Below are 46134 nucleotides of genomic sequence, written 5' to 3'. Positions count from 1 at the left end.
TCCCACCCCCCACCCAGCGCCGCAATCAACTGCACACTGGCCACCAACCGCCCCTGCAACAACGTCAACACACTGCGCTCATTGCTCAGCGCCGTGGTCTGCACGTTCACCACATCCAGGTAGCCGATCAACCCGGCCTTGTACTGGTTCTCGGTCAAACGCAGCGATTCACGCGCCGCATCCAGCGCCTCCTGGCGCACCACGGCCTCATCGCCGTACACCTTCAGTTGCACCAGGTAGTTCTCCACTTCCTTGAACCCGTCCAACACGGTCTGGCGGTACTGCGCCACGGTCTGGTCGTACACCGCGACGGTGCGGTCGACCTCGGCGCTGCGCTTGCCGGCGTCGAACAGGGTCAGGGCCAGTTGCGGCCCTACCGACCAGTAGCGGTTGGGCAATTCGATCCAGTTGCTGAAGCTGCTGCTGGAGTAACCGCCGCTCATGCTCAACGACAAGTCGGGGAAATATGCCGCCCGCGACACGCCGATGTTCGAGTTCGCTGCCATGACCTTGCGCTCAGCCGAGGCGATGTCGGGTCGGCGCTCAAGTAGTTGCGACGGCAGCGTGAGTGGAATCTGCGGCAGCGCAGGAATGTCGTTGCTCGCCGCCAGGGCGAAGTCGGCCGGGGCCTTGCCCATCAGCACGGCGATGGCGTTTTCGTACTGCGCGCGCTGCCAGGCCAGGTCGATCAGGTCGGCTTGGGTGCTCTTGAGCTGGGTGCGGGCCTGGGCCACGGCATCCGGGCCGGAGACACCAGCGCGGTACTGGTTCTCGGTCATCTTCAACGAGCGCTCGTACGCCGCCACCGTGGCTTCGAGCAGGCGCTTCTGCGCGTCGATCACCCGCAGTTGCAGGTAGTTCTGCACCAGCTCCGACTGCTGGCTCAGGCGGATCGCCGCCATGTCGGCCAGGCTGGCCTGGGCGCTGGACTCGTTGGCGTTGAGGGTTTCGCGCAGCTTGCCCCACAGGTCGATCTCCCAGCTCACACCGAGCTGGGCATTGTACGTATTACGAATGCCGCTGCTGTTGTTCGACAGGCTGGAGCTGGAACTGCCGGTGCCCTGGGCGGAGCGGTTCTTGCTGGTGGTCAGGTCCAGCGAGGGGAACAGCGAAGCGCGGCTGCTGCGCACCAAGGCCTGGGCCTGGCGATACTGCGCCTCGTACTGGGCGACCGTCTGGTTGCTGCGGTTCAACTCCTCGACCAGGCCATTGAGCTGCGGGTCGCCATAGACTTCCCACCAGGCGCCGCGGGCGATGGCGTCGGATGGGTTGGCCTGGGTCCAGCCTTCGGCCTGCTTGAACTGCGCCGGCGTACTCACCTCGGGCCGGTGGTAATCCGGGCTCAGGGTACAGGCGCTGAGCATCGCCACGCACAGGCCGGCGCTGGCCAGGCGCGAGCCGCGCCCCCGGGTCAGCAGCTTGAGGGCACGGTGGAGTCGGGTGTGGGCAAAGGTCATAGCGGGGTATCCAGGGCAGCGTCGGTGCGCACGCCGCGCCAACGGTTGAAACGGTGGCGCAGGCGGTCGAGGTACAGGTAGACCACCGGCGTTGTGTACAGGGTAAGCAGCTGGCTGAACACCAGGCCGCCGATGATGGTCAGGCCCAGCGGTTGGCGCATCTCCGCCCCTTCGGCGCTGCTCAGCAGCAGCGGCAGCGCACCGAGAATGGCGGCCAGGGTGGTCATCAGGATCGGCCGCAGGCGCAGCAGGCAGGCGCGGCGGATCGACTCTTCGGGCGTCAGACCGTCGTTGCGCTCCAGCTGCAGGGCCAGGTCGATCATCAGGATGGCGTTCTTCTTCACCACGCCAATCAGCAGGAACAGCCCCAGCAGCGAGATCAGGCTGAACTCGCCGCCGGTGAGGTACAGCGCGAGCAAGGCACCGACCCCCGCCGAGGGTAGCGTGGACAGAATGGTCAGCGGGTGGATGTAGCTTTCGTAGAGGATGCCCAGCACCAGGTACACCAGCACCAGGGCACCGAGGATCATCAATGGCTGGCCTTCGGTGGTCTTGGTGAAGGCGTCCGCCGTGCCGCCGAGCTTGGCGATCACCGATTCCGGCAAGCCGAGCTTGGCGACGGCGCGCTCCAGCGCGGCCAGGGCCTGGTCGGGGCTGTAGCCTTCGGCGACGTCGAACGAGATGTCCTCGGAGGCGAACTGGCCTTCGTGACTGACCCGGTCGTTGGCCAGGCTGTTCTCGTAGCGGGCGAAGCTGGACAGCGGCACGCGGGCGCCGTCGGCGGTGATCACCTGCACTTGTTCCAGGGTGCTTGGGTCCCAGGCGTACTTGGGGTTGATCTCCAGCACCACCTGGTACTGGTTGAGGCTGTCGTAGATGGTCGAGATCTGCCGCTGGCTGTAGGCGTTGTTGAGCACCGAGGTGACCATGCTCATGTCGATCCCCAGGCGCTTGGCCTGGTCGCGGTCGACCACCAGGGTCACCTGCTGGGTGCCGGCGCCGTCGCGGGCGTCGATGGCGGTCAGTTCAGGCAGCTTGCGCAGCTCGGCGGCCACCTTGGGGAACCATTCGCGCAGCGCGGCCAGGTCGCCGCTCTGCAGGGTGTAGAGGTATTGCGAGGTGCTCTGGTCACGCCCGCCCCCGCCCAGTTGCAGGTCCTGGTCGGCCATCAGGTACAGGCGCCCGCCGGGCACCTTGGGCATTTCCTTGCGCAGGCGTTCGATGACCTTCTGCGCATTCTCCTTGCGCACGGCGATGGGCTTGAGGCGCACCAGCATGAAGGCGTTGTTGGTGCCGCTGTTGCCACCGATGAACCCGGCCACGCTCTCCACGGCCGGGTCCTTGAGCAGTGCCCGGCGGTAGATCTCCATCTTCGGCTGCATCACGGTGAACGACAGGCCGTCGTCGCCGCGGATGAAGCCCTGCAACTGGCCGGTGTCCTGCTGCGGCATGAGGGTCTTGGGCACCACCACGTACAAGGCGATATTGAGCCCGATGGTGGCCAGCAGGCTGAACAGGGTCAGGCGTTTATGCCGCAGCGCCCAGCCCAGGCTCTTGTCGTAGCCGTCGACCATGCGCTGGTGGATGCGGTCGCTGAAGCGTTGCAGACGGGTCTGCTGCTGCGGGCCGTGGACCTTGAGCCAGCGCGAGCAGAGCATCGGCGTAAGGGTCAGCGACACCACCAGCGAGACGATGATCGCCGCCGCCAGGGTGATCGAGAACTCCTTGAACAAGCCGCGCACGATGCCGCCCATGAACAGGATCGAAACGAACACCGCCACCAGCGACACGTTCATCGACAGCAAGGTGAAGCCCACTTCCTGGGCGCCCTTGTAGGCGGCGCGCATGGGGTTCTCGCCGTTCTCGATATGCCGGGAGATGTTCTCCAGCACCACGATGGCGTCGTCCACCACCAGGCCGGTGGCGAGGATCAGCGCCATCAGCGACAGGTTGTTCAGCGAAAAGCCGCACAGGTACATGACCGCGAAGGTGCCCACCAGCGACACCGGCACGGCGAGGCTTGGGATCAGCGAAGCACGGAAGTTGCCGAGGAACAGGTACACCACCAGGATCACCAGCACCACGGCGATCAGCAGGGTGTGCTCGGCCTCCTTGAGGGTGGCCTTGATCACCGGCGAGCGGTCCATCGCCACGTTGAGCTTGACGCTGGCCGGCAGCAGCGACTGCAATGCCGGCAGCTCGGCCTTGATCTGCTCGACGGTCTGAATGATGTTGGCGCCGGACTGGCGGTTGACCACCAGCAACACCGCGCTTTCGTCGTTGAAGAAGCCGCTGTTGTAGCGGTTCTCCACGCCGTCGCTGACCTTGGCCACATCGGACAGGCGCAGGATCGCACCGTTCTGTTGGCGGATGACGATGGGTTTGTAGTCCTCGGCCTTCTCCAACTGGTCGTTGGCACGCACTTGCCAGTTGCGTTCGCTGTCCTCGACGAAGCCCATCGGCCGGCGCTGGTTGGCGTTGGCCACTGCGGTGCGCACGTCGTCCAGGGCCAGGCCGTACTGGTTGAGCAGCTGTGGCTCCAGCTCGATACGCACGGCCGGCAGCGAACTGCCGCCGATCTGCACTTCCCCTACCCCGCTGACCTGGGACAGGCTCTGCGACAGGATGGTGTCGGCCAGGTCGTAGAGCTGGCCCTTGGAGAGCACCTCGGAGGTCAGCGAGATCACCATGATCGGTGCTTGCGACGGGTTGATCTTCTTGTACGTGGGCATGCTGCGCATGCCGCTGGGCAGCAGGTTGCGGGTGGCGTTGATGGCCGCCTGCACCTCGCGGGCGGCGCCGTCGATGTCGCGGCCCAGGTCGAAGCCGATGATTACCCGGGTCGAGCCCTGGTTGGAGCTGCTGGTCAGGGTGGTGACGCCGGCGATGGCACCCAGCTTGCGTTCCAGCGGTGTGGCCACGGTGGAGGCCATCACCTCGGGGCTGGCGCCCGGCAGGTTTGCCGATACCACGATCACCGGGAAGTCCATCTGCGGCAGCGGCGACACCGGCAGCAGGCCGAAGCTCACCCCGCCCAGCAGCATGATCGCCAGGCTCAGCAGCATGGTCGCCACCGGCCGGCGTATGAACGGTCCGGACAGGTTCATGCGTCGGCCTGCTGGGCGTCAGCCGCTGGCCGCCAGCGACGGGCCAGGCGGTCGAAGTACAGGTAGATCACCGGGGTGGTGAACAAGGTCAGCACCTGGCTCACCAGCAGCCCGCCGACCATCACCAGGCCCAGCGGTTGGCGCAGTTCGGCGCCGGAGCCGGTGGCGAGCATCAGCGGCACGGCACCGAACAGCGCCGCCAGCGTGGTCATCAGGATCGGCCGGAAGCGCAGCAGCGCGGCCTGGTAGATCGCGTCGTGCGGGGTCATGCCCTGGTGGCGCTCGGCCTCTAAGGCGAAGTCGATCATCATGATCGCGTTCTTCTTGACGATACCGATCAACAGGATGATGCCGATGATGGCGATCATCCCCAGGTCGTTGCCACTGAGCAGCAGCGCGAGCAAGGCGCCCACCGCCGCCGAAGGCAGCGTGGAGAGGATGGTCACCGGGTGGATATAGCTCTCGTACAGCACGCCCAGCACGATGTACATGGTCACCACCGCCGCCAGGATCAGCAGCAAGGTGCTCGACAGCGAAGCCTGGAACGCCGCGGCGGCGCCCTGGAAGCGGGTCTGCACGCCAAGCGGCATGCCGATCTCCTGCTGCACCTGCTCGATCACCTGTACCGCCTCGCCCAGCGAGGCGCCGTGGCCAAGGTTGAACGACATCATCACCGCCGGGAACTGGCCGATGTGCGAGATGGCCAGCTGCGCCTGGCGCTGTTCGATGCGCGCCAGCGCCGACAGGCGTACCTGGCCGCCGTCGGTGGCCTTGACGTGGATCGACTCCAGCGCCTGCGGCCCGAGGCTGGCGGCGGTCTGCGACTGCAACACCACACGGTACTGGCTGGCCTGGGTGTAGATGGTCGAGATCTGCCGCTGGCCGAAGGCGTCGTACAAGGCGTTGGTGATCTGCGCCACGGTGATGCCTAAGCGACTTGCCATGTCGCGGTCGATCACCAGGTACACCTGCAGGCCCTTGTCCTGCAGGTCGCTGGCCACATCGCGCAGTTCGCTGCGCTGTTGCAGCGCCTGCACCAGCTTGCCGCTCCATTGCGCGAGCAGGTCGGCGTCGGGCGAGCTGAGGCTGAACTGGTACTGGGTGCGGCTGACCCGGTCCTCGATGCTCAAATCTTGCACCGGCTGCATGAACAGGCGGATGCCCACCAGCTTGTCCAGTTGCGGTTGCAGGCGGGTGATTACCTCGCTGGCGGTGACGTCGCGCTCGCCATGGGGCTTGAGGTTGATCAGCAGGCGGCCACTGTTGAGGGTCGCGTTGTCGCCATCCACGCCGATGTACGACGACAGGCTCTGTACCGCCGGGTCCTTGAGGATCACATTGGCCAGGGATTGCTGGCGCTCGCTCATGGCAGCGAACGAGGTGGATTGCGGTGCTTCGGAAATGCCCTGGATCACGCCGGTGTCCTGGGCCGGGAAGAAGCCCTTGGGCACGATCAGGTACAGCACCACCGTCAGCGCCAGGGTGGCCACCGCCACCAGCAACGTCAGTGGCTGGCGCTTGAGCACCCAGGTCAGGGCGCTGGCGTAGTGCTTGATCAGCCAGTCGATCCAGGCGCCGCTGGCACGGTAAAAGCGGCCCTGCTCCTCTTCCTTGGGCTCACGCTTGAGCAATCGTGCGCACATCATTGGCGTCAGGGTCAGCGACACCACCAGCGAAATCAGGATGGCCACGGCCAGGGTGATGGCGAATTCGCGGAACAACCGCCCCACCACGTCAGCCATGAACAACAGCGGGATCAGCACCGCGATCAGCGAGAAGGTCAGCGAGATCAGGGTGAAGCCGATCTGTTTCGCGCCCTTGAGCGCAGCCTGGAAGGGTGTCTCGCCCTCCTCGATATGCCGGGAGATGTTCTCCAGCATGACGATGGCATCGTCCACCACGAAACCGGTGGCGATGGTCAGGGCCATCAGGGTCAGGTTGTTGACCGAGAACCCCGCAAGATACATCACCCCGAAGGTGCCGATCAGCGACAGCGGCACGGCGATGGAGGGGATGATCGTGGCGGAGACCCTGCGCAGGAACAGGAAGGTCACCATCACCACCAGGGCGATGGCGAACAGCAACTCGTGCTGCACGTCGCGCACGGCCGCACGGATGGTCTGGGTGCGGTCGGTGAGCACCATCACATCGAGGCCGGCCGGCAGGTTGTCGGTGATCGACGGCAGCAACTCCTTGATGCGATCGACCACCTCGATCACGTTGGCCCCGGGCTGGCGCTGGATGTTCAGCAGCACCGCTTCGTTCTGGTTGGCCCAGGCGGCCAGGCGCTCGTTCTCGGCGCCGTCGACGATCTCGGCAACATCCTTCAGGCGCAGTGGCGCGCCGTTGGTGTACTTGAGGATCAGGTTGGCGTATTCGGCAGGCGAACGCAGCTGGTCGTTGGCGTCGAGCATCGACACCCGTGTGGGGCCGTCGAAGTTGCCCTTGGGCTGGTTGACATTGGAGGCGCCAATCAGGGTGCGCACATCATCGAGATTGAGGCCGTTGGCGGCGAGCGCATCGACGTTGACCTTGATCCGCACCGCCTGGCGCTGGCCGCCGGCGATGCTGACCATGCCCACGCCGCTGATCTGGGCGATCTTCTGCGCCACGCGGGTGTCGACCAAGTCGTTGAGCTTGGGCAACGGCAGGGTCTTGGACGAGATGGCCAGGGTCAGCACCGGGGTGTCGGCCGGGTTGACCTTGTTGTACACCGGCGGTGCCGGCAGGTCGCTGGGCAGCAGGTTGCTGGCGGCGTTGATCGCGGCCTGCACCTGCTGCTCGGCGACATCCATGTTCATGTCGAGGTTGAAGCGCAGGGTCAGCACCGAGGCGCCGCCGGAGCTGGTCGAGGCCATCTGCTCGAGGCCCGGCATCTGTCCGAACTGGCGCTCCAGCGGGGCAGTGACGGCGCTGGTCATCACCTGCGGGCTGGCGCCCGGATACAGGGTCATGACCCGGATGGTCGGGTAGTCGACCTGGGGCAAGGCCGCCACTGGCAGCATCTTGTAGGCGATCAGGCCGGCCAGGACGATGGCCAGCATGCTCAGCGTGGTGGCGACCGGCCGCAGGATGAACAGGCGGGAGAGGTTCATGCGCCCGCCTTGGAGCTCGATTCACCGGTCTGGGCCGCGCCCTTGGCATCCTGGCCCTGCAGGTGCTGGCCGGGGGTGGTCGGCACTTGCGAGCTGTCTTCGACCACTTCCACCTTGCTGCCTTCGCGCAGGCGGTCGGTGCCTTCCAGCACCAGGCGCTCGCCCGCGGCCAGGCCTTGCTCGATCACGGTGTGCTCACCGTCGCTGGCGCCGACCTTGAGCTTGCGGATATTCACTGTGCTTTCTTTGTTGACCACATAGGCGAAGGTGCCATCGTTGCCGAACTGGATGGCGGCGGCCGGGGCCAGCACCACCTGCTTGAGGGTGTCGGCCAGCAGGCGCACATTCACGAACTGGTTGGGGAACAGGGCGTGGTCCTTGTTCTGGAAGGTGCCCTTGAACTTCAGGGTGCCGGTGGTGGTGTCGATCTGGTTGTCGAGGCTGCCCAGCACGCCGGTGGCCTGCAGCTTCTGGTCGCCACGGTCCCAGGCCTCCACTGCCAGGGTGGCGCCACTGCGGTAGCGGACGAGCACGGTGTCGAGCTGGGTTTCCGGGAGGGTGAAGGCGACGCTGATCGGCTCGGTCTGGGTAATCACCACCAGGGCGGTGGTGTCGTTGGCCGCCACCAGGTTGCCCAGGTCGAGCTGGCGCAGGCCCACGCGGCCACCGATCGGCGCGCGGATCTGGGTGAAATCGAGGTTCAGGCGGGCATCGTTGACCTGCGCCTGGTTGGTCTTGACCAGGCCCTGGAACTGGCCGACTTGTGCTTCGGCAGTGTCGAGGGTCTGCTTGGCGATGCTGTCCTCGGCATACAGGCCTTTATAGCGGGCCAGGTCGACCTGGGCGTTCTTCAACTGCGCCTGGTTCTGCGCCAGGGTACCTTCGGCCTGTTGCAGGGCGATGCGGAACGGTCGCGGGTCGATCTCGGCGAGCAAGTCGCCGGCCTTGACCTGCTGGCCCTCCTTGAAGTGGATCTTGACCAGTTCACCCGCCACCCGGCTGCGCACATTGACCGTGTTGGTCGCGGTCACGGTGCCAAGGGCCTTGTAGTACAGCGGGAAATCGCCAACGCGCACCGGCTCAACGCGCACCGGCACGGCTTCGGTCGAACCACCGAACCCCGGGCGCCCGCCCATGCCCATGCCGCGGCCCGGTCGGCCGGTGGCGCCCTCCGTGTGCGTCGGTGCTGCCGGCCACAGCCACCAGGCCAGCATGGCCACCAGCAGCAGGATCAGCAGGCCGAACAGCCAGCGACGGGGGGAACGGGAATTGGAGGCTTGCATGGGTCGAACGAACCTTGTTCAAAGAAGAGGACGGCGTGGAGAGCCTGAACGATAAGCACTGCCAGGGGATTAGCAAAGCGGCTTTACCAGTGCTTTACCTTGAGCTGACGTTGGCAAAGCGGTGAATTTTAAATGAAAACGGCCTGGAGCGTTGTCCAGGCCGTTTACCGGCTGTAACCGAATGTTCGCCGGCAACGCCGGCTCCTACAGGGCCAGTTGAGCGCCTGTAGGAGCCGGCTTGCCGGCGATGGGCTGCGCAGCAGCCCCAGCAACACTTACTTCAAGACAGCCAGTGCTGCCTCATAGTTCGGCTCGTCGGCGATTTCGCCCACCAGCTCGGCGTGCAGCACCTTGTCGTTTTCATCCACTACCACCACGGCACGGGCAGCCAGGCCGGTCAGCGGGCCGCTGGCGATGGCCACGCCGTAGTCCTTCAGGAACTCGACGCCACGCAGGGTCGACAGGTTCTGCACGTTTTCCAGGCCTTCAGCGCCGCAGAAGCGTGCCTGGGCGAACGGCAGGTCGGCGGAGATGCACAGCACCACGGTGTTGGCCACATCATTGGCCTGGGCGTTGAACTTGCGCACCGAAGTAGCGCAGGTCGGGGTATCGACGCTCGGGAAGATGTTCAGCACCTTGCGCTTGCCGGCGAAGTCCTTGAGCGACTTGTCGGACAGGTCGGCTGCGACCAGGGAGAAGGCAGGCGCGGTGGCGCCAGCCTTGGGCAGTTCGCCGTTGACCTGAACCGGGCCGCCTTTGAGAGTCACTTGAGCCATGGGAAATCATCCTTAGTACGGGGTTGGTAAAAGACCCTGAGTTAAGCATGAAGCCGCGCAAGTGCCTATAAGCAAACATGAAATTGTTCTATTGCCAGACAATTCCTGTGGACAAAAAAATGTCCGGGTGGCGACAACCGACCCGGACATTTCCTATCACAAGCAGCGAATCAGCCGATCAGGCCGTACACCACCGAGGTCAGGGCCACCAGGCCGATGACCACTACGAACAGGTTCGACAGCGCGCCACTGTACTTGCGCATCGACGGCACGCGACGGATGGCGTACATCGGCATCAGGAACAGCAGCACAGCGATGATCGGGCCGCCGAGGGACTCGATCATGCCGAGGATGCTCGGGTTGAGGGTGGCGACGATCCAGCACACCACCAGCATCAGCGCGGCGACCATGCGGTCCAGGGCCTTGGCGCCAGGGCGCAGGCCGGTCTTGACGATCATGCCCTTGAGGCCTTCGCTGGCACCGATGTAATGGCCCAGGAACGACTTGGCGATGGCGATGAAGGCGATCAAGGGCGCGGCGAAGGCGATGGTCGGCTGGTCGAAGTGGTTGGCCAGGTACGACAGGATCGACAGGTTCTGCGCCTTGGCTTCGGCCAGCTGGGCGCTGCTCAGGGTCAGCACGCAGCTGAACACGAAGAACAGCACCATCAGTACCATCAGCAGGTGCGCACGGCGCAGGATCTGGCCGCTGCGCTCGTCGGCATGGTCACCGTAGCGGCGCTTCTGGTCGACGGCGAAGGCCGAGATGATCGGCGAGTGGTTGAACGAGAACACCATCACCGGGATGGCCAGCCACACGGTGTGCAGGAAGGCAGAGCCCGACGGCACTTGCGTGGCGGTATCGAGGATGCCGCCGGTCCAGTGCGGCACCAGGTACAGGGCCAGCAGCGCCAGGGCGACGATGAACGGGTAGACCAGCAGGCTCATGACCTTGACCGTGGCCTGCTCGCCGCAACGCACGATCGCCAGCAGGCCGAGGATCAGCACGAACGACAGGATCGCCCGCGGCGGCGGCGCGATGTGCAGCTGGTGCTCCATGAAGCTGCTGACGGTGTTGGTCAAGGCCACGCTGTAGATCAGCAGGATCGGGAAGATGGCGAAGAAGTACAGCACGGTGATCAATGCACCGGCCTTGATGCCGAAGTGCTCTTCCACCACCTGGGTGATGTCGCCGCCGCTGCGCCCGGACAGCACGAAGCGGGTCAGGCCACGGTGGGCGAAGTAGGTCATGGGGAACGCCAGCGCCGCGAGGATCAGCAGCGGCCAGAAGCCGCCGAGGCCGGCGTTGATCGGCAGGAACAGGGTTCCGGCGCCGATGGCTGTGCCGAACAGGCCCAGCATCCAGGTGGTGTCGTGACGCGACCAGCTGCCGAGGGTGGCGGGGGTCGATTCTGCAAAGCGTTGTTCAACGCTTGGGGCCTGCTCATTCATTCCGGGTGACGCTCCACTCGCAAGACTGCAACAGGCTGAGAATGGCGAAATAGACGTTTCGCCCAACTCAACCGGGGAAGAGGGGCGCGATTGTGCATGCAAAGGTTGCACTTGGGGAAGCCCCGTCCGAGGGACGGTTGCACTTGTCTTTACAAGAGGGTTGTGCTGGATGGGGCTGCTTCGCAACCCATTCGCGGCACAAGGCCGCTCCTACAGGGCTACGCGAACCTTTGTAGGAGCGGCCTTGTGCCGCGAACGGGCCGCAAAGCGGCCCCAGTCAGGTTACTTCTGCACGGCGGCAAACGCCTCAGCCACCTGGAGCAGGTTGGCCGGGCGCAGCCCGGACATGCACACCCGGCCGCTGTCGATCAGGTACACACCGAACTCGTCACGCAGGCGACGCACCTGTTCGACGCTGAAGCCGGTGTAGCTGAACATGCCGCGTTGGCGCAGGAAGAACTGGAAGTCCTGGCCCGGCAGCAGCTCGCCGAGCAGATCGACCAAGCCTTGGCGCATGTCGAGGATACGCTTGCGCATCACTTCCACTTCCGCCGCCCACTGGGCATTCAGCGCGGCATCTCCCAGCACGCCGGCCACCAGCTGGGCGCCGAACGCGGGCGGGCTGGAGTAGTTACGGCGCACGGTGGCCTTGAGCTGGCCGAGCACGCTGACGGTGGTATCGGCGTCGTCGCAAACCACCGACAGGCCCCCTACCCGCTCGCCATACAGCGAAAAGATCTTCGAGAACGAGTTGCTGACCAGGCACGGCACACCGGCACGGGCCATTTCGCGGATGGCGTAGGCATCCTCGACAAGGCCTTCGCCGAAGCCCTGGTAGGCGATGTCGAGGAACGGGATCAGTTGGCGCGCCTTGACCACTTCAACCACTTGCTGCCACTGGTTCTGGTCCAGGTCGACACCGGTGGGGTTGTGGCAGCACGGGTGCAGCAGCACGACGCTGTTCTGCGGCAGGGTCTGCAAGGTGGCCAGCATGCCGGCGAAATCGACGCCACGGGTTTTCTCATCGAAGTACGGGTAGGTGTGCACCTTGAAGCCCGCACCCTCGAAGATCGCCCGATGGTTGTCCCAGGTCGGGTTGCTGACCCAGACTTCCGAGCCCGGGAAGTAGCGCTTGAGGAAGTCGGCGCCGACTTTCAGCGCGCCGGAGCCGCCGACGGTCTGCACGGTGGCCACGCGGCCATCGGTCACGGCTGGGTGATCGCTGCCGAACAGCAGTGCCTGGATCGCCTGGCGGTAGGCAGCCAGGCCTTCCATCGGCAGGTACAGCGAGGCTTCATGAGGCTGACCGGCCAGGCGCTTCTCGACCTCACCCACTGCCGCCAGTTGCGGCACCACGCCGGCTTCGTCGTAGTACAGGCCAATGCTCAGGTTGACCTTGTCGGCGCGCGGGTCGGCCTTGAAGGTTTCCATCAACGAGAGAATCGGGTCGCCGGCATAGGCATCGACATGTTTGAACACAGCGTGCAGCTCCTTGGAAATCAGGACAGTTCAGGGAAGGCTGCAGCGAGGATACCCGCAGACAGGTGCCAGGAACATCACTGATGTGCAAAGGGTCGATGCAAGGGTGCAACCCTGCGCTGTGGGATCAACTGTCTTGCACAACTTTTTGTAGGAGCGGCCTTGTGTCGCGAAAGGGCCGCAAAGCGGCCCCAGCGATTGATTGTGCGACTCGGACGAATGGGGCTGCTCTGCAGCCCTTTCGCGACACAAGGCCGCTCCTACAGGGAGTGCGCTGACCGGCAGCTACCGGCTCAGCCTGCCAGTTCCCTCAACCCAGCCAACTCCTGCTCGGTCAGTGCCACCCCTTCACGGCCGGCGCCTTCACGCTCGCGATAGCGCCGCTCGCCCGGCATGCGCGATAGCCCCACCGACTGCATCTGCTCCACCAATTCGCGGCTGCGCTGGGCAAAGCGCTCGCCCTCGGCCTTGCTCGGGTCGATCACGATGATCAGCTGCCCGGTCCACGGCGTCTTCGCCCCCGGGTGCCCGGACCAGTCGAACTCCCAGGAGAAGTGGCCACCGGTCAGCGCCGCCGCCAGCAGCTCGACCATCAGCGACAGCGCCGAGCCCTTGTGGCCGCCGAATGGCAGCAACGCACCGCCTTCGAGAATGGCCTTGGGATCGGTGGTGGGCTGCCCATCAGCATCCACGCCCATGCCTTCGGGTAACTGTTGGCCGGCACGCGCGGCGATCTGCACGTCACCATGGGCCATGGCGCTGGTGGCCATGTCGAAGACGATCGGGTCATGCCCGGCGCATGGCGCGGCAAAGGCGATGGGGTTGGTGCCGAACAACGGCTTGCGCGCCCCGTGGGGCACCACGCAGGTCATGCTGTTGACCACGCTCAGGGCCACCAGGCCTTCGTCGGCGAACGGCTCGACATCCGGCCACAAGGCGGCGAAATGGTGCGAGTTGTGGATCGCCAACACGGCGATGCCAGCGCTGCGGGCCTTCTCCACCAGCAGCGCACGCGCCGCCGCCAGGGCCGGCTGGGCGAAGCCACCCCCTGCATCCACTCGCACATACCCCGACGCCACATCACTCACCCGCGGCACGGCCTGGCCGTCGACCCAGCCACTGGCCAGGGTCGAGACATAACCGGGGATTCGGAACACGCCATGGCTGTGCGCCCCATCGCGCTGGGCACTGGCGCAGTTATGGGCAAGCACGCCGGCCACGGCCTCGCTGCAACCATGACGCTGGAAGATCGTTTGCAGCAGCGCCCGCAGGTCGGCAAAGGGCATGCGCACGACGGGGCTGGTGGACGGTGCGGACATCTGAAGCTCCTTTATAGATATTGGAATGGCTACAGCGCAACGGCCTGACTTTCCCGTGAATGACAGCTATCTGTCAATTGTTGACTTGATGACAGAAAACAGCCATTTTCTTCCTCACGCCAGAAATCAGCCGGAGCGCACCATGGGCCAATCGATCAAGCAACGCCTGGAAAGCAGCCTCGACAGCGCTGCCGCCTCCGGCCGCAAGATCGCCAGCTACATGCTCGCCAACCTGCACGAGCTGCCGTTCCAGACCTCGGCGAGCATCGCCGCCAAGCTGGATGTCAGTGAATCCAGTGTCGGCCGCTTCTGCCGCTCGCTGGGCTACGCCCACCTCAAGGCGCTCAAGCAAGACCTGCAGAACGACCTCGGCGATGGGCCCTGGCTGGTCGGTGACCGCCTGCAGGAATTCCGCCAGACGCCCGACGACAGCGAACATGCCGGCAGCCTGGAGCTGGAAATGGCCGCCCTGGTGCGCGTGCACGAACACAGCCGCAGCGAGGCCTGGCGCCAGGTGGCGCGTCGTCTGGCCAACACCCCGCAGGTGTACATCGCCGGTTTCCAGACCGAACGCGGCATTGCCCTGTGCATGAGTCACCTGCTGCAGTACCTACGCGATGGCGTGCACTGCGTGGACGGCAGTGCCGGGCACTTCGGCGAGGTGCTGCTGGGCAACCCCGCAACGCGCTGCCTGGTGGTGTTCGAAGCTCGCCGCTACTCACGCCATGCCCTGCAACTGTGCCAAAAGGCCCGCGCCCTGGGCATCCCGGTGACGCTGGTCACCGACACCTTCTGTGACTGGGCCGATGCCAATGCTGACGAGGTGTTCCGCATCCCCACCGAATTCAATCTGTTTTGGGATTCCACGGCGGCGATGCTGTCGTGGGTGCACCTGATGGTCAACGAGGTCTGCAAGAAGCTCGGGCCGGATGTTGAAAAACGCTTGGAAGCAACTGCCGCTCTGCATAACGAGTTCGTCGGCTACACCTCGTGGCCGGCGGGCAAACAACAATAGAAAGCGTGTAGGTACAGAGGTGCGAGATGAAAAGATCCATGGCTGTGGTGGGTGCGTGCGCCCTGCTGCTGGCAGGCGCTGCCAGCGCCGAGACCCTGCGTTTTGCCACCGAGGGCGCCTACCCGCCCTTCAACTACGTCGACGCCGATAACAAATTGCATGGCTTCGACATCGACATCACCCACGCCCTGTGCGAGCAGATGAAGGTCGAGTGCACCCTGGTGGCGCAGGACTGGGAAGGCATCATCCCGGCCCTGATGGCGCGCAAGTACGACGCGGTGGTGGCCTCGATGATCGACACCCAGGAGCGGCGCAAGAAGATCGCCTTCACCGACCACTACTACCGCACCCCGCTGACCGTCGCCGTGGCCAAGGACAGCAAGATCAGCGACGCGCAGACCGACTTCAACGGCTACACGGTCGGCGCCCAGTCCTCCTCGACCCAGGCGATCTACGCCGAAGATGTGTACGGCAAGGCCGGTGCCGACGTGAAGCTGTACCCGACCATGGACGAAGCCAATGCCGACCTCGCCGCCGGGCGCCTGGACGGGGTGATCGCCGACAAGTTCCCGCTGCACGAGTGGCTCAACAAGAACGGCCAGGACTGCTGCAAGATCCTTGGCGACGTGAAGGACACCAAGGCCGATGCGGCGATTGCCGTTCGCAAGGATGACGAGGCGTTGCGCACGCGGTTGAACGAGGCGTTGGCGGCGATCGTGGCCAATGGCACGTACCAGAAGATCGCCAGCAAGTACTTTGCCTTCGATATCTATAACTGAGGCGGTGGCCTGATAGATCCCTGGGGCTGCTGCGCAGCCCTTTCGCGACACAAGGCCGCTCCTACAAGGGCCAGCCGATTCCTGTAGGAGCGGCCTTGTGTCGCGAAAGGGGCGCAAAGCGCCCCCAGATTCGCCGACCCCGAGGGCTCACCGATGCTCGATCAACTGTCTCTACTGTCCTTCGCCAGCGGCGGCTGGGGCCAGGCGCTGCTGGCCGGCGCCCTGGTGACCGTGTCGCTGGCCCTGGCCTGCCTGCCCATTGGCCTGCCGCTGGGCCTGGTCGTGGCGCTCGCCGCGCGTTCGCGCAATCGCCTGCCACGGGCCTGGGCAACCACCTTCTCCACGGTGTTCCGTGGCCTGCCCGAGCTACTCACTCTGCTGATCATCTACTACGGCTGCCAGATCGCCGCGCAGAAGATCCTCGCCGCCCTGGGCTACCCGGGCGAGGTGCTGATCAACACCTTCCTCGCCGCGATGGTGGCCTTCAGCCTGGTGTTCGCCGCGTTCTCCAGCGAGATCTGGCTGATGGCCTTCAAGACCCTGCCCAAAGGCCAGCTGGAGGCCTGCTCGGCCCTGGGCCTGAGCAAGCGCACCGGGTTCTTCAAGGTGGTGCTGCCGCAGCTCACGCGCATCGCCCTGCCGGGGCTGTCGAACAACTGGCTGAGCCTGCTCAAGGACACCTCGCTGGTGTCGACCATCTCGCTGATCGACCTGATGCGCCAGACCAACCTGGCGGTCAGCGTGACCAAGGAGCCTATGTTCTTCTACGGCGTGGCCTGCCTGGTCTACCTGCTGTTCTCGGCACTCTCGGGCAGGGTCTTCGCCTGGCTTGAAAAACGCAGCAATCGCCACCTGCAAGGAGCCCGCACATGAGCCTCGAACAACTGCTGGCCTACGTGCTCGACCCGGACCTGCTGGAGCGCTACGGCCACCGTTTCGTCGACGGCCTGCTGGTGACCGCCAAGCTGGTGGCGATCTCATTCACCCTGGGCGCGCTGCTGGGCATGTTGCTGGCCCTGGCGCGGATGTCACACAGCGTCGCCCTGCAACGCCTGGCCGCCGGCTACGTGTACTTCTTCCGCGGCTCGCCACTGCTGGCCCAGCTGTTCCTGCTGTATTACGGGCTGGGTTCGTTCAAGGGCTTCTGGCAGGACCTCGGGCTATGGTGGTTCTTCCGCGAAGCGTGGTACTGCGCCCTGCTCGCCTTCACCCTCAACACCGCCGCCTACCAGGCCGAGATCTTCCGCGCCAGCCTGATGGCCGTCGCCCCGGGGCAGTACGAAGCGGCGAAGGCGTTGAACCTGAAACGCTCGACCACCTTCTTCAAGGTGGTGCTGCCGCAGTCGCTGCTGGTGGCCATCGGCCCGCTGGGCAACGAGCTGATCATGATGATCAAGGCCAGCGCCATTGCCTCGCTGGTGACCATTTATGACTTGATGGGGGTGACCAAGCTGGCCTTCTCGCGCAGCTTCGACTTCCAGATCTACCTGTGGGCGGCGGTGCTGTACCTACTGATCGTGGAAATCGTCCGGCGCACCCTGAAACACCTGGAGGCCCGCTTGGGCCGCCACCTGAACTGATTCGAAGGAAAGCCTTATGCATTGCCAGACCATCGTCCTGGGCGCCGGTATCGTCGGCGTCAGCACTGCCCTGCACCTGCAGGCGCGCGGCCGCCAGGTGCTGCTGATCGACCGCGACGAGCCGGGCAGCGGCACCAGCCATGGCAACGCGGGGCTGATCGAGCGCTCCAGCGTGATCCCCTACGCGTTCCCGCGCCAGTTCGGCGCGCTGCTGCGCTACGGCCTCAACCGCCAGCCCGACGTGCGCTACAGCCTGGCCCACCTGCCCAAGGCCGCACCGTGGCTGCTCAGTTACTGGCGCCAATCAGCCCCGGGCCGGGTGGCCAAGGCCGCTGCGGACATGCTGCCGCTGGTGCAGCGCTGCGTCGAAGAGCACGACGCGCTGATCGAGGCGGCCGGGTTGCAAGCCTTGGTGCAGGCCAAGGGCTGGATCGAGATCTACCGTGACAACGGCCTGTTCGAGCAGGCGAAAAAGGAGGTGCTGGGCCTGGCCCGCTACGGCTTGCAGTACGAAATCCTCGACCGTGGCGCACTTCAGGCTCGCGAGCAGCAACTGGCCGGGGATGTGGTGGGTGGCATCCACTGGCTCGACCCCAAGACCGTGAGCAACCCCGGCGGCCTCACCCGTGGCTATGCCGGGCTGTTCGTCCAGCGCGGCGGGCAGTTCCTGCATGGCGATGCGCGCAGCCTGCGTCGTGTCGAAGGCGGCTGGCAGGTCGACACCCAACGCGGCACGGTCGGTGCCGACGAAGTCGTGGCCTGCCTCGGCCCGCAATCGGGCGAGCTGTTTGAGCGCCTGGGCTACCACTTCCCGCTGGGCATCAAGCGTGGCTACCACATGCACTACGGCACCCGCGGCAATGCGGCGCTGGCGCATGCCGTGTGCGACACCCAGGGCGGCTACGTGCTGGCCCCCATGGCCCGCGGGGTACGCCTGACCACTGGCATCGAGTTCGCGGCCAGCGACGACGCCGGCAACGAGATCCAGCTACGCCGTTGCGAAGCGCTGGCGCGCAAACTGTTCCCGGCCCTGGGCGAGCGCCTGGACGACCGCCCCTGGCTGGGCCGCCGCCCCTGCCTGCCGGACATGCGCCCGGTGATCGGCCCTGCGCCCCGCCACCCAGGCCTGTGGTTCAACTTCGGCCATGCCCACCACGGCCTCACGCTGGGCCCGGTCAGCGGCCGCCTGCTGGCCGAGCTGATGACCGGCGAGCGCCCCTTCACCGACCCTGCGCCCTACAGCGCAACACGCTTCGACTGATAACCAGAGCGGGAGAACAACAACATGACCGCGCTTTCCAGCCTTGCCAGCCTGCACCCTGCCCCCGACCCGCGCCCGGAACTGATCCGCATCGAGGGCCTGAACAAGCATTACGGCGCTTTCCATGTGCTGCGCGACATCGACCTGTCGGTGCGTGAAGGCGAACGGATCGTGCTCTGCGGCCCTTCGGGGTCGGGCAAGTCCACGCTGATCCGCTGTATCAATCGCCTGGAGATTGCCCAGCAAGGCAGCATCCAGGTGGCCGGAGTGGACCTTGCCGCCATCTCGCGCCAGGCCGCCCAGGTGCGCAGCGAGATCGGCATGGTGTTCCAGCACTTCAACCTGTTCCCGCACATGAGCGTGCTCGACAACTGCCTGCTGGCCCCCACCAGCGTGCGCGGGCTGTCGCGCAAGGACGCCGAGGAACGGGCGCGGATGTACCTGGCCAAGGTTGGTATCGAAAGCCAGGCGCACAAGTACCCCAGCCAGCTGTCCGGCGGCCAGCAACAGCGCGTGGCGATTGCCCGGGCGCTGTGCATGAAGCCGCGCATCATGCTGTTCGACGAGCCCACCTCGGCACTCGACCCGGAGATGGTCGCCGAGGTGCTGGACGTGCTGGTGCAACTGGCCGGTACCGGCATGACCATGCTTTGCGTCACCCACGAGATGGGCTTTGCCCGCCAGGTGGCCGAGCGGGTGCTGTTCCTCGAAGGCGGGCAGATCATCGAGGACAGCCCACCCGAGGTGTTCTTCGGCCAGCCGCGCACGGCCCGGGCACAGGCCTTCCTCAAGCAGATCCTGCATTGATGATGAACGCGCGCGGGTTCACCCCGCGCGCCGTTATACCTGCATGGGCGCGACTTGCAGCAGACGCTCGCTGGCCGGCGCCGGGCGCCCGTACAGGTAGCCCTGGAAGTGCGAGCAGCCCTCGGCCATCAGCCGCTGCATCTGCTCTTCCGACTCCACCCCCTCGGCCGTGGTCTTGATCATCAGGCTGTTGGACAGCTCGGTGATGGCGCGGATGATCGACATGGCCTCGCGGCTGTCGCACATGTCGTGGACGAACGACTTGTCGATCTTGATCCGGTCGAAGGGGAACGAGCGCAGGTAACCCAGCGACGAGTACCCGGTGCCGAAGTCGTCGAGGGAGATCGACACCCCCAGGTCTTTCAGGGCGCGCAGGGTACGCACATTCTCTTCGCTGTTGCCCAGCAGCACCGATTCCGTGATTTCCAGCTCCAGGCGAGTGGCCGGCAACCCGGAATCCGCCAGGGCCAGGGCCACGGTATGGACCAGGTTGGCATGCTTGAACTGCACCGGCGACAGGTTGACCGACACCGTCTGCCCAGTGCCCCAGCTGGCCGCTTCCTGGCAGGCCAGGTTGAGCGCGCGGGCACCGATCTCGTGGATCAGGCCGGTCTCTTCGGCGATGGGGATGAAGTCCATGGGCATGATCATGCCGCGCAGCGGGTGCTCCCAGCGCAGCAGTGCCTCATAGCCGGTAACGCTGCTGCTCTGCTGGTCGACCACCGGCTGGTAGTGCAGTTGCAGCTGCCCCAGGTGCAGGGCGGTGCGCAGGTCGGTCTCCACCAGGCGGCGCTGGCGCGCGGCAACATCCAGCTCGACGTGGAAGCTTTCGTAGCGGTTGCGGCCATTGCGCTTGGCCTCATACAGGGCCATGTCGGCGTAGCCGAGCAGTTGCTCGGCATTGTCGTGGTCATCGGGGGCGATGGCGACACCGATACTCACCCCCACGCTGAACTGGTGATCTTCGATCAGGAACGGTGGGCTGACCGCCTCGATCAGGCGCTGTGCGGTGTTGCCTGCGGCTTCGCGGCTGTCCAGGCCGACCAGCACCACGGCGAACTCGTCGCCACCCAGGCGGGCCAGGGTGTCGTGCTCGCGCAGTTCGCAGCGCAGGCGCTTGCCCAGGGCGCGCAGCAGCTTGTCGCCAAAGGCATGGCCGAGGGTGTCGTTGATGTTCTTGAAATTATCCAGGTCCAGGCACAGCGCGGCAGTCAGCTTGCCGTTGTCTTCACCGCGCAGCAGTGCCTGCTTGAGACGTTCGTGGAACAGGTTGCGGTTGGGCAGCCCGGTGAGCGCGTCGTGGTGGGCCATGTGGTGGATCTGCGCGTGGGCGGCCAGCTCTTCGGTGGCGTCTTCGGCGACGAACAGCACGTAGTCGCCTTGCCCTACCCGGCCCTCGCAGCGCAGCGTGCGGCTGCGCAGGGTGCGTGGGCCGCAGGCGGTGTCGACGCGGGTTTCGGCGACATAACCTTTGCCGCTGCGTGCGCCGCGAGCCAGTTGCTGCTCCAGGTAGTCGGCCGCCGCCGGGGCCTGGCATTGAGCGGGCAGTTGGCCGACGAGGCTTGCGCCCTGGCCACCGAACAGGCGCTCGGCCTGTTGGTTGGCCAGCAGGATCTGCTGGCTGTGCAGGTCCTGGACGATGACGCTTGCCGGGATGTTGGAGATTACCGAATCAAGGAATTGCGAGAGGTTGGCCATTTCCTGGCTGTACTGCTCGGCGAGCACCTTGGCTTCGAGCAGTTCCAACTCCTGCTGGCGGCGCTCCGAGATGTCACGGGTGATCTTGGCGAAGCCGATCAGTTGGCGGCTGTGCTCGTCGAGGATTGGCTCGATCACCACGCTGGTCCAGAAGTGAGAACCGTCCTTGCGCTGGCGCAGGCCGTCGGCCTGAAAGCGCCCTTGCTCGCGGGCCGTGGCCAGGCTCAAGGCTGGCAGGCCGGCGTGGCGGTCTTCATCGGTGTAGAACACCGAGAAGTGCTGGCCGACGATTTCCTCGGCGTGATAGCCCTTGGCCCGTTGCGCTCCGGGGTTCCAGCTGGCGACGATGCCGTCGGGGGTGAGCAGGTAGATGGCGTAGTCGACCACGCTTTGGATCAACAGGCGCGAGAGGGTGTCGGGGCTTGCGGCTAGCGGCATGGGGTTTACCTGGGCAAGGAAGCTTCCGGAGCTTGGGGCGGGCCATTGCGGGAATGCGAACTGCTGGCATTATGCCGCCCGACGAACGGTTTTTGTGAGGCTCGTCACAAAAAAATCGAGGTCGAGGTCGAGGTCGAGGTCGAGGTCGAGGTCGAGCATTTAGCGTGTGGGTATTGATATTGAGTGAATATCCATTGGCGATGGAGACGCTGGTTCACCTTTCCGCCCTTACGGCGGCTTACTTTGCTCTTGGGCAAAGTAAGCAAAACCGCCTGCTCCCATCATCCGGCCCCTACGCTTCGCTCCGGGGTTCCCTCACTCCGGCCTTGCTCCCGCGTGGACGCACCGAAGGGCCATCCATGGCCCATCGGTGCTCGATGGGCATCCATGCCCATCGCCCCGCTCCGCAAGTCCTACGTTCGGCCTCCTGAAGTCGCGTTTGGCGGTGACTGGGCTATCGCGCGCTTAGAAGCAAGAGCAAGAGCAAGAGCGGCGAGTGTTTAATTGTTCTTGATCTGTTGTTTGAAATGGCCTCATCGCCGGCAAGCCGGCTCCCACAGTGACCGCGTAAGTTTCGAGTTCAGCGCAGTACCTGTGGGCGCTGCGGTTCGCCGCTGCGACTTTCCAGCGTTTGCAATTTGAAGTCCAACAAAACAATCAACTAGCGACAGCTGCGCCAATATAGGCGCCGCCCCTAACTTCGCGACTTCAGGAGGCCGATCGGAGGGCTTGCGGAGGGAGGCGACGGGCATGGATGCCCGTCGAGCACTGATGGGCCATGGATGGCCCGTCGGTGCGTACTCCCGGGAGCAAGACCGGAGTGAGGGAACCCCGGAGCGAAGCGCAGGGGCCGTATGAATGGAGCGAGGATTTTTTGGTGACTTTTTGATCCTTCAAAAAGTTACCCGCCGTAAGGGCGGAAAAGTGAATTAGCGTCACCCAATTAAACAGATAAGCTCACATCTCTCAGAACCAACCAATTAACCAACTAACCAACTAACCAACTAACCAACTAACCAACTAACCAAAAATTAACCGCGAAATTTCTGAATAGACCAATGTTTCGCACAAGTATGAAAAACACCAAAAACGTCCCCCACAGCTCAGTGCCTAACCCCCGTCACCAGAAAGTTGCGCAACTGTGGCTCATCCTCCAGTCCAACTTCCTGCACCGACCGCGGCAGCTCCTCCAGCACAGCCTGGCAAAACGCCACCCCCGATGCATCACCGGCATAACAGCGCACCAACCAGTCGTTCTGCCCTTCGCTGAGCAACTGCCGAGCCACCGCGCGCCTCACACCCAAGCGCCGATAGCGCTTGAGAATGAACAGATCGGCCAGCTCCAGAGCATTCATGCCAGGCAATTCGCTGCGCTCGACCAGCACAAACCCCGCGATGAATCCGTCGACCAGCACCAGGTACGCGGCCCATTCAGTCGCCTGCCAATAGCGCTCGAAATGCGGTTCATGAATGTAGAAACGTCCGTCCACTTCCACATCCTCCTCTTCCCAGTCAGAGGATTCGTAGGCATAGAACTGATAGAGGTTGCGCACCAGTTCGGCCTGCTCGGGGCCGGTCAGGAGTAGTTCGATAGCGGCATGCATCAAGGGTGCTCGGGCAGATGAAGGCCGCGAGTCTAGCGCCAACCTGGCGATTTGTATCGGCTGCACCGGCGAATGGGCCGGTACAGCCCAGGACACGCTAACTCAAGCCAGCCACCGCCTCGATCTCCACCAACATCCCATCCAGTGCCAGGCGTGGTACGGGAATCAGGGTGCAGGTCGGCGTCATCTCCTCGCCCCAGGCGCGCCTGGCTTCGGCGACCCACTGCTGCAAGCGGGTCTGGTCGTGGTCGACCACCAGCAGGGTGAGCTTGAACACATCAGCCAAACTCGCGCCTTTCGACGCCAGGGCGATCTTCAGGTTGGCCAACGCCCGGCGCACCTGGGCATCGAACTGCGGCGACAGCGTGCCATCCAGGTCTTCGCCGCCCTGCCCGGCGACATACAACAGACGGCTGCGGGCGCGAACCTCGGCGACGTGAGAATAGGCATTGGCACTAGGGTCATATAGACCTTCGGGATTGGACAAGCTGAAGGCAGCTGGATACATGACGACGCTCCGTCAAAGGCGAGAGCGAGCGAGTATCAAACCTCAGGCTAAGTCGAGGTCAAGGGTCAGAACGGACCTTGTTCATATCCAGGGCCGCTGGCACAGTGGGCGACCGCTCGGCCCTGCCCTTTGGAGATATCCATGCCATTCGACCCGCTGCTGCTCGCCCATGCCCGCCATGTCGTGGTGTTCACCGGTGCTGGGGTGTCGGCGGAAAGTGGCATCGCTACATTCCGCGACAAGCTCACGGGGTTATGGGAGCGCTTCGACCCGGCTCAACTGGCCAGCGCCGAGGGTTTCGCCGCCGACCAGGCGCTGGTGTGGGGCTGGTACGAAATGCGCCGTGCCGGCATCGCCCAGGCCAATCCCAACCCCGCGCACCACGCTATCGCCTCGCTGGCCGCGCGCGTGCCAAAGCTGACGTTGGTGACACAGAACGTCGACGACCTGCACGAGCGTGCCGGCAGCCAGGATGTGCTGCACCTGCATGGCCGGCTGGATGCGTTTCGCTGCTACCGCTGCGCGCGGCCGGTAGAAGCGCTGCCGCCGCTGGCCGATGGCGCGCTCGAAGGCCGACGTATCGAGCCGCCGCGCTGCGCACACTGCGCCGGGCCGCTGCGGCCGGGGGTGGTGTGGTTTGGCGAGCAGTTGCCGGAACCTGTATTGAGCCAGGCATGCGAAGCTGCCGAGCACTGCGACCTGCTGCTGTCGGTGGGCACCTCCGGCCTGGTGCAGCCAGCGGCCTCCATTCCGAGGCTAGCGCTGGCTGCCGGGGCGACCGTGCTGCACATCAATCCGCAGCCGCAGGTCAGCGGGCATCGGCGTGAATTCGCGATTGCCGGCAAGGCGGGTGAGGTGTTACCGGGGTTGATGACTCGGGGGTTTGAGTAAAGGCTGGCGGGTGCATGACGATGGATGTGCAGTGCCCGCAAGTTGACCATGCGCCCGCGCTCCAGCCCCCGGTTGTCTTTACCCGTCACACCCCGCACACTCACTGACGCCAGCCAGGAAGCGGAGTCCGCAGTGCCCACGCCACGCCAGTTCAGCAAGAAGACCAGCACCAGCAACATGTTGCGGCTCAAGACCAGCGATGGCAGTGCGCAACGCCCCTACCACGTCGACTTCGTCCTGCTTGAACACTTCTCGATGGCCAGCTTCACCGTGGCCATGGACGTGCTGGTCACCGCCAACCTGTTGCGCGTCGACAGCTTCACCTACACCCCGCTGTCGCTGGGCGGCGACCGAGTGCTCAGCGACCTGGGCCTGGAACTGGTGGCTAGCCCGATGGCCCCGCGGGACCTGCACGACCTCGACCTTCTGGTGATCTGCGGCGGCCTGCGCACCCCCCTCAAGTATCCGGAGCTCGACCGCCTGCTGAGCGATTGTGCGGCCCACGGCATGACCCTGGGCGGGCTGTGGAACGGTGCCTGGTTCCTCGGCCGCGCCGGGGTACTCGACGATTACGGCTGCAGCGTGCACCCCGAGCAACGTGCAAGTCTTTCCGAATGCAGCCCGCAGACCCGCATCACCCCAGCCAGCTTCACCCTCGACCGCGACCGCCTCACCGCCGCCAGCCCCAACGGCGCCATGGAACTGATGCTCGGGCTGGTGCGGCGGCTGTATGGTGATGCCCTGGCCGAGGGCGTGGAAGAGATCCTGTCGTTCTCAGGGGCACGCTATCGCCAGGTCGGCCCCGGGGCGAAGAAGTCCATGAGCCTGCACCTGCGCACCATCGTCGAACTGATGGAGAACAACCTCGAGGAAACCCTCAGCCTCGACCAGCTGGCCGCCTACTCCGGGCGCTCGCGGCGGCAGATCGACCGCCTGTTCCAGGCCCAGCTCGGTACCTCGCCGCGGCGTTACTACATGGAGTTGCGGATTACCAAGAGCCGTCGGCTGTTGCAGTATTCCGACCTGTCGGTGATGGAGGTGGCGGTGGCCTGTGGGTTCGTTTCGGTGTCGCATTTCAGCAAGTGCTATGCGGCGTATTTCGGGTACCCGCCGTCGCGCGAGCAGCGACTGGGTGAGTGATCGAGGTTTCGCGCGGGGACGTTCGCCAGCAAGGCTGGCTCCATAGGCCGAGCCATTGCTGACGTAGGAGCCAGCCTTGCTGGCGAACAAGCACTAACCCTGCTCATCGAGCAATTCTCGTATCACTCGTTCCTGCCCGTCGTAGTCGCCTTCGCCAAAATGCACATGGCGTACCTGGCCCTTGCGATCGACGAAGTAGTGCGCCGGCCAGAACTGGTTGCCCCAGGCGTTCCATATCCGATAGTCGTTATCCACCGCCACCGGGTAGCCGATCCCCAACTGCGTGACCTGGCCACGCACATTGCCGATATCGTGCTCGTAGTCGTACTCCGGGGTATGCACGCCGACCACCACCAGCCCCTGGTCGGCATAACGCCGCGCCCAGTCGTTGACATGCGGCAGGCTGCGTCGGCAGTTGATGCAGTCGTAGGTCCAGAAATCCACCAGCACCACCTTGCCCTTGAGCTGCGGCCCGTCCAGCGGCGGTGAGTTGAGCCATTGCGTGGCACCGGCCAGCGAGGGCGCCGGGCCATAGTCGTCGCGGGCCAGCAAGTGGCCGGCCAGCCCCAGCCCGAGCAGGGCCAGGGCCAGACCGCCAACCTTGAGCAGGCGGCGCTTGCACCGTGCGGCGCGCACCTCAGTTGTCATGGCAACCACTGGTGGCATAGGAGCGGTACTGCACGCTCTGTGGCTTGCCGTGCGAGTCGATGTAGTCCATGCGAGTATTCACCGGGCCGCAGGTCGTACGCGGGTCGTCCTTTACTGACAACACTTTCTGAATATCCAGGTGGTCACCGTAACGGTACTGCATCACGCTGGCGTCGTTCATCGAGGAGGTGCTGGCCTGCGCGGCCAGGGAGCCAAGGCCAAACAGGGCAAACAGGGCGGCACTGGCAAAAGATTTGAAGTTCATGGCGTCTCTCCTGGTTCAGGGTACTGGGTGGGAAGCATTGCTCCCCGGTCGAGAGCCATTTCAGCGCTGCCAGGTATCGCGCTTGTGTCCAACCAGGGCGTGACGTGCTTCATGCTGTATCCCGGCCGCCAGCGGATACACTGCAATACAATGCGCCGCAGGCAAGGCCGCAAGCGCTCTGTACACTGCGCCCACCCCTCACCAATCAAGGACCTTCCCGATGGAACACGTCGATCACATCCTGGTCGTCGACGACGACCGCGAGATCCGCGAACTGGTCGGCAACTACCTGAAGAAGAACGGCCTGCGCACCAGCATCGTCGCCGATGGCCGGCAGATGCGCGCCTTTCTGGAAAACAATGCGGTCGACCTGATCGTGCTCGACATCATGATGCCCGGCGACGACGGCCTGTTGCTGTGCCGCGAGCTGCGCGCCGGCAAGCACCGCAACACCCCGGTGCTGATGCTGACCGCGCGCAACGACGAGACCGACCGGATCATCGGCCTGGAGATGGGCGCCGACGACTACCTCACCAAGCCCTTCTCCGCCCGTGAGCTACTGGCGCGGATCAACGCCGTGCTGCGCCGCACGCGCATGCTGCCACCGAACCTCACCATCAGCGAAAGCAGCCGGCTGATCGCCTTCGGCCCCTGGCGTCTGGACACCACCGCACGCCACCTGCTCGACAACGAAGGCACCCTGGTGGCGCTGTCCGGTGGCGAGTATCGGCTGCTGCGGGTGTTCCTCGACCACCCGCAACGAGTGCTCAGCCGCGAACAGCTGCTCAACCTCACCCAAGGCCGCGAGGCGGACATCTTCGACCGCTCCATCGACCTGCTGGTCAGCCGCCTGCGCCAACGCCTGGGCGACGATGCCCGCGAACCCACCTGCATCAAGACCGTGCGCAGCGAAGGCTACGTCTTCTCGCTGCCGGTGCAACTGCTGGAATCGCCAGCATGAAATGGCCACGCACCCTCGCCTCGCGCCTGGCGCTGATCTTCTTCACCGGGTTGGTGCTCGCCTATGGCCTGTCGTTCAGCCTGCAGGCCTATGAGCGCTACGTCAGCAGCCGCTCGATGATGCTCAGCAACCTGGAGCTGGATGTGTCCACCTCGGTGGCCATTCTCGACCGCTTGCCTGCCGCCGAGCGTGAAGCCTGGCTACCTCGCCTGGAGCGGCGCACCTACCGCTACCGCCTGGACGCTGGCCTGCCCGGCGAGGCCATGCCCAGCGCGGAGGTGCCCATGGCAGCGGAGTCGATCGTCAAGGCCATTGGCGACCGCTATGCCCTGACCTTTCTGGAAATCCCCGGCCCCAACGCGCACTTCCAGGCCCACCTGCGCCTGGCCGATGGCGCACCACTGACCATCGACGTCACGCCGGCGTCTGTACCGGTGGCTACCTGGCTGCCGGTCGTACTGTTGATCCAGTTGCTGGTACTGCTGCTATGCACCTGGCTTGCCGTACGCCTGGCCATCGGCCCGCTGACTCGCTTGGTGCAGGCCGTGGACAACCTCGACCCAAACCGCCCCGGCCCGCAGTTGGATGAAAGCGGCCCGCGTGAGGTGCGCTATGCCGCGGTCGCCTTCAATGCCCTGCAGGCGCGTATCGCCGCCTACCTCAAAGAACGCATGCAGCTGCTCGCCGCCATCTCCCACGACCTGCAAACGCCGATCACACGGATGAAGCTGCGTGTCGAACAGATGGACGACGGGCTGGAGAAAGACAAGCTGACCCACGACCTCGACGCCATGGAGCACCTGGTCCGCGAGGGTGTAGCGTATGCCCGCAGCATGGACAGCGGCACCGAGGCACCGTGCCGGGTCAATCTCGATGCCTTCCTCGACAGCCTGGTGTTCGACTACCAGGACAGTGGCGCGCAGGTCGAGCGCCGTGGTGCCTTGCAGGCCACCCTGCAAACCCGCCCGCATGCCCTGCGCCGGGTACTGGTGAACCTGGTGGACAACGCGCTGAAGTTCGCGGGCGCGGCGCAACTGGAAGTGCGCAGGGAGGACGGTGTGACGCTGATCAGCGTGCTCGACAGTGGCCCAGGCATTCCCGAGGACGAACTCGACGAAGTGCTCAAGCCGTTCTATCGGGTGGAGGGCTCACGCAACCGCAGCACCGGTGGTACGGGCCTGGGGTTGGCGATCGCGCAGCAACTGACCCAGGCCATGGGCGGCAATCTGACCCTGCGCAACCGTGCCGAGGGCGGCCTTTGCGCCCAGATCGAATTGCGCTGAGGTTGGCGGCTCAGGCCCGCCGCCTGAAGGTTTCCGACGGCAGCTCACCAAAGCGTTGCCGGTAACTCTCGGCAAAACGACCCAAGTGCAGGAAACCGTAGTCCAGTGCCAGTTCGGTCACGCTGCGGACCGTGCAACGGGGGTCGCTCAGGCAATCACGCACCCGCTCCAGCTTGCGCTGGCGGATGTACTGGCGGGGGGTGGTGCCCAGATGCCGGTCGAACAACCCGTACAGCGAACGCGGGCTGATACAGGCCTGCTCTGCCAACGACTCGGCGGACAGGTCCAGCTTGAGGTTGGCGTCGATATGCTCGAGGATGCGCTCCATGCTCGCACCCGCGCCCCCCGGCGCCACTTTGCAGACATTGGTGCTCATCAGCGTCAGCAGCTTGCTGGCGACGATCTGGCTGTAATGCCCCTGAACCCGCGGCAGCGAGTCGATGACTTCGGCTTCGTTGCAGATCATCCCCAACAGGTTGAGGAAACCCTCCAGTTCTTCCAGTCGGTAATGGTTGCGCACAAAGCGCACGCCACCACTGGGGCGCTGCCAGCGCTGCTCGTCGCAGATCGAGTCGAGCAGGTGCACCGGCACCTTGAGGATGAACTTCTCGCAGTCTTCGGAATAGGTGAGGTCGACCGGGTCGTCCGGGTTGATCAGCAGCAACTCGCCCGGCACCAGGTGATGCTCACGCTGGTGGCCGCGCCACAGGCAGTTGCCGTTGAGCAGCACCTGTAGGTGGTAGATGGTTTCCAGCGCGGGTGAGGTGACCCGGACGCTACCGCCATAGCTGATACGGCACAGATCCAGCTCGGCGAACTTGCGATGACTCAAGCTGGCTTGCGGGTGGGTGGTGCGGGCCAGGCCAATGTGGTGCTGGCCCACATGCTGGTTGACGTAGTCGGACACCGCGTAGGGGTCGGCGCGGTGGAACACGCAGCTTTGCTCGCTCAACAGGCGGCTTTCCATGGGCAAGGCACTCGCCATCGTTATTGTTATGGGCGCCGCGCCCTACCACCTTGTGGGTGTGTGGACGCGGTCGTTCACGGTCATTCTATCCAGCCGAAGGCGGTGTGTCGGGGCAGTCGACGGTCGGCTGGCAAGCATCACACTATGCAAAAAGCCAGGTCCAGGGCAATGCGACCAAGGCAAACGCTGGGCGGACAGCGGACAGTGTCGATACTGCGCTGTGCGATTACCGAACAGGCTACTGCACCGGCAGGAAATTCATCAGCAACAGGCTTTGTGCATAGTTCAGCCCGATGCGCCGGTAACGCTCGTCGAGCATCTGTGCCAGCAGGTCCAGGCGCGCGACGATCTTGCCGAACTCCACGGCAAAACTCAGGTTGCTGCCCTGCTCGGAGATTTCGTTGGAGAACAGCAGCAGCACACCCTTCTCATCCTGGCGCTGGCCGAGCATCCAGGTGGCCTTCTCGATGTTGCGCGCGGCATTGTTGATGAACAGCGGGTCGAGGGTGTCGCTCATGTAGAAGGTGGTGCGCCCGCCGTGTGCGGTTACCAGCATGCTGCCGATGGCGTAGATGAAGGCGCCGACTCGGTCGCCCCTGAATTCTGGACTCAGGGCGTAGCTCAGCGCCGCCAGGTCGCGCCGCTCACCGAGCTGGGGTAGCGGTTGACGCTGCTCGATGGCGATACGGATCTGCCGCGCCGCCGTGGTGGCATCCAGGTAACCGGACTGCTTCCACTGGTTGGGGTTACGCAGGTACAGCTTGTTCATCAACAGGTAGAGGCTTTGCAGGTTATCGCGCATGGACAGTGTGGCCATGCGGTCGACGCTGGTCTGGAACAGCTCGTCGGGCTTGCCGTTACCGAACTGCGTGAGCATGTCGCGGCCTTGCTGCTGGGTGCAGGCACACAGGCACAGTAAGGTACCTGCCAGCAGCGGGTGGCGGAGTGATGCAGCGAGTCGTTTTGCAGCCATCGGCACCGGTGCGGGTCAGCGGCCATGCCGGGGATCGGCGTGGCCTGGCCAAGCATAGAGCGCGCAATCGCGAAAAAGTGCGATGTTCAGGCCTGCTCACGATTTAAAGACCTGGCGCGATCCCTGTAGGAGCGGCCTTGTTTCGCGAAAGGGGTGCGCAGCGCCCCCAGGATCTCGAGTACGCTCCAGATCGCCGGGGCCGCTCCTACAGAATGGGCTCGCATAAATCCTGGAGCGGCCTTGCCTGCGCGACAAACCGCAGGCCCAGGGCTTACATGGCGTGACGCAGCATCTGCACCACCTGCGCATGCAGCGCTGGGTCGCCGCAGGCCACCACGCAACCACCATGCTGCGCCGAGCTACCATCCCACGCCGTGATCACCCCGCCAGCCCCTTCGATGATCGGCATCAGCGCCTGCACGTCGTAAGGCTGCAGGCTGGCCTCGACGATCACGTCGACGAAGCCCGAGGCGAGCATGCAGTAGGCGTAGCAGTCGCCACCGTAGCGCATCAAGCGAGCCTGGCCCGCCACCTGCTGGAACGCCGCCTTGCGCTCGGGGGTGTCGAACATATCCGGCGTGGTGCACATCAGGGTGGCCGAGGCCAGGTCAGCACAGGCCCGGGTCTTCAACGGCGTGCCGCTGCGCCAGGCGCCTTCGGGCGTGCCGACGAAGCGTTCACCGGTGAACGGCTGGTTCATCACGCCGATGACCGGGCGAGTGCCATCGTTGAGGGCGATCAACGTGCCCCATAGCGGCAAACCCGTGATGAAGGCGCGGGTGCCGTCGATCGGGTCGAGCACCCAGGTCAGCGGGCTGCTGCCTGCGGCCGCGCCATGTTCCTCGCCGAGAATGCCATGCTCGGGATAACGCGCCTGAATCAGTACACGCATGGCGTCTTCGGCGGCCTTGTCGGCGACGGTCACAGGGTCATACAGGCGCCCACCCTTGTCCTCGACGGCGAGGTTCGCGCGAAAGTGCGGCTGGATCGCCTCGGCGGCAGCATCTGCCAGCTGTTCGGCGAAGGCGCGAAATTCGCCAGTCTGTGCAACGCTCAGGGACATGGGGCAGGCCTCATTGCTTGGGAAGGGGCCGCATCATAACCCACTGCGCGCCATACCGATGCCAAGCGCCCAAGGCCGTTGCAATTGCCACGCGGCTGTCCCAAGCTCTGCCCTTCTCCCGTCCCGGACCCGCCGATGCCAAGACGCCAGTTGCTGCTGATCGCCCTGTTGCTGTTGATCCTGGTGCCAGGCGTGCTCGGCTACCTGTGGCGCGATCCGCAACCCGCCCCGCCTAGCCTGCCACCACACAGCTATGCCAAGGCCCTGCGCCAGGCACACGAAGGCCAGCCGGGCGCCGCTCGGGTGCTCTATCAGCAATTGCAGCGTGACGATTTGGCGCCGGTCCGCCGTGCTGCCTTGTATGCCGAACTACCCAACTACCCCTCTCCCCAGGCACTGAAACTGGCCAGGCTTGATCTCGAAAAGGGCGACCCGCTGGTGCGCCGTGCGGCTATCGCCAGCATCCGTCGTCTATTGCCCGCCAGTCAGCGCAGCCTGGTGCTCGGGCCCTTGCTCGATGATGACGAGCAAAGCGTGCGATTCGCCGCGGTGGATGCCCTGCTCGGCTTGAATCCAGATGCCATCGGTCTGTACTTCGGTCCGCTGCAGGTGGCCCTCGAACAGTATCAGCAAGCCCTGGAGCAAAAACCGGACGATGCAAGCGCGCAAGTTCACCTGGCCCGCCTGTACATGCATGAAGAAGCCTACGCGGCCGCCGGTACCGCACTCCAGCGCAGCCTGAAGCTGGAACCCGAGAGCCTGGAAGCCCTTGCCACCCAGGTAAGGCTGCTGGAACGCCAAGGCCAGCACGATGCCTCCCGTCAGGTCTTGGCCAAGGCCCTGGCGCTGCGCCCTGACTCGGCGTTCCTGCAATATGAACTGGGCTTGTGGTTGAACCGTCACGAACAGACCGAATACGCCCTGCTGGCGTTGTCGCGCGCCGTAGAGCTTGCGCCTGACAACAGCGACTACCGCTACACCCTGGCCATCACCCTGCACCAGCTGGAGCAGGTGCAGGCGGCGGCGCAGCAATTGCAGACACTGCTCAGCCGCCAGCCTGCCAATCGACGGGCGCGGGTAATGCTGATCGAGTACTGGAAGGAAACCGGGCAACTGCAAAACGTCCAGGTGCTGCTGGCCGAGCTGGAGCGCCAGAACCCGGACGATCCCCTGCTGCAGCAAGGGTTGTGACCCATCCCCTCAGCCGTTGAGCATCTGCCCGACCTGAACGACCAGGGCCTCCAGCGAGAACGGCTTGAGCAGCAGTGCGGTACCCGGCTCGTCGAGCAGTTGCTGCTCCACCGGGGCATCGGTAAAGCCGGTGATGAACAACACTTTCTGCCCGGGTTCGATCATGCGCATGGCCTTGGCCACCTGACGCCCACTGAAACCACCCGGCAGGCCGATGTCAGTAATCACCAGGTCAAAGGGACCTGCATGGCGGAACTGCCCCAAGGCGGCATTGGCATCAGTGACATCGCACACCTCGTAGCCGCGCTCGGTAAGGATCTCTTTGATCAAGCCGCGCAGATTGAGCTCGTCATCGATCAGCAACAGCCGCTCACCACGGCCCTGCAATGTCGCCGCAGAAGGTTCCAGAGGCTGCGGCAGGCTACCGGCGAAACGAGGGAACATCAGCACGACCTGCGTCCCCTTCCCCTGCGTCGATTCTATCCATGCCTGCCCGCCAGACTGGCGCACGAACCCATGTACCATCGGCAGGCCCAATCCTGCGCCCTGCCCCAGGGGTTTGGTGGTGAAGAAAGGGTCGAAAGCATGTGCAACATCGTCCGGCGCCATGCCATGGCCATCATCGGCGAGCTGCAGCATCACATAGTCACCGGCCGGCAGCACATCGGTGGAGACGGCAATACGCTCGTTGCTGGTGCGAACCGACAGGTTGCCACGCCCCAGACAAGCATCGCGGGCGTTGGCGCACAGGTGCAGCAATGCATTGCGCACCTGGTCCGGGTCAAGCTGGACGGGCCAGGGGGCCATGTCCAATTGCCAGTCCACGCGCATTTCACCGCCCAGGGTCTGTTCCAGCAAAGGTTGCGTATCGCGAATCAGCCGGTTGATGTCGAGCGGGTTCGGCAATAATGGCTGGTTTCGGGCAAATGCCATCAGGTTGAGGGTCAGGCCGATGGCGCGCTGGGCACACTCACGGGCCATGCTCACATAACTGTCCAGCCGCTCCAGGCGACCTTGGGCGATGCGCCGTTCCAGCAGTTCCAGGCTGCTGCCCACGCCGGACAGCACGTTGTTCATCTCGTGAGCCAGGCTGCCCGCCACTTTGGCCACCGCCTCCATGCGCTGGCTGTCGCGCACTGCAGCTTCGGCGAGACGCTGCACGGTGTGACGTTCTTCAGTGATGTCACGGCCGATCATCATCGGCAGCGCCTGGCCCCGCACGCCTTGCCAGCGCAACCAGCGGTAATGGCCGTCGCAGTGACGCATGCGTGCCTCGAAAGGTGCGGGATCGCCCCCCTGCTGCAGCGCCATGAGCGCCAGCTGGGCTTCAGTACGGTCGGCGGGGTGCAGCAGTTCGGGTAAGGACGGCACTTGCAGGTCGGGCCACCCCAGCAACCGGTACCAGGCCGGATTGGCCATGCGCACGCGCAGGTCGGCGTCGAGCATCAGCATGACGTCCGGGGACAACTGCCAGGTATGTTCGCTGTCTGCAAGATAGGCGCCCAGCTGGGCCTCGAACGACAGCGCCAGTTCGCGCCACTCGCGCGTTCGCTCCACACTCGCAGTGGTCTCGATCAAGGTATGCAGGAAGCCCGCCACCTTGCCTTGATCGTCGCGGATCGGCGAATAACAACAGGTGAACCACGCGCTGCCACCCTCGCGACCGATCGGTAAGCGGGCCTCCTCGCTCAGGAAGCCTTGCCCCTCCAGGGTCTGGAACACAGCACTGCCCATGCTTTCCCAAGCCTGCTCCCAGAGCAGGTCGAAGCGCTGCCCCTGGGCATCCAGGTGCCCTCCCAGTTGCAGGCGATAGGCTTCGTTATGGATCACGGTCAACTCCGCGCCCCAGACAAGCGCGCTGGGAAACGGTGACAACAGCAACATATCGGCGGCGATGCGCAACGACGCAGGCCAATGCGACAACGGCCCGAGCGGCGTGGCACCCCAGTCGTGGCCCATGATCTCCTTGCCTGACCTTGCGGGCGCACGCGGCGCCAGGTGGACCACCTGGATGTCCGCAGGCGAAGTGCCCTGCTCCATGGTTTAACCCTTACGGCACATTGGTCCCGGCAGACTAGCACAACGTCGGCCGGGCATGGCACAAGCGCCACTGACGGCTATGCTGAGGTGGTTTTTCCCTTCTGGATTGGACGGGCATGCACACATGAACAAGAAGATCCTGGTCGTGCTGACCAATACTGCCAAGTACCCAAGCATGAAGCGGGCCACAGGCTTGTGGCTAGGTGAAGCCGTGCACTTCGTCGACAAGGTGCAGCAGGCCGGTTTCAGCGTCGACTATGTCAGCCCGGCGGGTGGCTATGTACCGATCGACCCGCATAGCCTGCAGATGGCGCCAGAGCTGGACTGGAGCTGGTACAACGACAAGGCGTTCATGAACCGCCTCGGTACCACCCTCAGCCCGGGACAGGTCAAGGCCGAACAGTATGACGCGATCTACTACACCGGCGGCCATGGCGTAATGTGGGACTTCCCCGACAACCAGCCCCTGCAAGACCTGGCCCGGCGCATCCATGAGCGTGGCGGCGCGGTGGCGGCGGTCTGCCATGGCGTTGTGGGGCTACTCAATATCAAGCTCAGCGACAACAGCCTGCTGCTCAAGGGGCGCAAGGTGACCGGTTTTTCCAATACCGAAGAGAAGCTGGCGGAGCTGGACAACGTGGTGCCGTTTCTCACCGAGAACGAACTGGTGGCTCGCGGTGGCGAATACAGCAAGGCAAATGATCCGTGGGAAACCTTCGTGGTCGAGAACCAGGGGCTGATCACCGGGCAAAACCCGGCGTCCACCACCGCGGTGGCCGAAGCGGTGCTCCGTTATCTGAACAGCAGCAAATAATCTCGTCGCACAAAGCATCGCGGGGCAAGCCCGCTCCCACGTGGGAGCGGGCTTGCCCCGCGATTGACCTCAAGCGCCGAATTATTCGGCGTTCAACACGCCACGACGCACCTGGTCACGCTCGATCGACTCGAACAGGGCCTTGAAATTGCCTTCGCCAAAGCCATCGTCACCCTTGCGCTGGATGAACTCGAAGAACACCGGGCCCAGCAGGGTTTCGGAGAAGATCTGCAGCAGCAGGCGCTTGTCATTCGACTCCGAGGCGCCGTCGAGCAGGATGCCACGGGCCTGCAACTGGTCGACTGGCTCACCGTGACCCGGCAGGCGCTCCTCGAGCATTTCGTAGTAGGTTTGCGGCGGCGGGGTCATGAAGCGCATGCCCAAGCCCTTGAGCGCGTCCCAGGTCTTGAGCAGGTCGTCGGTGAGGAAGGCCACGTGCTGGATGCCTTCACCGTTGAACTGCATCAGGAACTCTTCGATCTGCCCCGCGCCCTTGGACGACTCCTCGTTCAGCGGGATGCGGATCATGCCGTCAGGCGCGGTCATGGCCTTGGAGGTCAGGCCGGTGTACTCACCCTTGATGTCGAAGTAACGGATCTCGCGGAAGTTGAACAGCTTCTCGTAGAAGCCGGCCCAGTAGGCCATGCGCCCGCGATACACGTTGTGGGTAAGGTGGTCGATGATCTTGAGGCCGGCACCCACCGGATTGCGGTCCACGCCCTCGATGAACTTGAAGTCGATGTCGTAGATCGAGCTGCCTTCTTCATAACGGTCGATCAGGTACAGCGGCGCGCCACCGATACCCTTGATCGCCGGCAGGCGCAGCTCCATCGGCCCGGTCTCGATTTCCACCGGCTGGGCACCCAGTTCCAGGGCGCGCGCATAGGCTTCATGGGCGTTACGAACGCGGAAAGCCATGCCGCACACCGAAGGGCCATGCTCGGCGGCGAAGTACGAGGCGATGCTCTTGGGTTCGTTGTTGAGGATCAGGTTGATGCCGCCCTGGCGATACAGGTGCACGTCCTTCGAGCGGTGCGTGGCCACCTTGGTGAAACCGAGTATCTGGAATACCGGCTCCAGCACGCCTGGAGCAGGCGATGCGAGCTCGATGAATTCAAAGCCTTCCAGGCCCATCGGGTTTTCAAAGATGTCTGTCATGTTCATGTCCTCATCTGCAGCAAAAAACGGTTGGTTACTGGCTTGCGATGGCGGACGAAAGAGGGGGCGAACACGGGATCCCGCGCACGCTGCGGGCCAGATAGTCACCAATGATCAGCTTGAACCCAGGGTTTGTCATATGGACCCATTCTCGGCGGGCTTGATCCTCCGGTTGGCGGAGAACCTTATTGTTGTATTCGTAACGCGATTCTACAGTGCGTAAATTGCTTTGTCGCGCTTTAGTTCGCGACCGGCGCCGACAAGCGGCTATCCTTGCCCTCGACACGCCTCGTCCGCCACCAGGTCCAACCGCGCATGCCGCTGACCACCAAACGCCCTGCCCGCTGGAGTTGGCGCACCTTGCTGCCCTGGTTCGTCGGCGTGCTGCCATTGGTCTGCGGGCTGGCGGTGATGCGCTGGCAGACCGAGCGCGAACTGCAAGCCAGCAGCCAGGCCACGGCACGTGAAGTGGTTGGGCATATCGACATGATCCTCGACAACCTCTCCAGTGCAGCGCGCACCTTGCTGCCCAAGGCCGGAGAGCCCTGCGACCAGGTTCAGCTGGCCTTGCGGGTCGAGACCACACGCAATGCGTTCGTACGCTCCACCAGCCTGTTCGATCGCGACACCCTGTATTGCACCTCGCTGTTCGGCGACTTCAACGAGCCGGTGGACCCGCACGACTACACCGATGGCCAACTATGGCTGATGAACGGCAACTCGGTCACTCCTGGCCATCCATTGCTGATCTATCGCATCAGCCAGGGCACGCGTGGGGCGATCAGCACGGTGGACGGCAGCCACCTGCTGACCGCCTTGCGCCTGATCGGCGCGGACAGCGCGCTGCAGGTGCAGGTGGGCAGGCACTGGATGGGCAGCGACGGCGTGGTGCGTGAAGGGCCACCGCCCATTGCCGCCAGTGCTGCGGTGACGTTCTCCTCGACCCGCTATCCGTTCAGCGTGCATGGGGGCTATGGCCCGAACAAACAGGCGCAGCTGATGCGCTCACGCTACCCTGCCCTGTTCAGCCTGCTGCTGGTGCTTGGCGTGGTGGCGGGCGGCGCCTGCCGCTGGCAGATCCGCCGTGCCACCTCGCCACGCGCCGAGTTGCAGCGCGCGCTGGAGGCCGGCGAGTTCCTGCCCTACTTCCAACCGGTGGTGCGCAAGGGCGACTACCATTGGGCCGGTGTGGAAGTGCTGATGCGCTGGCGACACCCCCGTGAAGGGCTGGTGCGTCCGGACCTGTTCATCCCCTACGCCGAGCACAGCGGGCAGATCGTCGCCATGACCCGCGCCTTGATGCTCGACACCGCCCAGGCCCTCGCGCCCCATGCGGCGTTGCTGGAGGACGGCTTTCATATCGGCATCAACATCACCGCCGATCATTGCCACGACCTGGGCCTGCTCGACGACTGCCGGACCTTCCTCCAGCACTTCGCTCCCGGGCGCGTGGTACTGACCCTCGAGTTGACTGAGCGCAAGCTGATCGAACCCACGCCCGTCACCCTGGAACTGTTCGAGAAACTGCATGAAATGGGGGTGATGATCGCCCTCGATGACTTCGGCACCGGCCAGTCCTCCCTTAATTACCTGCATCAGTTCAAGGTCGACTACCTCAAGATCGACCAGAGCTTCGTCGCCATGATCGGTGGCGATGCCCTGTCGCAGCACATCCTGGACACCATCATCGAGCTGTCGGCCAAGCTCGAGCTGGGGCTCGTGGCCGAGGGCGTGGAGACACCCGTGCAACGCGATTACCTGGAGCGCCATGGCGTGGACTTCCAGCAGGGTTACCTATTCGCCCGGCCGATGCCGGCGGACGAACTGCTACTGGCCCTGGCCGCGCGCCCCGGCAGCCCGCAGTTGCCGCAAGACGCGGCCCCTGAGATCATGCGCGGCTGATTCGCCCACCCTTCCCGTTTTTCGAGGCATTCGTGTCAAAAGGCATTTTTTCGTCGGTCATGGCGTCCTGTCTGTTCGCCGTGATGTATTTCTATACCTCTTTCCTCACGCCGCTGGATGGCGAAGAGATCTTCGGCTGGCGCACCTTGCTGACCCTGCCCTGCCTGACCCTGTTCATGTTGATCTCCAGGGACTGGCAGCGGGTCGGCGAGTTGCTGGGGCGAGTGAAGCGCACGCCCTTGGTGCTGCTGGGCATGGTCGGTACTTCATGGCTGATGGGCGTGCAGCTGTGGTTGTTCCTCTGGGCGCCGCTGCACGGGCGCAGCCTGGAGGTGTCGATGGGCTACTTCCTGTTGCCGCTGGCGATGGTGCTGACCGGGCGCCTGGTCTACGGCGAGCGCCTGTCACGCCTGCAAAAGGTGGCGGTCAGCTGCGCGGCCCTGGGCGTGGGCCACGAGCTGTACCAGAACGGCAGCTTCGCCTGGGAAACCCTGCTGGTGACGATCGGCTACCCGATCTATTTCGTCCTGCGTCGGCGTTGCCGCACCGACCACCTGGGCGGCCTGTGGTGCGACATGTGCCTGCTGCTGCCGTGGGCCCTGTACTTCGTGATCCAGGGCCCGTTGTCAGCGGCGGACCTCGCCCAGCACCAAAGCCTTTACTGGCTGATCCCGCTGCTTGGGGCGATCAGTGCCAGCGCCCTGATCGCCTACGTGCTGGCCAGCCGGATGTTGCCGTTCAGCCTGTTCGGCCTGCTCAGCTACGTCGAGCCGGTGCTGCTAGTGGGCGTGGCCCTGGCCCTGGGCGAGACCATCGGCCCGAACCAGTGGCTAACCTACCTGCCGATCTGGGCCGCGGTGCTGGTGCTGGTGCTCGAAGGTTTCAAGCACCTGCTGCGTCAGCGGCGGCGCTCGGTGTAAGGCGCACCTGGCGCACGCGCCGCTCCTCCACCGCCACCACGGTCATGCTCCAGCCATTCCACTGCAAGCGATCGCCCACCACCGGCAGGCGGTCCAGCAGGCTCATCACCAGGCCCGCGAGGGTCTGGTAGTCCTCGGTGGCACGGGCGACGAAGCCGGTGCGCGCCTGCACCTGCGCCAGGTTCAGCGCACCACTGACGACAAATCCACCCGCCTCTTCGACCACGCCTGGCCCTTCGACCTCGCTGGCGTCCGGCAGCTCACCGGCGATCGATTCGAGGATATCGGTCATGGTCAGCACGCCCGTGAAGTCACCGAACTCGTTGACCACGAAGGCGATGTGCGTCGATTGCCCGCGCATCTGTTCCAGGGCGTTGAGGATGCTGAAGCTCTCCAGCAGGTTCAACGGTGCCCGCGCCAGGGTTTCCAGATCAGGTTCGTTGCCAGCCAACAGCTCCTTGAGCAGTTCCTTCTTGTGCACGAAGCCCAGTGGTTCCTCGATGCGGCCACCGCGGATCAGCGGCAGGCGCGAATACGAAGAGTTGATCAGCGCCTGGGTGATCACCTCGGCCGGCTGTGCCAGGTCGATGGCATCCACTTCGGCACGCACCGTCATCACCGTGCGGATCGGCCGCTCGGCCAGGTTCAGTACACCGCTGATCATCACCCGTTCGCGGCGGTCAAAGACCACCTGCTCACTGCCGTCCTCGACCAGGTCGGCGATCTCCTCGCCCACCTCGTCGGCTTCCACCCGGCGCCCGCCCATCAGGCGCAGCACGGCATGGGCAGTGCGCTCACGCAGCGGCCGGTGTTGCTGCACACTGCGTTTGCGGCGGGCACGGGCCAGCTGGTTGAACAGCTCGATCAGCAGCGAGAAACCAATGGCGGCATACAGGTAGCCTTTGGGGATATGGAAGCCCAGGCCCTCGGCGGTCAGGCTGAAGCCGATCATCATCAAAAAGCCCAGGCACAGCATGATCACCGTCGGATGGGCGTTGACGAAGCGGGTCAGCGGCTTGCTGGCGACGATCATGATACCGATCGAGAAGATCACCGCGATCATCATCACCGACAAGTGCTCGACCATACCCACAGCCGTGATCACCGCATCCAGCGAGAACACCGCATCGAGCACCACGATCTGCGCAACGATCGGCCAGAACGCGGCATGTCGGGTAACCCCGCCGCTCTGCGCAACGTGGCCCTCGAGGCGTTCGTGCAGCTCCATGGTGGCCTTGAACAACAGGAATACACCACCGAACAGCATGATCAGGTCACGGCCGGAGAAGGTCTTGCCGAACACCTCGATCAGCGGCGCGGTCAGGGTGACCATCCACGAGATACTGGCCAACAGGCCCAGGCGCATGATCAGCGCCAACGACAAACCGATCACCCGTGCGCGGTCGCGCTGATGGGGCGGCAATTTGTCGGCGAGGATGGCGATGAACACCAGATTGTCGATACCCAGCACCAGCTCGAGGACGATAAGCGTCAACAGGCCCAGCCAGGCCGTGGGGTCGGCTAGCCATTCCATTAGCGGGTACTCACAAGGGCGGCGTCACGGGGACGGAATATGGATGACCGGGACGGCCAGGAATTGAAGGGCCGGGATGGCCGGGGACTGGGGGGCTCCGCGAAGGTGCTCATATAGACCTTGATCAGAAAAAGGGATAACGATCCTACAATCGAAGCAGCTTTTTCCGACAGTGCGAAACTATTACAAAACCTGTAACAGATCGCCTTGGGCATTTTTGTTCAATACCCCTGCGTGGTGGTCGCCTGATGATGGCGACGTCTCAATCGTTGCAAGGAATCTCTGCATGAGCCTGTCCCTGTCCATGGCCGCCTTTGCCCTGGCGGCGTCCATTTCCCCTGGCCCTGTCAATATCGTCGCGTTGGGCAGTGGCGCCCGCCATGGCCTGCGCGCCAGCCTCGGGCACGCCGCCGGTGCCACCCTGGGTTTCTGCCTGCTGCTGGTGCTCACCGGCCTGGGCCTGCACGAACTGCTGCTGCGCTGGCCGTGGCTGCAGCGCCTGCTGCTGTGGGGTGGCGTGCTGTTTTTGCTGTATATGGCCTGGAAGCTGGCCAGTGACGATGGTCGCTTAAAGGCGGACGGTGAACAGCGGGCGCCCAGCGTCTGGCACGGTGCGGCCATGCAGTGGCTCAGCCCCAAGGCGTGGCTGGCGGCAGTGGCGGGCGTAGGCGCCTATACCGCTGGCGAGCAGCAATTGTTATGGCTGTTCACCTGGATCTACGGGCCAATCTGTTTCGTTTCCGTGGCCAGCTGGGCGTGGGCCGGCAGCGTGATTCGCCACTATCTGGGCGAGCCGAAGCGGTTGCGGCTGTTCAATCGCGGCTTGGCGGCGTTGTTGGTGGCGAGTGCGGGGTATCTGCTAGTGGCGTGAGCGCCAGGTTGCCTGGACCGGCCTTATCGCCGGCAAGCCGGCTCCCGCCCGTTGGCTCTCTGTAGGAGCGGCCTTGTGTCGCGAAAGGGCTGCGTAGCGGCCCCAGGCTCTTGGGTATGCCGCAAATTGTCGGGGCTGCTCTGCAGCCCATTCGCGACACAAGGCCGCTCCTACAGGTTCATGCGCCAGAGACCTGTCAGCGATGGGGCTGCCCATCAATCGGCATCCCGGTAATGCCCCGGCGTCGCCGCCAGGTGCCGCTTGAACGCCCGTTGCAAGTGGGCCTGGTCGGCGAACCCTGCCTCCAGCGCCACGTCGGCGATGGGGCGGCCAAGCCGCAGTTGCGCTCGGGCATGCTGCACCCGTTGGTCGAGCAGGTAGCCGTGGGGCGGCAGGCCGAAACGCTTGCCGAACGCGCGGGTCAAGTAGCCACGGGACAGGCCCGCCGCCGCACAGATGTCCTCGAGGGTCAGCGGATCGAGACGATGCGCGCGTATGAACGCAGCGGCCATCTCCAACCGGGGATGCGTGGGTGCGCTCACGCCGCTAGCTGGCTCCAGGAAGTGCGCAAGGCCGTCGAAAAAGGCCCCCAGCGCAGTCTCCTTCGATGCAACCGGCCCCTCGTCGAACAACCCCGCAAACAGCGCCAGCAGTCGCCCATACAAGGCTGGCGAACGGCTCAAGGTCGCCTCCGGCAGCACGAAGCCCCGCGCCTCGAGCCACGGCATATCGACGAACAACATCAGGTACGACCAAGGCTCGCCTTCGATGGGGTTGCAGGTATGCACCACACCGGGGTTCATCAGCACCGTGGTGCCAGCGGCCACCTGGTGATGGGCTTCTCCAGTGAGATAACGGCTACGCCCGCCAGTGATGACACCAATCGAGAAGCTCTCATGGGAGTGCGCTGCGTAGCACACCTGGCGCCCATCCCCCACGCGCCGGGCCTCGACGAAGGGCAATGCCGGATCACGCCAAAACCGCGAGACCTCGATCATCGCCCTGCCCTCACCCTTCGCCGCCCTGCACCACGACCAGCAACTGCGCCTGCTGCTCACCCACCGAACGCAGGCGGTGTGGGGTCTGGGCATTGAAATGCAGGGCATCGCCGGCCTCCAGCAGCACCCGTTCGCTCATGAAATCCACCTCCACCTGGCCTGCGTGGACGAACAGAAACTCCTCACCTTCGTGCTCCTTGAAGGTCGGGTCGCTGAACTCGGTCGGTGGCTGGATCAGGAACGGCAACAAGCTGCGCTGGCCCACCTGCGAGGTGAGCACCGCATAGCCCGGCCCCTCGCCACTGCCCACCAACGCCTGCCGCTCGCCATGGCGCACCAGGCTGTAGCGCGCCAGGCCCTCGTGCTCGCCGTCGAACAGTTCCTCGACGTTGACGTTCAGCGCTCGCGCCAGTTTCAACGCGGCGGCGATCGATGGGGTGTTCAGGCCGCGTTCCACCTTCGACAGGTAGCTCTTGGTCATGCCGGCCTTCTCAGCCAGCTGTTCGAGGGTGATCCCCAGTTTCTTGCGCAGCAGTTTCAGTCGGATAGACATGTGACGCGGGTTTCCCGGACAAACGCACTTGCATATGACACTTTGTGTCATATAGGATGTTTTGTGTCATCTGATGGACCGCCCCTCCACCGTCGAAAGCAAGGGGGCGGGCCAGCCGAGACATCCACCTTCACGCCACAGAGGATAGACCCCCATGGCCAACACCCTGACACACAGCAAAGACCAGCTGGTGCAAAAGGCACTGACGCAGATGCAAGGCTCGCTCGCGGATAATACGTGGACTGTGCGCGAAAAGCTGGCCCTGACCTGCCGAATTCTGTTCGACAACGGCCACGACTCGGGCCTGGCCGGGCAGATCAGCGCCCGTGGCCCGCAGCCGGGCACCTTCTACACCCAGCAACTGGGCCTGGGTTTCGACGAGATCAATGCCAGCAACCTGCTGCTGGTCAACGAAGACCTGGAGGTGCTCGAAGGCCAGGGCATGCCCAACCCGGCCAACCGCTTCCACAGCTGGGTGTACCGCGCCCGGCCCGACGTGAATTGCATCATCCACACCCACCCCACCCACGTCGCCGCCTTGTCGATGCTCGAAGTGCCGCTGGTGGTGTCGCACATGGACCTGTGCCCGTTGTACGAGGACTGCGCGTTCCTCGAAGCCTGGCCTGGGGTACCGGTGGGCAACGAGGAAGGCGAGATCATCAGCGCCGCCCTGGGCGACAAGCGCGCCATCCTGCTCTCCCACCACGGCCAGCTGTCCACCGGCACCAGCATCGAACAGGCCTGCGTCTATGCCCAGCTGATCGAGCGTGCCGCTCGCCTGCAACTGCTGGCCATGGCCGCCGGCACCATCAAGCCGATCAGCCCCGAGCTGGGCCGCGATGCCCACGACTGGATCGACCGGCCCAAACGCCATGGCGCCGCGTTCAACTACTATGCCCGGCAAGCCCTGCGCACCCACGCCGACTGCCTGAACTGACCCCTGATTGCCTTGCTTGCGGAGCTTACAACCATGACCACTGAATTCCACGGCATCATCGGCTACACCATCACCCCGTTCAGCCAGGACGGCGAACAGCTCGACCTGCCCGCCCTGGGCCAGTCCATCGACCGCCTGATCGAAGACGGCGTGCACGCCATCGCCCCGCTGGGCAGCACCGGCGAAGGCGCGTACCTGAGCGACAGCGAGTGGCAACAGGTCGCGCAGTACAGCCTGGAGCGTATCAATAAGCGCGTGCCCAGCATCGTCAGCGTTTCCGACCTGACCACCGCCGGCGCCGTGCGCCGCGCCCGCTTCGCCCAGCAGCACGGCGCCGATGCAGTGATGGTGCTGCCGGCAGCCTACTGGAAGCTCAGCGAAGCCGAGATCCTCCAGCACTACCGCACCATCGGCGCGGCCATCGACCTCCCGGTCATGCTCTACAACAACCCGGCCACCAGCGGCACCGACATGCCGGTGGAGCTGATCCTGCGCATTGTGCGCGAGGTAGAGAACGTCACCATGGTCAAGGAGAGCACCGGCGACATCCAGCGCATGCACAAACTGCAATTGCTCGGTGAGGGCCAGGTGCCGTTCTACAACGGTTGCAACCCACTGGCGCTGGAAGCGTTCGTCGCCGGGGCCAAGGGCTGGTGCACGGCGGCGCCGAACCTGATCCCCGAACTGAACCTGCGCTTGTACGACGCGGTGCTGGCCGGCGAGCTGGAGCAGGCGAAGGCGCTGTTCTACCGCCAGTTGCCGCTGCTGGACTTCATTCTCAAGGGAGGTTTGCCGGCAACCATCAAGGCCGGGCTGGGCATGACCGGGTTGCCGGTGGGTGAGCCGCGGCGGCCGGTGTTCGGGCTGGATGAAGCCGGTCAGGCGAAGTTGCAGGCACTGCTTGACGGTTTGCGTCAGCAGCGCTGACATACATCGGTTACAACTCATCGCCGGCAAGCCGGCCTTGCACATGACTCTGTAGGAGCGGCCTTGTGTCGCGAAAGGGCCGCAAAGCGGCCCCCCGATTGATTGGGCTACACCAATGGCTGGGGCCGATGCGCGCCCCTTTCGCGACACAAGGCCGCTCCTACAGGATCTGTGCTAGCCAACATGCCGGCGATGGGCCATGCCTGAACGGATGCCTCAATCACACAGCTTCCTCGGTGCCGCGAACCCTGTCACCGGCTTCGACATCACCTCGCCCCCCTGTCCAACCGGCGTCAGTAATCGAACATCGAAGCGGCACACCCGCCGCGCGTTCTCGCCCTGCCCCACGGCCCCCATGCCGATGGTGACCTCGTAGTCGCGGCCCGCTTCGAGGGTGTAGACCTGGGCTTGCTCGTCGCAATAGATCCCCCTGCCCAGCGA

39 protein-coding genes are annotated in these 46134 nt (G+C 64.5%); 17 read left to right on the top strand and 22 right to left on the bottom strand.

Annotation, left to right across the window (positions count from 1 at the left end; all coding sequences use genetic code 11):
- The 8 genes from IX761_RS23255 to IX761_RS23220 all read right to left on the bottom strand — a co-directional run.
- A partial coding sequence (locus IX761_RS23255) for an efflux transporter outer membrane subunit (RefSeq protein ID WP_194791844.1) occupies positions 1–1457 on the bottom strand: 1457 nt, incomplete at its 3' end.
- Entirely contained in the window at positions 1454–4564 is a 3111-nt protein-coding gene (locus IX761_RS23250; protein WP_194791843.1) for an efflux RND transporter permease subunit, read from the bottom strand. The genes IX761_RS23255 and IX761_RS23250, both read right to left, overlap by 4 nt.
- Complete coding sequence (locus IX761_RS23245; protein ID WP_194791842.1) at positions 4561–7659, bottom strand: MdtB/MuxB family multidrug efflux RND transporter permease subunit; 3099 nt, start codon at positions 7657–7659, stop codon at positions 4561–4563. The genes IX761_RS23250 and IX761_RS23245 overlap by 4 nt, the downstream gene beginning before the upstream one ends.
- Positions 7656–8942, bottom strand: a complete 1287-nt coding sequence (locus tag IX761_RS23240) for an MdtA/MuxA family multidrug efflux RND transporter periplasmic adaptor subunit (protein ID WP_194791841.1) — start codon at positions 8940–8942, stop codon at positions 7656–7658. The genes IX761_RS23245 and IX761_RS23240 overlap by 4 nt, the downstream gene beginning before the upstream one ends.
- A gap of 275 nt (positions 8943–9217) precedes the next feature.
- Positions 9218–9718 (bottom strand): thiol peroxidase, encoded by a 501-nt coding sequence (tpx, locus tag IX761_RS23235; protein ID WP_194791840.1) that lies wholly within the window; start codon positions 9716–9718, stop codon positions 9218–9220.
- Positions 9719–9888: 170 nt separating this feature from the next.
- Complete coding sequence (locus IX761_RS23230; protein WP_194791839.1) at positions 9889–11169, bottom strand: serine/threonine transporter; 1281 nt, start codon at positions 11167–11169, stop codon at positions 9889–9891.
- Positions 11170–11451: 282 nt separating this feature from the next.
- The gene (locus IX761_RS23225) at positions 11452–12648 is read right to left on the bottom strand and encodes an aromatic amino acid transaminase (RefSeq protein ID WP_194791838.1); all 1197 of its coding nucleotides are present in this window, start codon (positions 12646–12648) and stop codon (positions 11452–11454) included.
- A gap of 293 nt (positions 12649–12941) precedes the next feature.
- On the bottom strand, positions 12942–13967 hold the full coding sequence (locus tag IX761_RS23220) for an Ldh family oxidoreductase (protein WP_194791837.1): 1026 nt from the start codon (positions 13965–13967) through the stop codon (positions 12942–12944).
- A 142-nt stretch (positions 13968–14109) separates the two neighbouring features.
- On the opposite strand from IX761_RS23220, the gene IX761_RS23215 reads away from it, so the two are divergent.
- The 6 genes from IX761_RS23215 to IX761_RS23190 all read left to right on the top strand — a co-directional run bounded on the left by IX761_RS23215 (position 14110) and on the right by IX761_RS23190 (position 19409).
- Positions 14110–14982 (top strand): MurR/RpiR family transcriptional regulator, encoded by an 873-nt coding sequence (locus IX761_RS23215; RefSeq protein WP_194791836.1) that lies wholly within the window; start codon positions 14110–14112, stop codon positions 14980–14982.
- 26 nt (positions 14983–15008) lie between these two features.
- Positions 15009–15761, top strand: coding sequence for a transporter substrate-binding domain-containing protein (locus IX761_RS23210; protein WP_194791835.1), 753 nt, complete (start codon positions 15009–15011; stop codon positions 15759–15761).
- A gap of 153 nt (positions 15762–15914) precedes the next feature.
- Positions 15915–16634 (top strand): ABC transporter permease, encoded by a 720-nt coding sequence (locus IX761_RS23205; RefSeq protein WP_194791834.1) that lies wholly within the window; start codon positions 15915–15917, stop codon positions 16632–16634.
- Positions 16631–17341 (top strand): ABC transporter permease, encoded by a 711-nt coding sequence (locus IX761_RS23200; RefSeq protein ID WP_194791833.1) that lies wholly within the window; start codon positions 16631–16633, stop codon positions 17339–17341. The genes IX761_RS23205 and IX761_RS23200 overlap by 4 nt, the downstream gene beginning before the upstream one ends.
- Positions 17342–17357: 16 nt before the next feature.
- Positions 17358–18602, top strand: coding sequence for an NAD(P)/FAD-dependent oxidoreductase (locus tag IX761_RS23195; RefSeq protein WP_194791832.1), 1245 nt, complete (start codon positions 17358–17360; stop codon positions 18600–18602).
- Between the two features lie 24 nt (positions 18603–18626).
- A complete protein-coding gene (locus tag IX761_RS23190; protein WP_194791831.1) occupies positions 18627–19409 on the top strand; it encodes an amino acid ABC transporter ATP-binding protein in 783 nt (260 codons plus the stop codon).
- Positions 19410–19442: 33 nt separating this feature from the next.
- Here the strand turns inward: IX761_RS23190 and IX761_RS23185 are convergent, their stop codons facing one another.
- The 3 genes from IX761_RS23185 to IX761_RS23175 form a co-directional block, all read right to left on the bottom strand.
- Positions 19443–21545 carry a putative bifunctional diguanylate cyclase/phosphodiesterase gene (locus tag IX761_RS23185; protein WP_194791830.1) on the bottom strand — a complete coding sequence of 701 codons (2103 nt, stop codon included), beginning with the start codon at positions 21543–21545 and terminating at the stop codon, positions 19443–19445.
- 1103 nt (positions 21546–22648) lie between these two features.
- Positions 22649–23149 carry a GNAT family N-acetyltransferase gene (locus IX761_RS23180; protein ID WP_194791829.1) on the bottom strand — a complete coding sequence of 167 codons (501 nt, stop codon included), beginning with the start codon at positions 23147–23149 and terminating at the stop codon, positions 22649–22651.
- Between the two features lie 97 nt (positions 23150–23246).
- Positions 23247–23657: a RidA family protein gene (locus IX761_RS23175; RefSeq protein WP_194791828.1), complete on the bottom strand. Its 411-nt coding sequence runs from the start codon at positions 23655–23657 to the stop codon at positions 23247–23249.
- A 141-nt stretch (positions 23658–23798) separates the two neighbouring features.
- Between IX761_RS23175 and IX761_RS23170 the strand changes: the two genes are divergently transcribed.
- A complete protein-coding gene (locus IX761_RS23170) occupies positions 23799–24548 on the top strand; it encodes an SIR2 family NAD-dependent protein deacylase (protein WP_194791827.1) in 750 nt (249 codons plus the stop codon).
- Between the two features lie 132 nt (positions 24549–24680).
- On the top strand, positions 24681–25688 hold the full coding sequence (locus IX761_RS23165; RefSeq protein ID WP_194791826.1) for a GlxA family transcriptional regulator: 1008 nt from the start codon (positions 24681–24683) through the stop codon (positions 25686–25688).
- 93 nt (positions 25689–25781) lie between these two features.
- Here the strand turns inward: IX761_RS23165 and IX761_RS23160 are convergent, their stop codons facing one another.
- Together IX761_RS23160 and IX761_RS23155 are read right to left on the bottom strand one after the other, a co-directional pair.
- Positions 25782–26297 carry a thioredoxin family protein gene (locus IX761_RS23160; RefSeq protein WP_194791846.1) on the bottom strand — a complete coding sequence of 172 codons (516 nt, stop codon included), beginning with the start codon at positions 26295–26297 and terminating at the stop codon, positions 25782–25784.
- Between the two features lie 28 nt (positions 26298–26325).
- On the bottom strand, positions 26326–26601 hold the full coding sequence (locus tag IX761_RS23155) for a DUF2790 domain-containing protein (RefSeq protein ID WP_194791825.1): 276 nt from the start codon (positions 26599–26601) through the stop codon (positions 26326–26328).
- A gap of 220 nt (positions 26602–26821) precedes the next feature.
- Between IX761_RS23155 and IX761_RS23150 the strand changes: the two genes are divergently transcribed.
- Both IX761_RS23150 and IX761_RS23145 read left to right on the top strand, forming a co-directional pair.
- Entirely contained in the window at positions 26822–27562 is a 741-nt protein-coding gene (locus IX761_RS23150) for a response regulator (protein WP_194791824.1), read from the top strand.
- Positions 27559–28845, top strand: a complete 1287-nt coding sequence (locus IX761_RS23145; protein WP_194791823.1) for a sensor histidine kinase — start codon at positions 27559–27561, stop codon at positions 28843–28845. The genes IX761_RS23150 and IX761_RS23145 overlap by 4 nt, the downstream gene beginning before the upstream one ends.
- 10 nt (positions 28846–28855) lie before the next feature.
- Here IX761_RS23145 and IX761_RS23140 read toward each other — a convergent pair whose 3' ends face one another.
- The 3 genes from IX761_RS23140 to hisN form a co-directional block, all read right to left on the bottom strand.
- Positions 28856–29812: an AraC family transcriptional regulator gene (locus IX761_RS23140; protein WP_194791822.1), complete on the bottom strand. Its 957-nt coding sequence runs from the start codon at positions 29810–29812 to the stop codon at positions 28856–28858.
- Between the two features lie 238 nt (positions 29813–30050).
- Positions 30051–30785 (bottom strand): hypothetical protein, encoded by a 735-nt coding sequence (locus tag IX761_RS23135; protein ID WP_194791821.1) that lies wholly within the window; start codon positions 30783–30785, stop codon positions 30051–30053.
- Between the two features lie 271 nt (positions 30786–31056).
- Positions 31057–31848 (bottom strand): histidinol-phosphatase, encoded by a 792-nt coding sequence (hisN, locus tag IX761_RS23130; protein WP_194791820.1) that lies wholly within the window; start codon positions 31846–31848, stop codon positions 31057–31059.
- Between the two features lie 135 nt (positions 31849–31983).
- Between hisN and IX761_RS23125 the strand changes: the two genes are divergently transcribed.
- On the top strand, positions 31984–33039 hold the full coding sequence (locus IX761_RS23125) for a HEAT repeat domain-containing protein (RefSeq protein ID WP_194791819.1): 1056 nt from the start codon (positions 31984–31986) through the stop codon (positions 33037–33039).
- Positions 33040–33048: 9 nt separating this feature from the next.
- Here IX761_RS23125 and IX761_RS23120 read toward each other — a convergent pair whose 3' ends face one another.
- Positions 33049–35079, bottom strand: coding sequence for an ATP-binding protein (locus IX761_RS23120; RefSeq protein WP_228533889.1), 2031 nt, complete (start codon positions 35077–35079; stop codon positions 33049–33051).
- A 124-nt stretch (positions 35080–35203) separates the two neighbouring features.
- Between IX761_RS23120 and IX761_RS23115 the strand changes: the two genes are divergently transcribed.
- Complete coding sequence (locus IX761_RS23115; RefSeq protein WP_194791818.1) at positions 35204–35893, top strand: type 1 glutamine amidotransferase domain-containing protein; 690 nt, start codon at positions 35204–35206, stop codon at positions 35891–35893.
- An 81-nt stretch (positions 35894–35974) separates the two neighbouring features.
- Here the strand turns inward: IX761_RS23115 and hppD are convergent, their stop codons facing one another.
- Positions 35975–37051, bottom strand: a complete 1077-nt coding sequence (gene hppD, locus IX761_RS23110) for a 4-hydroxyphenylpyruvate dioxygenase (protein WP_194791817.1) — start codon at positions 37049–37051, stop codon at positions 35975–35977.
- 315 nt (positions 37052–37366) lie between these two features.
- On the opposite strand from hppD, the gene IX761_RS23105 reads away from it, so the two are divergent.
- Together IX761_RS23105 and rarD are read left to right on the top strand one after the other, a co-directional pair.
- Positions 37367–38953, top strand: a complete 1587-nt coding sequence (locus tag IX761_RS23105; protein WP_194791816.1) for a cyclic diguanylate phosphodiesterase — start codon at positions 37367–37369, stop codon at positions 38951–38953.
- Between the two features lie 32 nt (positions 38954–38985).
- Positions 38986–39873 (top strand): EamA family transporter RarD, encoded by an 888-nt coding sequence (rarD, locus tag IX761_RS23100; RefSeq protein WP_194791815.1) that lies wholly within the window; start codon positions 38986–38988, stop codon positions 39871–39873.
- Here the strand turns inward: rarD and IX761_RS23095 are convergent.
- Positions 39836–41407 carry a TerC family protein gene (locus IX761_RS23095; RefSeq protein WP_194791814.1) on the bottom strand — a complete coding sequence of 524 codons (1572 nt, stop codon included), beginning with the start codon at positions 41405–41407 and terminating at the stop codon, positions 39836–39838. The two genes, rarD and IX761_RS23095, sit on opposite strands and share 38 nt — an antisense overlap.
- A 286-nt stretch (positions 41408–41693) precedes the next feature.
- Between IX761_RS23095 and IX761_RS23090 the strand changes: the two genes are divergently transcribed.
- Positions 41694–42278 (top strand): LysE family translocator, encoded by a 585-nt coding sequence (locus tag IX761_RS23090; protein ID WP_194791813.1) that lies wholly within the window; start codon positions 41694–41696, stop codon positions 42276–42278.
- 215 nt (positions 42279–42493) lie between these two features.
- Here IX761_RS23090 and IX761_RS23085 read toward each other — a convergent pair whose 3' ends face one another.
- Positions 42494–43276, bottom strand: a complete 783-nt coding sequence (locus tag IX761_RS23085) for a helix-turn-helix transcriptional regulator (protein WP_194791812.1) — start codon at positions 43274–43276, stop codon at positions 42494–42496.
- A gap of 10 nt (positions 43277–43286) precedes the next feature.
- The gene (locus IX761_RS23080; protein ID WP_194791811.1) at positions 43287–43829 is read right to left on the bottom strand and encodes a helix-turn-helix domain-containing protein; all 543 of its coding nucleotides are present in this window, start codon (positions 43827–43829) and stop codon (positions 43287–43289) included.
- Between the two features lie 154 nt (positions 43830–43983).
- On the opposite strand from IX761_RS23080, the gene IX761_RS23075 reads away from it, so the two are divergent.
- Together IX761_RS23075 and IX761_RS23070 are read left to right on the top strand one after the other, a co-directional pair.
- A complete protein-coding gene (locus IX761_RS23075) occupies positions 43984–44766 on the top strand; it encodes an aldolase (protein WP_194791810.1) in 783 nt (260 codons plus the stop codon).
- Between the two features lie 33 nt (positions 44767–44799).
- On the top strand, positions 44800–45693 hold the full coding sequence (locus IX761_RS23070; RefSeq protein WP_194791809.1) for a dihydrodipicolinate synthase family protein: 894 nt from the start codon (positions 44800–44802) through the stop codon (positions 45691–45693).
- A 216-nt stretch (positions 45694–45909) separates the two neighbouring features.
- On the opposite strand, the gene IX761_RS23065 is transcribed toward IX761_RS23070, so the two are convergent.
- On the bottom strand, positions 45910–46134 hold a 225-nt coding region (locus IX761_RS23065; RefSeq protein WP_416366811.1), incomplete at its 5' end, for a hypothetical protein.

It is taken from the genome of Pseudomonas sp. UFMG81 (assembly GCF_015354575.1).
GTDB lineage: Bacteria > Pseudomonadota > Gammaproteobacteria > Pseudomonadales > Pseudomonadaceae > Aquipseudomonas.
This window is presented reverse-complemented; position numbering and strand designations above follow the sequence as displayed.

Bases quoted from the DNA above. Each gene is read 5' to 3' on its own strand.
- IX761_RS23170 (WP_194791827.1), top strand. From the start codon at position 23,799: ATGCCATTCGACCCGCTGCTGCTCGCCCATGCCCGCCATGTCGTGGTG.
- IX761_RS23180 (WP_194791829.1), bottom strand. From the start codon at position 23,149: ATGCATGCCGCTATCGAACTACTCCTGACCGGCCCCGAGCAGGCCGAA.
- IX761_RS23215 (WP_194791836.1), top strand. From the start codon at position 14,110: ATGGGCCAATCGATCAAGCAACGCCTGGAAAGCAGCCTCGACAGCGCT.
- IX761_RS23205 (WP_194791834.1), top strand. From the start codon at position 15,915: ATGCTCGATCAACTGTCTCTACTGTCCTTCGCCAGCGGCGGCTGGGGC.
- IX761_RS23115 (WP_194791818.1), top strand. From the start codon at position 35,204: ATGAACAAGAAGATCCTGGTCGTGCTGACCAATACTGCCAAGTACCCA.
- IX761_RS23220 (WP_194791837.1), bottom strand. From the start codon at position 13,967: ATGTCCGCACCGTCCACCAGCCCCGTCGTGCGCATGCCCTTTGCCGAC.
- IX761_RS23190 (WP_194791831.1), top strand. From the start codon at position 18,627: ATGACCGCGCTTTCCAGCCTTGCCAGCCTGCACCCTGCCCCCGACCCG.
- IX761_RS23175 (WP_194791828.1), bottom strand. From the start codon at position 23,657: ATGTATCCAGCTGCCTTCAGCTTGTCCAATCCCGAAGGTCTATATGAC.
- IX761_RS23125 (WP_194791819.1), top strand. From the start codon at position 31,984: ATGCCAAGACGCCAGTTGCTGCTGATCGCCCTGTTGCTGTTGATCCTG.
- IX761_RS23200 (WP_194791833.1), top strand. From the start codon at position 16,631: ATGAGCCTCGAACAACTGCTGGCCTACGTGCTCGACCCGGACCTGCTG.
- IX761_RS23080 (WP_194791811.1), bottom strand. From the start codon at position 43,829: ATGTCTATCCGACTGAAACTGCTGCGCAAGAAACTGGGGATCACCCTC.
- hppD (WP_194791817.1), bottom strand. From the start codon at position 37,051: ATGACAGACATCTTTGAAAACCCGATGGGCCTGGAAGGCTTTGAATTC.
- IX761_RS23240 (WP_194791841.1), bottom strand. From the start codon at position 8,942: ATGCAAGCCTCCAATTCCCGTTCCCCCCGTCGCTGGCTGTTCGGCCTG.
- IX761_RS23075 (WP_194791810.1), top strand. From the start codon at position 43,984: ATGGCCAACACCCTGACACACAGCAAAGACCAGCTGGTGCAAAAGGCA.
- IX761_RS23070 (WP_194791809.1), top strand. From the start codon at position 44,800: ATGACCACTGAATTCCACGGCATCATCGGCTACACCATCACCCCGTTC.
- IX761_RS23250 (WP_194791843.1), bottom strand. From the start codon at position 4,564: ATGAACCTGTCCGGACCGTTCATACGCCGGCCGGTGGCGACCATGCTG.
- IX761_RS23195 (WP_194791832.1), top strand. From the start codon at position 17,358: ATGCATTGCCAGACCATCGTCCTGGGCGCCGGTATCGTCGGCGTCAGC.
- IX761_RS23135 (WP_194791821.1), bottom strand. From the start codon at position 30,785: ATGGCTGCAAAACGACTCGCTGCATCACTCCGCCACCCGCTGCTGGCA.
- IX761_RS23140 (WP_194791822.1), bottom strand. From the start codon at position 29,812: ATGGAAAGCCGCCTGTTGAGCGAGCAAAGCTGCGTGTTCCACCGCGCC.
- IX761_RS23185 (WP_194791830.1), bottom strand. From the start codon at position 21,545: ATGCCGCTAGCCGCAAGCCCCGACACCCTCTCGCGCCTGTTGATCCAA.
- IX761_RS23105 (WP_194791816.1), top strand. From the start codon at position 37,367: ATGCCGCTGACCACCAAACGCCCTGCCCGCTGGAGTTGGCGCACCTTG.
- IX761_RS23085 (WP_194791812.1), bottom strand. From the start codon at position 43,276: ATGATCGAGGTCTCGCGGTTTTGGCGTGATCCGGCATTGCCCTTCGTC.
- IX761_RS23145 (WP_194791823.1), top strand. From the start codon at position 27,559: ATGAAATGGCCACGCACCCTCGCCTCGCGCCTGGCGCTGATCTTCTTC.
- IX761_RS23210 (WP_194791835.1), top strand. From the start codon at position 15,009: ATGAAAAGATCCATGGCTGTGGTGGGTGCGTGCGCCCTGCTGCTGGCA.
- IX761_RS23095 (WP_194791814.1), bottom strand. From the start codon at position 41,407: ATGGAATGGCTAGCCGACCCCACGGCCTGGCTGGGCCTGTTGACGCTT.
- IX761_RS23120 (WP_228533889.1), bottom strand. From the start codon at position 35,079: ATGGAGCAGGGCACTTCGCCTGCGGACATCCAGGTGGTCCACCTGGCG.
- IX761_RS23155 (WP_194791825.1), bottom strand. From the start codon at position 26,601: ATGAACTTCAAATCTTTTGCCAGTGCCGCCCTGTTTGCCCTGTTTGGC.
- IX761_RS23245 (WP_194791842.1), bottom strand. From the start codon at position 7,659: ATGAACCTCTCCCGCCTGTTCATCCTGCGGCCGGTCGCCACCACGCTG.
- hisN (WP_194791820.1), bottom strand. From the start codon at position 31,848: ATGTCCCTGAGCGTTGCACAGACTGGCGAATTTCGCGCCTTCGCCGAA.
- IX761_RS23230 (WP_194791839.1), bottom strand. From the start codon at position 11,169: ATGAATGAGCAGGCCCCAAGCGTTGAACAACGCTTTGCAGAATCGACC.
- IX761_RS23090 (WP_194791813.1), top strand. From the start codon at position 41,694: ATGAGCCTGTCCCTGTCCATGGCCGCCTTTGCCCTGGCGGCGTCCATT.
- IX761_RS23150 (WP_194791824.1), top strand. From the start codon at position 26,822: ATGGAACACGTCGATCACATCCTGGTCGTCGACGACGACCGCGAGATC.
- tpx (WP_194791840.1), bottom strand. From the start codon at position 9,718: ATGGCTCAAGTGACTCTCAAAGGCGGCCCGGTTCAGGTCAACGGCGAA.